The organism is Pedobacter hiemivivus (genome assembly GCF_004331685.1).
Taxonomy (GTDB): Bacteria; Bacteroidota; Bacteroidia; order Sphingobacteriales; family Sphingobacteriaceae; genus Pedobacter; species Pedobacter hiemivivus.
In genome coordinates, this window is record NZ_SJSM01000007.1 from 173,014 (window position 1) to 218,068 (window position 45,055).

Here is a 45,055-nt window from a genome sequence, read left to right on the forward strand (position 1 = left end):
TGTAGGTAAATCTGGTGCACCATATACTTACCTTTATTTTGGTGATGTTAACAATGATAGTGCAAACCAGAATGATTTGCTTTATATTCCAAGAAATGCAAGTGAAATTAAACTGGTACCTTACTATACCAGAAGTTCTACTGGTGTAATCAGCATTACTCCAAATACGCCAACTCCGGCTGAACAATGGACAGCACTTGATAATTACATTTCAAATGATCCTTATTTAAGTTCACGTAGAGGTCAGTATGCAGAGCGTAACGGTTCGAAAATGCCTTGGGAGCATCAATTTGATGTACGTATCATGCAAGATCTTGGTGGTATGATTCATGGTACTAAAAACAGGTTACAATTATCAATTGATATTATCAATTTTGGTAACCTGCTTAATAAGGACTGGGGTAGAACTTATTTTGTTACTAATAGTGCTTCTACACTTGTTAACTATAGTACAACGAATAGTGCTAATAGAGGCTTCAATTTTAAAGCCCCTGCTGATAACAGAGCGTATAGTGTATCTCCATTTGCTTCAAGATGGCAAGGACAAATTGGTATTAGGTATTTATTCAACTAATCATCAATTTTTATAAAGCAAAAGCCCTGTTTCTGATAAAAGGAAACAGGGCTTTTGCTTTATATACGTTTTCTTCAGTATAGATTAATCTCGATATATGGGATGCTAAGTAATACCTTTTGGACTCCTTCGGTAAGGCTTCGGGTATGCGTTTACCTTAAAAGGCCTCTTAAAGGGCTGCCAAAGGCCTTTCATTGGATTGTTAGTCCTACGAGGTGCCTACGATATGCCTATGGTACTCCTTATTCGGTCCTAGCCCTAAACAAGGCTTCTCGAAGGATCTCTTAATGTCTTTTACGATACCATTAGCCTTCTTTTTAATACCTTGAGCCCATTGTTGATTTGTTTGGAAACATTGTTTTCATTGGTGTTTAATTTTTCCGCGATCTCCTTATAGGAAAGTTGATTTTTTCTGCTCAGCTCAAAGATCTCCCTCATTTTTGGCGGCAGAGCAGCGATTTCCTGATTGATATGTGCGCTACATTCTTTTTCCCTGACCAAGGCATCTGTTCCGCTGCTTTTATTGGTAACTATAAAACTTTTTGCAGCGCGCATGTATTTTGTTTTTACTTCTTGATGGAGATAAAGATCCAATATGCGGTTCTTCATTAGGGTGTATAGGTATCCGGTTAGGTTTGTTGCAGTTAATTGGATCTCTCGTTTCATCCAGATCTTAGTGAAAATTTCTTGTAATATATCCTTCGCGAGATCTGCGTCATTTAGCTTTTTTCTAGCGTGCACAAAAAGTAATTGAAAATATCTATTGTATATCTCTGTGTATGCATTATGATCTGAAGCTTGCAATAGCTGGACTAGCTTTGCATCTGACAAAATTTTATAATTAAAATCTAGCATACCTTGAGCTCCTTTCTAAAGATTAAGTCAAGATTGAATAAGATCTTGCTCAGTTTGTTGGCTGTTTTTTTAATTCGGTTCATGGTTTTACGTGGTTAGATGCTTTTGGTAAAGGATTAAATAACTGTTTTCGTTAATTCAAATATAATTAAAAACACTAAAAGTGTTATTTATTTCTATTTAATTAATATTTTGAAGTTTAATCTTAGATCTTGGCTTTGTAACCAATATTTTGACGGAGATTAGAAAAAGGTTGTTGACGATTTTCAAATTGTGCAGTATCGATATAATCTTTACTTTTATGGCGTAAATCTCAGTTGTTATGGTAAAAATTTTTGTTGGGGGGCTTAGACCCGATGTTTCTGAATTGGATCTTGTGATGTATATAAGTCTTTATGCTCAGGTAAATACCATAAAAGTTGTGCGTGATAAGGTAACCAAGAGGTGTAAAGGTTATGCGTTTTTGGAGATGGCGAGTCAGGCTGAAGCTGAAAAAGCTGTTTCGGTATTAAATGGGGAAACATTTAGCGGGCAAGTGCTTAATATTAAGATCTCTGAAGAACCGGCTCCGGCACCTAAACCTTATGTGAAAGCAAATAAACCTTATGCGAATAAGCGACCAAGAAGTTAATCTCGGGGTAGGATAGGGTTGGTATTTATATTTATGGGGTAATTAAAGATAAACTACCCCATTAAACAAGTTTTTAAGATAAGGACAATAAGCGGTTGCGGACTAATAAGCATGCACCGATCAATCCTGCGCGTTCGCCTAGTTTAGACATTTTTAAGATCGTGTCTTGATTAACCAGACTTAGCGAATATTTATTAATTGCACTTTTTATAGGAAGTCGAATGTATTCTTCAGTAGCTGCAAGGCTTCCGCCAAGAATTACCAACTCTGGGTTAAATAGGTTGATGAGTAAAGCTATACCTCGACCCAGGTTTTCTCCTATTTTGGCAATCAGCTCTATCGCTAGTACATCATCATGATTGGCAGCACTAATGATATCTTCCATTTTTATATCATCTGGATTAACATTGTTTCGTGTTAAAATCGATGAAGAGCCTTCTCGTAATCGCTCCTTAAACATTCGTGTTAGCGCCCATCCCGAAGCTTCTGTTTCCAGACAGCCTTTCTTTCCGCAGTGGCAGATGATTTCGTTGTTGAATAAAGGGATGTGGCCAAATTCGCCTGAATAACCAGATTTACCATAGTAAAGTTGTCCATTTACCAGGATGCCTAATCCAATACCATGATCAAGATTTAAGAATAATACATTTTTTTCTCCGTTAACTACTCCGGCAGAGAATTCACCATAGGCCATGGATTTTGAATCATTCTCCAGAAAAACGCGAATACCTATTTTTGATTCCAGAATTTTGGTTAGTGGCTCTTCATTAAAATAAAAGAAACTATAGCTATAGCCGGTAGTGTAGTTAATTCTTCCAGATAAGTTGATGCCTATACCTAATATCTTTTCTCTTGGGGTGCTTAGATCTTTAATGAAATCATTAATAAGGCTGCACAATGCTTCGAGTGACTCCTTGTTATTGTCAAGGTTATAAGGAAGGTTTTCGGCTACCTTGATCAGATTTTTCTGTAGGTCCGATAGACCGATATTAATGTGGTTCTGTTTAATGTCTACCCCGATAAAAAAGGCAGAGTCGGGAACTAGTCCGTATAAATTAGGTTTACGGCCACCTGTAGAATCTATTTTTCCATAATCTTTGATCAGGCCATCCTGTATTAAATCACCTAATAGAGCGGTGATTTTTGGGGCACTTAGATTCAGTTCTTTGCAGAGGTCTGCAATAGTTGCATTACCTACATTAGCAAAGTAGCTGAGTACTGTTTTTTTTAGGCTAACATTTTTGTATGCAACACCAGTTATATTCTCGCTGTTTAATTCTTCGAAAAAAGTTTTCCCCATCTTATTTTTTTACAATTTTTTCCTCTGTTTGTTCGTGTACGAATAGTATGATTGCTGCAAATTAATGCTAATTTATTTATAATCAACACAAACTTCGGGTGTTTTGTATAAACGGTGGAGGCTGGTTAATTTGAAGAAAAGGCCTGTTTTTGGCTACTAATGATATTAACTATGTAAGTTGACTATTTGTCTTGTGAAATCAATCAAAGTAGATTTACTTTGTAATAATTTATAATAAATAAATTAAAGTTATTAAAATATATTTATATTCACCTGCCCTTAGGCATTTCGCGGTTGAGTGTTTAGGTGCTTGCTATTTGTAAGTTTTGAATTATTAATAAATAGCTACGCATTGTTAAATTAAATAGTTTGTTTGAAGATAGTGTGTTATACATCTTTATAATAAAAATTAAAATGAGAGGTATGAGTCAATTGAAAGGGACGTTGTTATTGGTTTTGGTATTTTTCTTCCTGTCGGTAAAGGGGCAGGATTTGATGGTGTTGAAGTCTAAGAACTTAAAAACGGATGATAGTGTGTTAGTTTATAAGCCAGCCGTTTATGATGTGAAGGTTAAATATCCAGTTGTTTACCTTTTGCATGGACATTCATCTAATTTTAGGGCTTGGCCTAGATTGGCTAACCTGCAGGGGATGGCTGATACTTATAATTTTATTGTGGTTTGTCCAGACGGTCTAAAGAAAAGTTGGTATATCAATTCGCCTAAGGCTGATAGTTTACAGTATGAAGATTTTTTTATGAAGGAGTTGATGCCGAAAATTAACAGTACTTATAAAACAGATAAGGAGAAGGTTTTTATTACTGGAGCTAGCATGGGTGGATTTGGCGCAATGTATCTCTTCTTAAAACATCCTGATGTTTTTTTAAGCGCAGGAAGTACTTCTGGAGTGCTTAATTTAAGATATTCTGGTTTTAAGAAAACAACAATTGCTTATTTGTTGGGTCCGTATTCCGATGATAATAAAGCTTTTGATGAATTTTCGCCTGTAAATAGGTTAGAAAGCATAAAGGATTTGAAGAAGACGCTGATTTTTGATTGTGGTACGGAGGACTACCTGTACATCGCTAGTAACCAATTCAGGAAGAAATGTGATGAATTGAAAATTAAAGCTACTTATATTACACAGCCAGGTGGGCACACGGGTACGTATTGGTCTAAAAGTATTAAAGCTCATTTTGGCTTTTTTGCTGAATTGGCCAATAAGGGTTAATGATATTGTTTAACACAAACACACAAATTAAATATATGGAATACAAAAACTTAAAAATTGCATTAGGCTTGGCGCTGGTTTGCAGTACAATGCAGTTAACCGCGCAGACTGTTAATCGCGAGGATTCGGAGAATTTATTGAAAGCAAAACAAGGGAATGTTGTTTTGATGAAGGAGTTTTTTACGGTTAAGCCAACAGATATTAAATACAACAAGGTGGTTTTACCTGGCCCTCAGTTTATTATTTCTGACGATCCTGAATACATTAGGATACCCGAGGCTATTGCTTTGAAAGAAGCTGTGGCGCCAGGTGCGGTGAGGTTGTATGTTTATAATGTCAATGGGGTAAAGGAGCCGGTAAAGATTGATCGTAAAATTACTGCGGTTATAAAAAATACAGGTAAGCAGAAAATGCATATCCGTATGGTAAAGTATTCTTCGCAAAAGCCTAGCGCAAACTACTTTCAGATTGGTAAGCAGGGCTTAGCGGATTATTTTGCTTCAAAAGGTAGTGAGCAGATTCGTGTAGTTGCACCGGGTGAGGCGATTGCTATAGATGAGCAATTGGAACGTAATGTGGTAAAGTATGATGAGCTGACGCATGGTTTTTATGATTTTGTGATTGATCAGCCAGGAGAGATTAGTGTGATTCAGACTGATCTTAAAACATCTGGTCCGGTCGCGCTTAAAAGAATTAAAACAGTAATTCCTACAGGGCATAAAAACGCAGGTCGTGGTTTGTTTGGCGTAAGTAATTACAAAGTTACGGCTACGGATGTGTTGGATACTAAAAATGGAGTGGCCGAAATTATTGTAGCTGATGGGATTAAAGATCCATGGGTGCTTGGTGTTGAAGGTACAAGCGGTAAAGAATCTACTTTGGCTGGAAATTATGGCGTGATGTATAATATAGAGTTGAAATGGAAAAGTACTGATGGTAAGGGCTTGGCGCTGGTTACCTGGAATTTACGCTCTGCGGATAATCAATGGTGTAACGGTATGGCGGCGACAATGGTAGTAAGTAAAGGAAAGTTTAATGAGGGGATTATTCAATTGCCAAGTGATCGATTGGTGACTAAGGCTGCGCCTGAGGCAATATTGGTGCAGGTATTTCCTCCGGCAAAAAATGGCGAAGAGCAAACCATTAAGTTGACTTATTCTCCGCCGGGTGCTTCATGTCTTCCAACTCCATTGGTATTTATTCCGGTGGATATGAATACTTTGAAATAATTAAATAGAATATTCTAAGAGTCTTTTTCTAACAAGGAGGCAGGCGCCCATAACGCCTGCTTCTTCGCCTAGTTTGGATAGCTTCAATTGGGTGTCGCTATTTACCAGGCTTAAAGAGTATTTGTTCACCGCACTTTTTATCGGCAGGTGTAAATGTTCGCCGGTTAAGGCTAATGCACCTCCAAGAATAACAAGCTCAGGATTGTAAATGTTGATCAATAGTGCGATCCCTCGACCCAATTTTTCACCTATTTTCGCTAACAGCTCAATAGAAAGTACATCATCGTTATTTGCTGCATTGATGATGTCTTGCATTTGTATATTGTCATTTATACCTTTATTTAATGAGCTGGATGAACCTGTGGCTAGCTTCTCTTTAAACATTGCGATTAATGCTCTTCCGGAAGCTTCAGTTTCCATACATCCTTTTTTTCCGCATTGGCAGATGATTTCGTTGTTGAATAATGGAATATGACCAATTTCTCCGGCAAATCCAGATTTACCGTAATACAATTCGTTATTGATCATTACGCCCATTCCAAGACCGTAATCTAAATTTAGAAACAGTACGTTTTTCTCTTCTTTAACTACGCCGCAGTTAAATTCGCCATAAGCCATAGCTCTGGAATCATTTTCTAGAAAAGTTTTTAAGTTCAGTTCAGCTTCCAGTAGTTTACTTAAAGGGTCTTCATTGAAATGGAAGAAGCTGTAGCTATAGCCGGTAGCGTAGTTGATTCGTCCGGAAAGGTTTAGTCCAAGTCCTAGTATTTTATCTTTCGCAATTGCAGCTTCCTTGATGAAATTTCTAATCAAATCACAAAGAGCAGCTAGTGATTCTGCTGTATTATTTAAGTTGTAGGGAACATCTTTGGAGATTTTGATAAGCTTTTTTTGTAAGTCAATCAATCCGATGTTGATGTGGTTGTGTTTTACATCTACCCCAAGAAAAAATCCTGAGTCGGGTACTAATCCGTAGATATTTGGTTTTCTCCCACCTGTTGATCCTACCTTTCCAAAGTCTTTTACCAGTCCGTCGGCAATAAGTTCAATAATTAAGGTGGTCACTTTTGGAACACTTAGATTGGTTTCTTTACATAGTTCCGCAATGGTTGCGTTGCCGGCATCCGCAAAATAAGAGATGATCTTTTTTCTGATGTGTATGTTCTTATAGGCGACTCCGGTTAGGGTATCACTGTTTTCGTCGAAAAAATCGATTTTCATATTTTGGTAGTTGTTTTGGTAAAAGATTTATAATACAATCTTATTAAAAAATATTAATAAATCTCTTCAATTTGCATCAAAAACTTATAGATTTACACAAAGTTAAATAAAAACACTCAGCTTATCCGTATATCGTAATCCAGATGATTAAAATTGTACTAAAACTAATTGGCAAAGTAGTGATGGTTCTTTGCCTGTTTGTCCTTTCTCTTGCTTGTTCTGCACAAAACAATGTATTTAACCTTATTCCGCAACCTGCTCATTTAGAAAAAGGGAATGGTGTTTTTATTTTGAATGCAAATACGGTTATTGTTCCGACTGAAAACGATAAAGGCGTGTGGGAGTTGTTGGCTTTGAGGTTGAGATCGCTAACGGGTTCTGATTTAAAAGTGGTAAAATTTGCTACTAATAATGTAATTCGCTTTATATCGGATGCAAATATAAAAGGTGGGAAAGAGGCTTATCGGTTAGAGATTACTCCTAAAACTGTGGTTATTAAAGCGAGTCAGCCAGAAGGTTGGTTTTATGGGATGCAAACTTTAGTGCAGCTTTTACCGATGAAATTGAAACAAGCGGATGCTAAGTTGGGTATAAAAATCCCTGCAGTTAAAATTGAAGATGCTCCGCGCTTTCAATGGCGGGGCTTGATGGTAGATGTGAGTCGTCATTTCTTTTCTAAAGAAGTGATTAAGCGATATATCGAGCAGATGTCTAAGTATAAAATGAATGTGTTGCATTTGCATTTGACTGACAATCAGGGTTGGAGGGTTGAAATTAAAAGCTTGCCAAAGTTGACTGAAGTGGGGGCCTGGAGGGTGCCGCGTACGGGGTATTGGCGAAATCAGAAAGCGCCAGAGCCTGCTGAGCAAGCTACAGATGGCGGATTTTATACACAGGATGGCATTAGGGAATTGGTGGCTTATGGGCAAAAGCATTTTGTAGAATTGGTTCCAGAGATTGATGTGCCTGGGCATAGTTTAGCATTAATAGCTTCCTATCCGGAGCTTTCTTGTACTAAGAAAAGTCAGCAAGTGTTGGCTGGGGATTCCTGGAATGCTTCGCGTACAAATGTGGTTTGCGCGGGTAATGACTCTGTTTTTGTGTTTTTAGAAAAGGTGATTGGTGAGTTGGCGGGTTTATTCCCGTCTAGATATATACATATTGGTGGTGATGAGGTTTCAAGAGCATATTGGGATAAGTGTCCGGTATGCCAGCAAAGGATTAGGGATGAGCATTTAAAAAGTGCAGAAGAGTTGCAGTCCTATTTTCTGAAACGTGTTTCTAAAATTGTGCTTTCGAAAGGTAAAAAGCCTATGGGCTGGTATGAAAATCTGCCTGGCGGTCTCCCTGAGGAGATGGCGGTAATGAGTTGGAAGGATGATAAAGGTGGGATATTGTCTGCTAATAAAGGTCAGCAGGTAGTGATGACGCCGGCAGCTTATACTTATCTTGATTTTTATCAAGGGGATCAGTATCTGGAGAATGCTATTTTTACTGTAAATAGATTGAGTACTACCTTTTTATTTGATCCCTTGCCTAAAGGTATTGAGGAGAAAAATGTAATGGGGGGACAGGGCAGTTTGTGGACAGAACAGGTGCCTAATGAGCGAAAATTGCAGTTTATGACCTGGCCTAGGGCTTTTGCGTTGAGTGAAACGTTGTGGTCTGGAGCTGGTAAAAGCAGTTGGATTAATTTCATCAGTCGTGTAGAGTCGCATTTGCCGATGTTGGATAGGGATGCTGTTAATTACTCAAGGTATTTTTACGATGTAGTTGTTTCTGGTGTTAGAGGGGTTGATAAGGCGCTTTTGGTAAGTCTGACTACTGAAGTTGAGGGGCTTAAAATCTATTATTCTTTTGATGATACAGATCCGGATCCTTATTACCCGGTTTATACGGGGCAACCCTTGCGTATTCCTAAAGGAGCGCAAAATATACGTGCCGTTACTTATAGAGATGGTATTCAGGTGGGGAGGTTGATGAAGATTCCGGTTGCTGAACTGGAAAGACGAACTCCTGCTAAATAAAACAAGTTATTGGTGTTGTTTGGTGTCTTTTTATTTAAATGAATGGCTTCTTTACGGTGTGTTTAAAAATAAATTAATAAAACAATTGAATTGTTTTTAATTTATTTAATAAAGTTATTATATTTACTGAATAACCAAACCGTTATGAACATGAAACTTAACCTTGCTATTATTCTTGTGTCGGCGGGAGCTTTATTGTCTTCCTGCAGTAAATCTAAAGAGGGGAAATTTCATCCTGACAAACCTTTGGTTGATTCAACGCCTTTGGTTACTTTATCGTCCAGCTGGAAAAAGGCAGTCTATTTAATGGATAATTTTCCTAACGGAATACAGATTTATGTAAATACTACCCCAATTAATGCGAAGTCAATTTCTGCTTACGCTGTTATTTTTGATCCGAAGGCTGATTTAGAGTTGAAGCCGGTAATGGCTGCTGCGGAGAAAACAGTAACAGGTTTTTATAATGATGAAGTTGGAACTAAGTATGCTTCTATAAACGGTGGTTTTTTTGGGAGCGCAAATGCTTCTTATAGTTTGGCGATGTATAATAATGTGGTGAGCGCTATTAATATTAAATCTCTGTCGCGATCTTACAATTCAGTTAATACAACTTACTATCCGACCAGAGCCGCATTTGGTATCTCGGCTGCGGGTGTGCCTGATGTAACCTGGATTTATCACGTTGGGACAGGAAATGGAACAATATTTTCTTATCCTTCCCCTGCTTTAAATTTATTAAATACTGCACCTTTACCTGTGCCTACGGCAATATTGCCTGCTGTTGGAAAAGTATGGGATGTTAAATCTGCCATTGGTGGATCTCCAATGCTGATTAAAGATGATAAAATAAATATAACGGATGCTGAAGAGTTGATTGTTATAGATAATACTTCTTCGCGCGCAAGGTCGGCTATAGGTTATACTAAAAATAACAAGATTATTATATTAGCAGTTGAAGGTGGGAATACTGCTGCTGGTATTCCGGGGGTAAACCTGGCAGAACTTGCACAGATGATGAAAGATATGGGGTGTATAGGTGCGATAAACCTTGATGGTGGTGGCTCTACTGCTTTAACTGTAAATGGAAAACAGACCGTTAAACCTTCTGATGGATCGGAAAGAAAAGTTGTGACTGCATTGATCGTTAAAGAAAAAATCTAATTGCTTAAATTTTTATAAAACAAATTACTTACTGTTAAAATGATTGGATCAGGATTTATGAGGGGATTTTTATTTGCTTTTTTATTCTTTTTTGCGACTATTTCCGTTTCGGCTAAAGAATATGAGACGCAGTTACTGGTGATAGGTGGTGGTGCAAGTGGGACTACTGCTGCAGTACAGGCATCAAGAATGGGTGTAAAAACTTTAGTTATTGAAGAAACGGAGTGGTTAGGCGGAATGTTAACTGCTGCAGGGGTAGCTGCTATAGATGGTAATCATCAAATGCCTTCGGGTTTATGGGGAGAGTTTAGGCAGAAGCTATATGACTATTACGGTGGACCAAAGGCTGTAGAGACTGGATGGGTAAGCAACACCTTATTTGAACCCTCAATAGGAAATAAAAAACTCAAAGAATTAGCTGTAAATCCTAATCTAACCATTTGGTATAAAACAGAATGGACGAATATTACCCGCAAAGGAAATAAATGGACTGTAGAAACCTATGTGAAAGGAAAGCGTACAGTAGTAACTGCTGATTTAATTATTGATGCAACCGAATTGGGGGATGTAATGGGTTTTCTTAAAATCCCTTATCGTGTAGGTATGGATAGTAGGTTTGATACTGGTGAGTCTTTTGCTCCAGAAAAGGCCAACAACATTATTCAGGATTTAACCTATGTAGTGGTGCTTAAGGATTATGGTAAAGATGCTGATAAAACAATCGCTAAGCCCATTGGATATGATCCAAAGGAATTTGACTGTTGCTGCGACGTTACTGATCCTTCGGCTGATGCCAGTCATAAACGATCTATAGATTGTAAGCAGATGATCACTTATGGGAAGCTTCCGAATAATAAATACATGATCAACTGGCCTAAATGTGGAAATGATATTTATTTGAATATCATTGAACTGAGTAAAAAGGACAGAGAAGCTGCACTTAAAGAAGCTAAATTACACAGTCTTAGATTTATTTATCACCTGCAAACAAAGCTTGGCTTTAAGCATTTAGGTATTGCTAATGATGAATTTCCTACAGCCGACAAGTTACCAATGATCGCTTACCACCGGGAAGCAAGAAGATTGGATGGTAAAGTTACTTTAACTGTTAATGATATTGCTGCACCTTATCAGCAAAAAACTAATCTATACCGCACCGGGATTGCAATTGGTGATTATCCGATAGATCATCATCACTTAAAGAATCCTGAAGCTCCCCAAATTGATTTTATAAATATCAAAGTACCTGCTTATAATATACCACTTGGCTCATTGATTCCTAAAAATGCAGATGGAATTATTGTTGCTGAAAAAAGTGTTAGTGTAACCAATATTGTTGCTGGCGCAAGCAGGTTGCAGCCAGTGGTATTAACTATTGGTCAGGCCGCAGGTGCATTGGCGGCTGTAGCTATTAAGAACAATCTGCAGCCTGCTCAGGTGAATATCCGTGAGGTGCAGGCCGCTTTGTTGGAAAGTAAAGCTTACATCATGCCTTTTATAGATGTGAAACCCGAGGATAAGAATTTTGTAGCGATGCAAAAGATTGGTGCTACCGGGATTTTAAAAGGAACAGGTATTCCTTATAAATGGGCTAACCAAACCTGGTTTTATCCGGAGCAGCCCATTAATGAATATACCTTGGTAGAAGGTGTTAAATCTTTTTACCCAATAATCGCTGATCAGTCTCCTTCGGGGAAACTGGCAAATGCAGCTTTCGCTGCAAAGTTATTGTCATCGGTTTCTAAAAAGAAAATAGACCTTTCCGAGATTTCGAAAGTAATAAATGAACGTATTGCTAAACAAGAAGTAAACGGGGAAACTGTTTTATCAAGAAGGATGCTTTCTGTTCTGATAGATCAATTCTTAAATCCGTTTGCTCAGGAAATTGATTTTAACGGATTAACCAAACTCAAATAAACTTAACGTATTATAAATCTAACCAATTAACAGTATGCAACAAATTTTTACTAAAAAGAAGGAATGGCTCTTCAGTGGGATAAGCCTAATCCTTTTCATGTGCATTTCTATGACGTCGTTGGCGCAGACCCGAACGGTTACCGGTGTGGTGACCGATTTGAAAGGTGATCCACTTGTTGGAGTGATCATTCAATTAAAAGGAACTAAAACAACGGCCAACAGTTCTGCAACTGGTAGCTTTTCGATAAAAGTACCAGAAGGCAGCCAAACACTTGTATTCAGGTATATTGGTTATGAAGACAAAGAAGCTGTCGTTAACCAGAATACAACGGTTAAAGTCGCACTAAGAGAGTCCGTGTCCCAGTTAAATGACGTGGTGGTGATAGGGTATGGTACAGCCACAAGGAAAGATTTAACAGGATCTGTTGGAACGGTAAGTATTGCCGATTTGCAAAAAGCTCCGGTTAAATCATTCGATGAGGCTTTGGCTGGCCGGGTTGCGGGGGTTCAGGTTACTTCAAGTGAAGGCCAACCAGGATCGCCAATTGAGATTACCATCAGGGGTAATAACTCTATTACACAACTCAATTATCCTTTGGTAGTTATAGATGGCTTTCCTATGGAAGATCCAAACAATAGCGTGGTTAATCCTTTGAATACACTTGATCCGAATGAAATTGAGTCAATCGACATCCTTAAAGATGCATCTGCTACTGCGATTTATGGTGCCAGAGGATCTAATGGGGTAGTTATTGTGACTACTAAAAGAGGGAAGTTGGGTGCTCCCGTAATTACTTATAATGGATACTATGGCCTTCAGGAAAATAACAAAAGAATGCCGGTATTGAGTCCTTACGAGTTTGTTAAATTACAAGATGAGATTGATCCAGTAAAAACAAAGGCGCTTTATTTTAAAGAAGGTAGAAACCTGGATAGCTATAAAGATGTTACGGGTATAAATTGGGAAGATGAAGTAACACGTGTTGCACCTATGCAAAATCATTACCTCTCCTTAGCTGGTGGTACGGCTAAAACAAAATATAGTGTTTCTTTATCACATGTTGGACAAGATGGTATTATTCTGAATTCAGGATTTAAACGCACGCAGGGTAAAGTTAGCTTAGATCAGGAAGTATCTGATAAACTTAAAGTTGGTATCAATGCCACTTACGCGGATATTTTAACCTATGGTAGCCCAACTTCTACGGGTAATTATAGCAATGAGTTGAATATGCTATTTAGTGTATGGGCTTTCAGACCGGTTGCGGTTAATCCTAACGTTGATCTTTTAGATCTTGCAACTGACCCTGAGGTGGAGCAGGCAAGTAATTTTACGTTTAATCCAGTGCTAACTGCAAAAAATGAACTTCGCGAAAATTATGGTACTAATATTACTGCCAATGGTTACCTGGAATATACCATTCTAAAAGAGTTGAAGTTTAAATCAACCGGCTCTTTCAATAGAGGGATAAGAAGGGCAGATGTATTTAACGGACCACAATCCAGAAGTGCTGCAATAGGTAACTACTTTATTAATGGAAGTCAAACTCATTACAATTCACGTACCTGGCAAAATGCGAATACCTTAACTTATGCTAAAAGGCTAAACAAATCTCATTATTTTGATGTAATGGCGGGTTTATCTTTTGAAGCAGGAGAAAATTCGGGTTTCGGGGCTTCGGCAATGCTTGTGCCTAGTGAAAGTTTAGGTTTAAGTGGTCTGGATGAAGGAACCCCATTGGGAATTAGTTCTGTTAGTTCTAAGTATACGATGGCTTCTTTTTTAAGTCGTGCCAACTATAAATTATTAGATCGCTATGTATTTACAGCGACGTTTAGAGCAGATGGATCTTCAAGGTTTATTGGTGATAATAAATGGGGATATTTCCCATCGGCAGGTTTTGCATGGCAAATTAATAATGAATCTTTTGCAAAAAATATTAAATACCTATCTAATGCCAAGTTAAGAACATCATGGGGTAGAACCGGAAATAATCAGGTATCGAATTTTTCTGTTTATCCAGGTTTAACTTATGTAAATACTGATGCTTCTAATCCGCTCAATAACAATTCTGGTTATATGTTTAATAACAATGACGGCAGGGGGGTAGTTTATACAAGTCTTGGGAATCCAATTTTAAAGTGGGAAACAACGGAGCAAACGAACATAGGGTTAGACTTAGGTTTTTTTAACGAACGTTTAACTTTTGTATTTGATTTGTATCGTAAAAGGACTTACGATCTGTTGTTGAATGCTAACTTACCACCGGTAACAGGATATAGTAGAGCCATAAAAAATATCGGTTCTACAGAAAATAAAGGATTAGAAATTACGATTGGCGTTACTCCGGTTCAAAATAAAGATTTTACATGGAACTCTTCATTTAACATCGCCTTTAACAGGAATAAAATACTTGGTTTAAGTGAAAACCAACTTCAGTTAACTACAAGCCAAAGCTGGGGAGATGACTGGAAGAACATTCCTGGTTATGTAGCAAAAATAGGTAGTCCAATTGCGCAGTTCTACGGATTAATTTTTGATGGGGTATATAATTATGATGATTTTATTAAAGTAGGGGAAGCATATACCTTAAAAGAAAATATTACCGCACATGGAGGAGCAAGATCCAGCATAAAACCCGGTGATGTAAAGTATAAAGACTTGGATGGCGATCTTCAGATTACTGAAAAAGATAAAACCGTAATTGGAAGTCCTTATGCTAAGTACACAGGTGGTTTAAGTAATAACTTTACTTATAAAGGCTTTGATTTGAATGTGTTTTTCCAATGGTCATATGGTAATGATATTATCAATGCGAATAGAATATTGTTCGAATCTTCTTATAAATATGGATACAATCAGTATGCAACTTATGCTGATAGGTGGACTCCTGAAAATCCTACTTCTGATATTCCTGGAGTTGCTATGGGACGCGGAGGTTCTTTAAAAGCTTATTCGACAAGAACGATAGAAGATGGATCATTCATTAGGCTAAAGACTGTTGCATTAGGCTATAAAGTGCCGACAGATCTTTTGAAAAAATCAAAAGTATTTAAAACTGCAAGAGTTTATGTATCTGCACAGAATTTGTACACCTGGACAAATTACTCGGGTTACGATCCTGAAGTTTCTGTTCGGAATAGTGCTTTGACCCCAGGGTTTGATTACTCTGCTTATCCTAGAGCACGTACAATTACTTTTGGAATCAATACTACTTTTTAACAACGAAATTATAAGTTATGAAACGTATTTTATATAGCATAATGATAGCGGGATTGGTCTTAACTTCTTCGTCTTGCAAGAAGTTTTTAAGTCCTGCACCAACAGATTTTTTAGCACCAGAGGGCTTTTTTAGAAATGAAACAGATGTTAATGCAGCTGTAACAGGTATTTATGACATTCTTGGTAAATCATCTACATATGGCAGAAACCTCTTTTTTGAGATGGATGTAGCAGATGAAGGTTTTATTGCATTGTCGACCTGGACCCAAGACATAGGTTTATACAATTATAATCCATCTGATACTAAATTAACAGATACATGGACGGCCCTTTATAATGGAATCAATAGGGCAAATATGTTGATTGAAAATATTGACAAGGCTGATATGGATAAGAAGAAAAAAGACGTAGCGCTTGGTGAAGCTATTTTCTTAAGGGCTTACTATTATTTTCTATTGACAAATAATTACGGTAACGTGCCTTTGAAATTAAAATCAACAAAAACGGTGTTTGAAGTGAACTTTGCCAATACGCCTTATAAAACCATTTACCAATACATTGTTAGTGATATGGAGAAAGCAGCGGAGTTGGTAAATCCAATAGGTGCTTATACTTATGGAAGTAGGGTAACAAAATCAGTTGTTTATGGTATGTTGGCCAGGGTAAATCTGAAAATGGCTGGTGCGCCGCTTAATGATGTTTCGCGTTATGCCGAAGTCGTAAAGTGGGCCCAGAAAGTGCAACTAGAAGGACATTCACTTAATCCAGACTACAAACAAGTTTTCATCAATATGTGTCAGGATAAATATGATACTAAAGAAGTGATTTGGGAAGTAGAGTTTGGTAAAAGGAATCGTACACAAGAAGAAGAAGGTTCTGTTGGTTCGATAAATGGTATTGCTGCAAATGCAGAAATTGGCTATAGTTATGGTGCGCGACACACGACGAATAGCTATTTTAAATCGTTTGATGCTGATGACTTGAGAAGAGATTGGAGCATTGCGCCTTTTGGTTATAACGCCACTGTTCCAGGTGGAAAGGTGGCTTTTGCACCGACGTTAATCTATAATCGTTGTGATGGTAAATGGAGACGTGAGTACGAAACTGCACTACCAAAATTTGTTGGAACATCTTCGATAAACTTTCCGTTGTTACGTTATTCCGATGTACTCTTAATGCTTGCAGAGGCAGAAAATGAGTTGAATGGCCCGACGCAGATTGCTGTAGATGCAGTAAATGAAGTTAAACGTCGCGCACATGGGAAATCACTTGTTGGTGAGGTGGTTAAATCAGTAACGATAACCAATGGTGGAGCTTATACTGTTGCTCCAGCTGTTGTTTTCACAGGTGGTGGTGGTTCAGGTGCTGCAGCAACAGCAGTTGTTGCAGCTGGAAAGATTTCGGCAATATATATGATTAGCGCTGGTTCAGGTTATACCAGTGCACCAACAATAACCTTAGATGGAGCAGGGACAGGAGCAGTTTTAACCGCTGTTTTGAGTAAAAATGCAATTACTAATTATGATGTAACCACTGCGGAGAAAGCTTCTAAGGATGATTTAAGGCCGGTAATCAGAAAAGAAAGATCATTAGAGTTGGGCTTTGAAGGACTTCGACGTTTTGATTTGGTTCGTTGGGGACAGTTTTACTCGGCTATGAAAGCCAGTGAGAATGACATCAAAACGACAGCGCCGTCTGACTATCTTACTTATGCTGCTAAATCAGCTCAGAATGTTTCGCTGAGGGACACTTTATTCGCTATTCCTGCAGCAGAGATTAGCGTAAACGGCGCGATTATTCAAAATAAAGGATGGTAATTGGACTTATAATTTTAATTTATAAAAGCAAATAAGATGAATAAGCTAAAATATATACTAGGCGTTTTAATATTGCCTATCATGGTAGCCTGTCAAAAAACTGAACCGGTAAAGCCAACATTTGATGTAAGCATTGCAAAACAAGAATATAAAGTTGGTGATACAGTTTTATTTTCGATAAGAGGGTATGCCGATCTTATCTCTTTCTACTCTGGTGAGCAGGGAAAGGAATATCGTTTCAAAGATAGAATTGAGGCAGGGGATACAAAGTTGAAACTTAATATAAGTACACAGACACTTTATGCAACTCAAAGAAATAACCTGAGTTTGATGTACTCTACAGATTTTAATAGTTCTTACACAACTGCAGGTGTCAGAGCGGCTACATGGACAGATATCACAAGTAGATTTACCTTAGCTTCGGATGCAGTTCCACTTGCAAATTCTGTAGTTACTGTTTCTGGCGAGGTGGATCTTTCTGATCTTCCTGTTTCAAATACTCCAATCTATTTTGCATTTAGATTTTTAGGGCAGCCAAGTGCAACGCCAGGACTAGGTGCAAGAACATGGCGTATTCCTGTTTTTGATCTTTATAATGTAGATGCAAAAACAAGTGTAAGAAGGGCCACTATTGCAAGTGTTACAACTGCAGGTTGGTTAGGTGTGGATATTGAGAATCCGGTAAATAAATGGACGATACAAAGTGGTACACCATTCTTGTTTTTTGCTCCGGCAAGTACACTTTTGGCTACTGAGGATTGGGCTGTGAGCGCTGCTCTATTCCCAAATGCAGCAGTTCCTGATCTTGGCGTTGGTATTAAGGATTACCTAAAGCCGATGAGTGATTACAAGTATGCATTCACGAAAGAAGGTACATACACGATCACATTTGTAGGTAAAAATGTGAATAACCGTGGTGAAGAGGCTGTAGTTAAAACATTAACTATTGTAGTTTCAAAATAGAATATACGCAAATGAGAGCGCTTTACTAGTATGAAAAAAAGAGAAGAAGCTTTAGATGCGCTTAGGGGCTTGGCGATATTGCTGATGGTTTTATCGAGTAGCATTTCCTTTGGGATTTTACCTGCATGGATGTACCATGCGCAGGTGCCACCACCTTACCATGTTTTTAAACCAGAACTCCCGGGGATAACCTGGGTAGATTTGGTATTCCCGTTTTTCCTGTTTACCATGGGAGCTGCTATCCCATTGGCGCTACAAAAAAAGCTAGGGGAGCAATCTGTTTTTAAAACTGCGGGACAATTGGTTCAGCGTTACCTCTTATTGGTTGTATTTGCTTTGTTCACCTTTTATGCACGTGCCTGGGTAATGAGCGCTACAGCAGGATGGAAGGAATATTTACTGTCTATCGGCTGTTTCTTTGTGCTTTTCCTGATGTACGCCCGTTTTAACAATTTAAACAATAAGGCGATTTCATGGGGTATTAAAATTGTTGGTTTCGCTTTGGCTGCCGCGTTTTTAATGTTTTATCCCTTTAAAAATGGATTTAGCTTAAGCTCCAGCGATATCATCATTGTTGTATTGGCCAATATGGCATTTTTTGGAACATTGATCTGGTGGCTTACCCGCAATCAACCCTTGTTGAGAATTGGTATTCTACCCTTGTTAATGGCGATACTATTAACGGCAAAGGATGCCGGAACATGGAATAGTGCGTTTTTTAACTGGTCGCCCTTACCTTGGATGTATAAAGTGTATTACCTTAAATATTTGTTTATTGTATTGCCAGGGACATTTGCAGGGGAGTGGTTGCTGAATAGAAGTGCTTCGCCAATTCAGGATTTGATGGCAGGCGCTAAAGCAAAGCTATTAAGCGCAGGTGCCTTATGCTGGGTGTTGCTGATCTGTAATGTAGTGTGCTTATATATGCGCTGGTTAGTACCCAATTTATTAATTACGGGAGCTGTATCACTGTTGTTGCTGCAACAATTAAAAACGCTAAATGAAGGAAGCGATAAAACCTTGTTTAGCAAGTTTGCGAGTGCTGGAGTTTACCTGCTCATTTTAGGTTTGTTTTTCGAAGCATTTGAAGGTGGGATTAAAAAGGATATCTCCACTTTTAGTTATTATTTTGTGAATACTGGCTTGGCTTTTTTGGTATTGCTGTCATTCACCATTTTTGAAAGACTGGGTTATTTCTCTGCTATCATTACTTTTTTAGGTAATAATGGTAAAAATCCAATGGTTGCTTATACGGCTGGAAACTTATTACTGATCCCTTTATTAAAGCTTACTGGTACTGAGGTATATTTGGATAGCGTAGCTAATTTACCTGCAGGAGGATTCTTGAGAGGCTTAATATTTACCGGAGTGGTATCCTTAGTTACCTTGTATTGCACACGTGCTAAACTATTCTGGAAAACATAATCGACCAAAAACAATCATATTAAACCAACAATATTGTGTCAAAATTGAATAAGAAAACGATAAACCCCATCTTTTGGATACCAACAACCTGGTTTGCCATGGGATTGCCATTTGTTGCATTATCAGGAGCAAGCTCCATCATGTATAAAAACATGGGGATATCTGATACGCAAATTGCCTTCTGGACCTCGCTAATTATGTTTCCATGGACGATAAAACCGCTTTGGGGACCATTTTTAGAGATGTATAAAACAAAGAAGTTTTTCGTTTATACCACTCAAATTTTTACGGGTTTACTGTTTGGCCTTTTGGCGCTAACCTTACAGATGGACCATTTTTTCAGTTTCTCTATTGCTGTTTTAACGATCATTGCCATTAGTGGTTCTACTCATGATACGGCCGCTGATGGGGTATATTTAAATGAATTGACTCCAAAGCTTCAAGCTAAATTTGTGGGTTGGCAAGGTGCTTTTTACAACATTGCTAAGGTTTTATCTGGTGGTGTTTTGGTGTACATGGCGGGGCAGTTGGAAAAGGAAATCGGTATTCATAATGCCTGGATGGTGGTGATGTTTGCTTACGGGATTATTATGGTGTTGCTCGGTCTATACAATATGAGGGTCCTTCCTTCAGGAAATGAAGCAAAGCAGGTAAGCTCCGTTAAAGAAGGCTTTGCTACTCTGAAAGATGTAATCATTACCTTTTTTCAGAAAAAGAACATATGGTTTAGCTTGTGTTTCATTGTCTTCTATCGTTTCGCCGAAGGACAGGCCATTAAGATTGTTCCTCTATTTTTTAAAGCATCCCGGGAATCTGGTGGATTAGGTTTAACGACCTCAGAAATTGGTTTGCTCTATGGTGTTTTTGGATCAATAGCTTTCGTGTTGGGCTCTATCGTTGCCGGTTACTATGTTTCAAATAAAGGCTTGACTAAAAAAACGCTACTTATTTTATGTGCCTTTTTTAACCTGCCATTTGCAGCATATGCTTTCCTGGCAGTAGCGATGCCTCAGGAATTATACATCATCGCATCTGCGGTGGCCATAGAGTATTTTGGTTACGGTTACGGCTTTGTTGGTTTGATCTTGTTTATGATGCAGAATATTGCCCCTGGTAAATATAAAATGGCGCATTATGCTTTTGGAAGTGGTTTAATGAATTTAGGTTTTATGATCCCTTCGATGATCAGTGGTTTGCTAAGTGATTATTTAGGTTATAAGGAGTTTTTTATCTGGGTATTGATTGCTACAATTCCAGCCTTTCTGGTGACCTGGTTAGTGCCACTGATGCCAGCACAAAGTGAATCTGAAGAAGAAGAAAGTAAAATTATAGAAGAAGCTATCACTTAAAATAGCGGCATAATTAATTTAAAGATGTTTATAATGAAGAGATTTTTGATTGGAACATTACTCGCATTGCCCTTTTATGGTACTGCACAAGTGCAAGCTGTAGTAGACAGCAGTTATGCCAATGGTCATTATTTACAAAGACTGGAGTTTTTTAAAAAGATGCCTAATCAGAAAAATGAAATTGTTTTTCTAGGCAACAGCATTACCGAAGGGGGGAAATGGCAGGAGCTTATTCCGAATAAGCATGTGGTGAATAGAGGGATTAGTGGTGATGTTACTTATGGTGTAATCGCCAGGATGGATGAGGTGTTGGCGGCCAAACCTGCCAGGATTTTCATCTTGATCGGTATCAATGATATGAAGCGTGGAACGCCAGAGGAGGTTATCTTAAACAATTACAGGAAAATCATCCGTATGGTTAAAACACAATCGCCGGCTACAAAAATATATGTAGAAAGTATATTGCCAGTAAATAAGGCGATGCTGCCTGCAACTTATGCTAAATTATCTAATCCAGCCATCCTGGAAATGAACAATCAGCTAAAAGCAATTTGTGGAGCGGAAAAATTGAATTATGTAAATCTACATGAGGTATTTGCAGGGCCTGATGGCGAATTGAAAAAGGAACTGAGCTTAGATGGTCTCCATTTAAGGTCGGCCGCCTATATCTTATGGGCTGATTATTTAAATAAAATTCAAGCATTGTAATATGAATCGTATAAAAATATTTATGGCTACCTGTGTATTATTAGGCACCACAATGGTGGCAAATGCACAAAAAGAAGTTAAGGTTGACAGCAATTATGCCAATCCATATTACTTACAACGCATGGAGTATTTTAAAAAAATGCCTCATGTGAAGAACGAAATTGTATTTCTGGGCAATAGCATCACCGAGCGTGGAGAGTGGCAGGAGATCTTATCGGATAGTAAGTACCCGATTGTGAATCGTGGGATTGGTGGTGATAATTCATTTGGCATTTTAGCCCGTATGGATGAGGTGTTGACGACTAAGCCGAAAGCAATTTTCTTGATGGATGGGATAAACGATCTGTTTAGAAAATTGCCTTACGATGTAAGTATCAATAATTATAAAAGGATCATCAGGATGATCAAGGCTAAATCACCTAAGACAAAGATTTATATCGAAAGTGCTTTGCCTATAAATGAAGAAATGACCAAGGAACCATATACTAAGGGACGTAATGTAATGGTGCCAGTGCTGAATGCAAAGATTAAACAGCTGGCTAAGGAGGAGAAGGTTACTTATATCGATATAGTTCCTTTGTTTCAGGACGAAAAGGGGAATTTAAAAAAGGAGGTGACCATGGATGGTGTACACCTTAAAGCAAGTGCTTATATTGATTGGGTGGCTTATTTAAAAGAATTAAAATATTTATGAAGATAACAGGAACTTTTATAGACGAAATTTCGCACGATATTCCCCACCAAAACTGGGGTAGAGTAGAATGGGATAGAGATTTTGCGCACATGAAGTCTGTGGGAATTGATACTGTAATTATGATTAGGAGCGGCTACCGTCGCTTTATTACCTATCCTTCTGCTTACTTGCAGGATAGTTTTGGCTGTTATCATCCGCCGGTAGATTCTGTAGAGATGTTTTTGCAGTTAGCTGATAAGTATAACATGAAGTTTTACTTTGGTTTATACGATAGTGGTAAATATTGGGATACGGGAAACCTTCAGCATGAAATAGATTCCAACCGTTATGTAATTGACGAGGTTTGGAAGCAATATGGACATTACAAGAGCTTTGGAGGTTGGTATTTGAGTATGGAGATCAGCCGTAGGACAAAGGGTGCTACAGAAGCTTTTAGAACGCTGGGTCAGCAATGTAAAGATGTGAGTGGTGGCTTGCCTACGCTGATTTCGCCATGGATTGATGGTAAAAAGGCAGTGATGGCGGCTTCGTCTGAATTGACCAAACAGGATGCGGTTTCTTTGCAGGAACATGAAAAGGAGTGGGGGGAGATATTTGAAGGTATAAGTGGTGCTGTAGATGCGGTAGCCTTTCAGGATGGCCATATCGACTATCATGAGCTGGATGATTTTTTTGCCGTTAATAAAAAGATTGCGGATCAGTATGGGTTGCAATGCTGGACCAATGCGGAGAGTTTTGATAGGGATATGCCTATTAAGTTTCTACCGATAAAGTTCGAGAAGCTGCGCTTGAAACTGGAAGCCGCCAAAAGGGCCGGTTATGATAAGGCCATTACATTTGAATTTTCACATTTTATGAGTCCGCAATCTGCATACTTGCAGGCGGGCCATCTATTTAACCGATATAAAGAATACCTAGGATTAACAATTTGATTGACGCGATGAAGAACTATAGTGAAATTTACGAGCAGGAATTAATAGATAACGTGATTCCCTTTTGGATGAAACATTCGAAAGATGAAGTGGCTGGGGGGTACTTTAACTGCCTTGACCGCGAAGGAAACGTGTTTGATACAGATAAATTTATGTGGCTTCAGGCCCGAGAAGTGTGGACTTTTGCCACGCTATATAATGAACAGGAAGCCAGACCTGAGTGGTTGGAAATGGCAAAACATGGCGCTGATTTTATAGAAAAGCATGGCCGTGATACTGAAGGAAATTGGTACTTCTCATTAGACCAGTCGGGTAAACCTTTGGTACAACCTTACAATATATTTTCTGACTGTTTTGCTACTATGGCTTTTGCAGCGCTTTACAAGGCTGATCCGCAGGAAAAATATGCGCAGATTGCTAAAGACACTTTTTATAATATTTTAAAGCGTCAGACCAATCCGAAAGGAGATTACAATAAGGCTTATCCGGGAACACGCAATCTTAAAAACTTTGCCTTGCCGATGATCCTGAGTAATCTAGCACTCGAAATGGAGCATTTGTTAGATAAGAAAACTGTTGATGATTTGCTTAAAACAGTGATCCATGAAGTGATGGATGTTTTTTATCAAAAGGAGAGTGGCTTGATTCTGGAGAATGTAAATGTGGATGGTTCTTTTTCTGATTCTTTTGAGGGAAGATCAATCAATCCCGGACATACGATAGAGGCCATGTGGTTTATGATGGATCTTGGAGTTCGCTTAAATGACAAGCAGCTCATAGAGAAGGCTACTGGAATCGCCCTGCGTACACTTGATTATGGTTGGGATAAGGAGTTTGGTGGTATTTTCTATTTTATGGATATTAAAAATGCACCACAGCAGCAATTGGAATGGGATCAGAAGTTATGGTGGGTACACCTGGAAGCACTGGTTTGTATGGCTAAAGGCTATGAGTTGACAGGCAATGAGCAGTGCATGGAATGGTTTGAAAAGCTACATGATTATTCCTGGGATCGTTTCAGGGACCCAGAGCATGGTGAATGGTTTGCTTATTTGAACAGAAGAGGCGAGGTGCTATTGCCTTTAAAAGGTGGTAAATGGAAATGTTGTTTTCATGTGCCAAGAGCTTTGTTTCAAGTGGCAAAATCATTTCGCAATATTAAAGTAAAAAATGACCGTTCTCCTCTGAGTCTGGAACCTTTTGCCCTGAAGGAGGGAAAAAATTCCTAGGCCTCTTCGGAGAAGGTAATTTTTCCTTTAAGCAAGGTGGCTAGGCATAATGCTTAGCCATTTTTTTTACACACAAATTTTATAATGATGAAGAATTTATTATTAGGGTTGATCGTTACGCCGGTTTTTGCGTTATGTTATGTGAATTATCATCCGGCCGTTGAGGTTAGGGATGTTATTGGGGCCAAATCTTTTTTTGAGGATGAGGTAAAGCCAGATGGTGCTAAACCTTGTTTTAATGGGGCATATTATAGGAAAGTAGTGTCTAGTAAGGATGTCTGGTTGGGGATAGCGGGGACTGTGGTGTTACCTAAGATCACATTCGATAAGGCGAGACGAAATGACCAAAAGCCGGGACAGTTTTTAGATAATCCATCTATTTATATGGGTGGGAGTATGAATGAACAGGAAACAGATGTAGGTATGACCTGGGCGGTGATTAGGGATGAAGAAGGGAAAGTTAGTGCAGAAAGAAAAGCATTTCGTCCGTTCTTTAGAAGAGCAGGATATCCGAAAACAGGGCAAAAGGATAGCTGGCAGGATGCACCAGCCCGAAAAGAATTTTATTGGTATCCGGGTGAAGAGGTGAGTATGTCGCTAAGGATTGTAGCTGCGGGTAAACTGAGGTTTGTGGTTGAAGGGGCCGGAAAACGTTTTGAAGCTGATTTTGAAAGTGATGGCTATCACATGAATGGGCTTGGAGAGTTTAAGCGGGTTAATGCCATTGATCAGGTTAGAAATGAAGGTAAACCAGCACAACCGACCAAGACGCATGTAGAAAATTCAACTTGGAAGGAAACAAAATTGTTTAGACTGGTGGATGGGAAGGTTGTATCGGTTCCGATGCATAAAGGTCGATTTACAGATATGCGTTGTCCGGATGGGAAGTATTTTAAAATCACTTCTAATAAGAAGGAGGAAAAGATAGGTGCTGAAACGATTAGCATCTATGGGGATGTGCGTTAATCTGATCAATATAATTGATACATCGAAGATGAGTACAATTGATTTATCATTATTAACTTTGCGCCAACACTAACTAATATATTATCATATGAAAAGAACAGTTTATCTGCTGTTGTGCGTAATGTTATTGTCTTTCGCCAATACGGTGAAAGCAGACGAAGGGATGTGGATCCCGATGCTAATAGGTAAGAACTATGAGCAAATGAAAAAGCAAGGTTTTAAGCTGACTGCTAAAGATCTATACAATGCAAATGGTTCCAGTTTAAAAGATGCAATTGTTCATTTTGGTGGCTTTTGTACAGGTGAGATTGTATCGGATAAAGGTTTGATCTTTACCAATCACCATTGTGGTTATGATGCGATAGCTTCTAATTCTACGCCTCAGAATAACATTTTAGATAATGGTTTCTATGCAAAGAACTATGGAGAAGAAAAACCTATTAGTGGCTTATTCGTCCGCTTTTTGCAAAGAATGGAAGACGTTACTGCTAAAGTTAACGAAGCAACTAAAGGATTAAGTGGCGCTGAAAAAGATGCTAAAATGACTGCCGTTTTTAATGAAATCGCTAAAGCTGCTACTACAGGTCCTACATTGGAAGCTAACGTAAAAGATTTTTATAAATCAAACCAGTTTATCCTTTTTGTTTATGAACGTTTTGATGATGTTCGTTTGGTAGGTACGCCGCCTCAAAACATCGGTAAATTTGGTGGCGATACTGATAACTGGGAATGGCCTCGTCAAACAGGTGATTTCTCTATATTCCGTGTGTATTCTTCAACAGGGAATCAACCAGCAAAATATAACGTTCAGAATGTTCCCTACAAACCTAAGAAGTTCCTTCCGGTTTCTATTAAGGGCGTGAAAAATGGCGACTTTGCTATGGTTTATGGTTACCCAGGTCGTACAGATAGATACTTAACTTCTTATGGCGTTGATTTGGCTACTGAGAAAGTGAGTCCTACTATCGTTAAACTTCGCGATATCCGCTTAAAAGCATGGAAAGCAGAAATGGATAAAGACGTAAGTCTGCGTTTAAAACTGTCTTCTAAATATGCGCAGATTGCAAATTACTGGAAATACTTTATTGGCCAAACTGAGCAGTTAAAACGCCTAAAAGTTGCTGATGCTAAAAGAACAGAGGAGAAATCCTTTACAGAATGGGCTTCCCAAAAAACTGAATTTGCTGGTTTAATGGAGCAATACGATCAGATTTACAAAGATATCGATCCTATTTCTGTACAACGTACTTACATCAATGAGGGCTTTAACGCTTCACAATGGGTTGCTAATGCCTCTGGTCTTGGAAAAGGGTTAATCAACTTTACGAAAAGTAAATATGATGCCGCAACATATAAACAGATTCAGGAAAACATGAATAATGCGGTAACAGCTTATCAGGAGACCTATAATGAAACTGCTGATAAGAAGATCTTTGCAAAGATCCTTGCTTCATTCTATACTGATGTTCCTGTTAAATCGCAGCCTAAATTCTTTGCAGAAATTGCTGAGAAATATTGGACAGGAAATCCGGAAACTACTTTTGAGAAGTATGCGAATTTCCTTTGGGAGAATAGTAACTTCATTAAACCTGAGAAATTGAAAGCATTTATTGCTTCTAATCCTTCAGCTGAGGCAGTAACTAGTGATCCAGGTTATCAGTATGCTTTAAATGTTATTCCTGCTGAATATGTTAAAACTAATTTCGGTTCATTGGTTGCAGATTTCGAAAAGAAAAAAGCAGAGCTGGATCATTTGTATTTGAAAGCAATTTTAGAAAAGAATTCGGGTAAGTTGATGTATCCGGATGCGAACTCTACCATGCGTCTTTCTTATGGAAATGTTCAGGATTACTCTCCAAAAGATGGTATTGTGTATAAAACCACGACTACAATTGATGGTATTATGCAGAAATATATTCCTGGTGACAGTGAGTTTGATTTGCCTGCAAACCTGATTGAAAATTATAATAAAAAGAATTTTGGTCAGTATGGTAATGATGGTACTTTAACTGTTGGTTTTATTACTAATAATGACATTACTGGTGGTAACTCAGGTTCTCCGGTGATCAATGGCAATGGCGAATTGATCGGTCTTGCTTTTGATGGTAACTGGGAAGCAATGAGTGGTGATATTGCTTTTGATAAGAAATTTAAACGTACAATTAATGTTGATGTTCGCTATGTGCTTTGGTGCATTGATGTGTTGGGCGGAGCGAAGAATATTATTAATGAGTTGAAAATTATTAAATAATAGAAAAAATAACCGTTCTCTTCGAGCGCTGCATTGCTTCGCTGAAAGGCGAAGAACACTGAGGCGCTCTCTGAGAAGGTAATTTTTTTTAACAGGATGGCTAGGCAAGATGATTGTCTGGCCATTTTGTTTTTTGGGTTATTTTTAAATGGTGATTATTTTTTAGATATTGGATTATGAAAGCATTTGTATTAACCGCATTATTAGCCATTACATTAACATCCTTTCAAAGCGCTATGGCACAAACAGAAAAGAAGAAGAACACTGTTATTTTAAATCACATTGCAGTGTATGTTTCGGATTTAAAAACAGCAACAGATTTTTATCAAACAGTATTTGATTTGGAGATCATTCCTGAACCATTTAAGGATGGCAGGCATACTTGGTTTTCTATTGGAGCTGCGGGACATTTGCATTTGATTCAAGGTGCGAAAAGTAATGTGGTACATGAAAAGAATGATCATTTGTGTTTTAGTGTAGCTTCGATAGAAGAGTTTACTGCAAAGCTAAAGGCGGAGAAGATCAGTTATGAGAATTGGGCTGGTGCACAGAACACGGTTACCAATAGGGTAGATGGCATAAAGCAGATTTATTTTAAGGATCCTGATGGACACTGGCTGGAAGTGAATGACGACCATAAGTAATACGAAATAGCTAAGAGACTTGTACCAAAATCGCTGAATTAATAGCCAATTTTGAGGATTCTGAATGTGCTTAAATTGCTAATTTAGGAAGATGAAATCATTCGTTGCACTAAGGGTATTTGTGCTACTGGCCTTTCTGGGTTTAGTAGAGACTTCAAACGCCCAACCATTTTCTGTGGGCACTAAAAAAGTACTTTTTTTAGGTAATAGTATCACTTATAGCGGTCAATACATTACGGACATTGAAGCATATTGTACTATAAATTATCCGGATCAGAAAATAGAGTTTATCAATATGGGATTGCCTAGTGAAACGGTTGCAGGTTTATCCGAGCCAGGACATGCAGGCGGTAAATTTCCCCGTCCGGATCTTCATGAGCGTTTGGATCGGGTAATGGCACTTGTTAAGCCAGATCTTGTTTTTGCATGCTACGGGATGAACGATGGGTTGTATATGCCTTTTGATGAGGGACGTTTTGCTAAATATAAAGAAGGGATCAATTGGTTACATGATAAGTATGTAAAGGCTGGGATTAGAATCATTCATGTTACACCGCCAATTTATGATGAGTTGAGAGGTGGAAGTAAAGGTTATGCAGCTGTGTTAGATCGGTATAGTGATTGGTTGCTGGCTCAGCGTAGCGCTGGTTGGGAAGTTGCAGATCTACATTATCCAATGAAGAAGTACCTGGAGGCACATAGGAAGGTGGATGCTGCTTTTAATATTGCTGGGTTTTATTTAGCCGCTGACGGTGTTCATCCTGCTGAAGTGGGACATTGGATCATGGCGAAGGCGTTGTTGCTTTACATGGGCGAAAAACAGGTTGTTTCGGGGATTGATGTGTTGGCAGTAATTAAGCATCCTAAAAAGGAAGAGCTGTTTAAGCTGGTTGCACAAAAGCAGTCGGTGATGAAAGATGCCTGGTTGACAGCTGCGGGGCATAAACGCCCAATGAAGGCGGGCCTACCACTGGAGGAAGCACAAAAAAAAGCTGCTGAAATTGATGAACAAATCAGCAGCTTAATGAAGTAATGTTTTATTAAGGGCGGCTTTTATTTAAAAGTAAGTGTAGTTCCCTTTTTCGCTATTTATAGTAACTTGTTTTTGAGCTGAGCTTTCAACGCGACCGATGATTTGCGCATCGATATTGAAGCTTTTAGAAATGGCAATAATAGCTTCGGCTATTTCGGCGGGAACATATAGCTCCATACGGTGACCCATATTAAATACCTTATACATTTCTTTCCAATCTGTACCAGATTGCTCCTGGATCAATTGAAATAGGGGCGGGACAGGGAATAGGTTATCTTTAATGATATGTACATCATTGTTTACAAAATGAAGCACCTTAGTTTGTGCACCACCACTACAATGTACAATACCGTGAATTTGGCTTCTATAACCTTCTAGCACCTTTTTAATTACCGGGGCATAAGTACGGGTAGGAGATAATACCAGTTTACCAGCAGTGATTTCTGTGTGTTCATCAATCTTAACTTTGTCAGTCAGTTTTTTGCCACCAGAAAATACCAGGTCAAAAGGTACAGCTGGGTCAAAGCTTTCCGGATAAGCATTAGCTACAGATTTATCAAATACATCATGGCGGGCAGATGTTAATCCGTTAGAGCCCATTCCACCATTATATTCTGACTCATAGGTCGCTTGTCCAGAAGAAGATAAACCAACAATTACGTCGCCAGCTTGTATATTGTCATTGCTGATAATTTTATCACGCTCAATACGACAAGTTACAGTAGAATCTACTATGATGGTACGTACTAAATCACCGACATCGGCAGTTTCGCCGCCTGTAGAATAGATAGAAATGCCTTGGGAACGTAGATCGGCAAGAATTTCTTCAGTACCATTGATGATGGCGGCAATTACTTCACCTGGAATCAGGTTTTTATTACGACCAATGGTTGATGACAATAGGATGTTATCCGTAGCACCAACACAAATCAAATCATCGATATTCATGATAATGGCATCCTGAGCAATACCTTTCCATACAGAAATGTCGCCAGTTTCTTTCCAATAAACATAGGCCAATGAAGACTTTGTACCCGCACCATCAGCGTGCATAATATTGCAAAAAGCATCATCATTACCTAAAATATCGGGGATGATCTTACAGAAGGCCTGTGGAAAAATACCTTTATCTATGTTCTTGATGGCTTGGTGCACATCTTCTTTCGAGGCAGAAACGCCACGTTGGTTGTACCTGTTATCACTCATGTTGCTGCAAAGATAGAAAAAAATAACCCCTGCCAATTAAGACAGAGGTTATAAAACTAAAAAATAGTTAAAGTATTGAGGTTTGGTTTATTTTAAAAACAATAACTCTCTGAATTTAGGTAGAGGCCATACGCTGTCATCCACAATTTGCTCTAATTTATCGCAGTGGTAACGGATGGTGTCAAAGTGTGATTTAACCTTCTCATCGTAAGCAATTGCTTTTTCACGACTTTCTTCGATCGTGTTCACTTGTTTACGTTGCTCAAGCATTTCATCAATACTAGTTTTAACAACATTTAAGTGTGTCGATAACTTTTTGATGATCGCAAGAGGTGTAGCTAAAGCTTCTTCTCCTAAGCCAAGTTCTTTTAATCCTTTTGCGTTATTAATTAACGTGTTTTGGTAAGAAATAGCCGCAGGGATAATCATGCTGTTGGTAACGTCACCCATTACCCTTGCTTCGATTTGAAGTTTTTTGAAATAGCTTTCTAACAAGATTTCATGACGTGCATGTAATTCGCGTGGGTTAAATATATTTAGTTTACCAAATAACTCTGTAGTTTTCTCACTTACGTAAGCATCTAAAGCTTTAGGTGTAGTTTTGATGTTTGATAGACCGCGTTTTTCTGCTTCAGCAGCCCACTCATCGCTATAACCATTACCTTCAAAACGAATATCTTTAGATTCTTTGATGTATCTTTTTAATACAGTTAATAAGGCAACATCTTTTTTCTCACCTTTTTTGATCAATTTATCTACTTCAATTTTGAATTTATTCAATTGATCAGCAACGATAGCATTTAAAACTGTCATCGGTGCAGAAGAGTTCTCAGAAGAACCAACCGCTCTTAATTCAAATTTATTTCCAGTGAAGGCAAAAGGAGAAGTACGGTTACGGTCAGTAGAATCGAAAGAAATCTGAGGGATTTTAGGGATACCTAACCATAAAGAATCTTCATTTTTTACTTTCTTGATGATACTTCTAGAAGATTCGATTTCGTCTAATACGTCTGCAAGTTGAGAACCAAGGAAGATAGAGATGATCGCTGGTGGAGCTTCGTTAGCACCTAAACGGTGATCGTTGCTTACCGAAGCAATACTTGCTCTCAATAAATCTGAATGCTCATGCACCGCTTTGATGGTGTTGATGAAGAACGTTAAGAACATCAGGTTGTTTTTAGGCGTTTTACCTGGTGATAATAAGTTCTTACCAGTATCAGTAATTAACGACCAGTTGTTGTGTTTACCTGATCCGTTGATACCAGCATATGGTTTCTCATGTAAAAGCACTTTAAAGTTATGTCTTAAAGCAACTTTTTCCATTAAGTCCATTAACAACTGATTGTGGTCAATTGCAAGGTTGATTTCTTCATAAATCGGCGCACATTCAAACTGAGAAGGGGCAACCTCATTGTGACGGGTTTTCAAAGGAATACCCAATTTTAAAGCTTCGTTTTCAAAGTCAACCATGTAAGTAAATACACGCTCAGGAATAGATCCGAAGTAATGATCTTCTAATTGTTGTCCTTTTGCAGACATGTGTCCGAATAATGTACGGCCAGTTAAAGCTAAATCCGGACGGGCATTGTATAATGCAAGGTCAACCAGGAAATATTCCTGCTCGATACCTAATGATGCACTAACTTTAGTGATGCTTTTATCAAAATACTGACAAACATCAACAGCTGCTTTATCCATAGCAGAAAGTGCTTTTAATAAAGGAGCTTTATAATCTAAGGCCTCGCCTGTGTAAGCAACAAAAACAGTTGGAATACAAAGTGTTTTACCTGCTTTGCTCTCCATGATGAAAGCTGGAGACGAAGGATCCCATGCAGTATAACCACGAGCTTCGAAAGTGTTACGAATACCACCATTAGGGAAACTTGAAGCATCCGGCTCTTGTTGAACTAATGCACTACCAGCAAATACTTCAATTGCACCATCACTACTTGGCTCAAAAAACGAGTCATGTTTCTCAGCAGTTGTGCCAGTTAATGGTTGAAACCAGTGGGTATAATGTGTAGCACCTTTGCTCATTGCCCAGCTTTTCATAGCTGTTGCGATGTGATTGGCATCTTCATGGTTAATTAATTCACCCTGTTCAATTGAGGAAATAAGTTTCTGAAATACTTCTTTTGATAAGTAGTCTTTCATCTTTTTCTTATCAAAAACATTCACGCCAAAAAAATCAGAGATTTTAGTCGAAGGAGACTTTACTTCTGGTGAAATTCTTGATTGTGCCTCTTTTAATGCAATTGTTCTTAAGCTTTTCATCTATTTGTTTAAAGTTTGGTCAAAAATAGGTTTTTTATTGATTGTTTTCAATAAATTGTTTGTAAAAATACGAATGTTGGCAATTATTCAAAGATATTATTGTTGATTTTTGTGTTTTGGTGATGAAATGGCGTTGATATTTGCAATTTTTACGAAAATGATAATTTTAGGGGGTTGTTTTAACGCTTTTGTTAATTGCCTTGTTTTTTTGATTGCATTTCTCTGACCATATAGTAAGATAAATAGCCAAGAAATACAATTAACAGCACTATTGCTCCCCACATCCAGCTCTTTTTGACCAAGCCAGACTCCTTATCCAAGGCTTCGTTGGTGTTCTTTTCAAAATTAAGTACAGCTACGGAAGGGATGGTGTTACTGATGCTATCTTTAAAATAGCTCAGGTCGTACTTCGGCGCCTCCATGTTTAACTGCCCTGTTTTAATCACATATTGCTTATCTTTTTCAAGATAGGCAATCAACTCCATATTTTTTTGATAAGCCTCAATATTTTTTATCAACAAAGGTGAACTATCTTCATTTTCTATGATCAGAAACAGTTGTTTGTACCTGTTTTCTCCATAAAGATCAATTGTCGGCTGTTTTTCGGAGGAAATTATAATGTTTGTAAGCTTGTCTTCAGAATAGTGCCTTCTTTTCTGATTTACAAGAGGATTTTTTTCTGATATCCATGTTGTTCTTCTGTAATATTGGAAACCTTCCAGGTTTAATTTTAATTTATCTATTTGGTAGGGTACTTTGAAAGTAATAGAAACGATTGTACGTTTATTTTCTTTATCTTCTGTGGTTGTTACAGATGGTGCAGGTATATTGGTATAATGCTCGATCTTTAATGCAGAAGTATCCAATAAATAGATATTATCAGGCAATTGCCTAAGCAAGTAGGCGATCTCTTTCTGTTTTTCAAAGATCCTGATGTCAGAGAGATCTTTATTTGCAGTTTTTGAAATGATTTCCGGTGTAAGTGCTATTTTATAAAATCCATTAACACTTACCCGATCCAGGTTACCATTCCATTTAAAAGATTGCGCAGAGGTAACTGTCCAGTTCAGCAAAAATAAAGCACAGACGAAAAACTTAAATTTCATTATGCTCAGTTTCTTTTTTATCACTCGTAAGCAGCAGGTTTTTTAAACGCTGATACATAAATGAAATGACCAGTAATAATATTCCCAGAGAAATGAAGGCTGCGATTTTTCCACCTTCAGATAGTCCTCTTAAATCAAAAATGAATAATTTAAGTAAGGTGACGGCCAATATGGAGATGGATATGATCCGGATGTTTTTAGATTTCCATTTCATACCTATATATATACATAGTAATGCAAAACAGCCCCATAAAATGGCAAATCCGGATTTGTGATTGTTATTTAGAATCATCGCCATAGATTTTTCTTTTGAATATTGAGACATTACCATCAAATGATCCAATTCGGCGCTGGCAACATAAAGCACCATAAAGGCAATAAACCATTGCAGGGCAACCAGGCCGTTGATAGAATTTATACTCTTTTCATTCTTATAAAGTGTATAGAGCGTGGCAGCGATTAAAGCAACCAGCAAATAATGGAAAAGATAAGTGCTCAAACTGATGTTTTGTAAGTCCAGGTATCCGTTTCGTAATGAAATGGTTTCTGGATTCAATAAGAACGGGAAGCAAAGTAGTGATACGATTCCGATAGCTGCAACAAGGTATTTGAACTCCTCTGTTTCTGTGCTGCGGATAGAAATGAGTAGGATCGTAATGAACAAGTAACTGAAGCAACCTAATGCAAGTATTCTTAATAGAGGGAAATAAATGTGCGCCTGATAATTCAATTCTAAAGCGATAACTACATAGCTGATGATGATTACAGCGATGGCTAAAATGGTTCTGGAAGTCTTGATTTCCCGGAAAAGTATTGATTTGATTTCGGACTTAAGGAGTTTTGAATACAATATCAGCGCACAAATAACCCCTAAGCCGGTAATAAATCCCTTGTTAGCCAAAGGTGTAAGTCGGTTGTTTGTTGTGTACAAATTGCTTCCGTAAACTTGTTGCCAGTCCATAGCCAGACTGATCCCCAGTAAAACCAAAATGATAAGAGATGCTTGTTTAATGAGGGTAATGCCAGATTTTTGTGATAACCATAGTAGTAATACACTCTCTGCGGCCCAAAATAAGGTGATGTGGTTACCTTTTAATTGCACGGGAGCGGCCAGACTGATAAAGGTAAGCACCAATCCGATGAGCAGGTAAATCAGATTTCTGTCTATTTTATCATTTTTATATAATGCATAAGCAAATGCTAAGTTTACAAGTCCTAATAATGCTGTAAAGAGTCCTTGATAGTCTCCATTTGAAAGGTTGCTCAGGATCAGCATGCCTGCTGAATAATACAGGAAGGTGTTGCTCAGCAGAATTCCAATTTCAAGCGCGTTAAAATCTGTTTTTTCTTTGATGTTGTTAATGATATTCATCAGCAGGAATACCAGGTAAAATAACGATGCGAATAGGAGTGCGCCTAAAAATGGTGCAGCAGGCCTGTGTGGATCCATCAATACTTTGGTGGTTAGCCAGCCGCCAAATAGGATAATTGTAAACGCATAACAGATGATATTGATGATAGCCCATTTTTTGTAATAAGCCAATACCAGCATTCCAATATTTAAGATCAGCAGGTAGGTGAAAAGTACAATGTAATTGCCTTCGCCGGTACTCACCATAAAAGGGGCACCAAAGCCTCCAAGGATGGCAAAAATGGCAAGTTCTTTACGATCGTAACTGAGCGAGAGTAATACCGTAAATACTGTAATCAGTATGGTAAGGATAAAGGCTACCGTTTGGCTAAACAATTGATATTGATGAAAGCCTATGGTTACGGTAAAATATAGAATGGCTACACCACCACCTACCAGTACAGAGCTGAAGGTTGTAAACGATTTGCGGAGCCGATGGGCAAGTCCAACTAAAATACCACCACAAATGAAACCGATACTTACACGGCCAATCTCATTGATCCAATCTTTATCGATCGCATATTTCAGGAAAAAGCCCATGCCTAGCACAAGGATTACAATACCTATTTTGTTAAATAGGTTCTCTCCAATAAACTTTTCAAGATCAGGATTTCGTTCACTGAAAGAAGACGTTTTAATTGGTGGGGGAGAGAGGGGTTTCCGCTGAGGGAGTGGTTCAATCTCTACAACAGCAATCCTTTCGGGTTCAATGATTACAATTGGAGGTACTTCGATTTTCTCTTTTAGTGGTTCAGGAATGAAAGGTTTTATCACTTCTTGCTGAACGACTTGTTCTGCGGGTTTTTCTACAATAGGTTTTTCTCTGACAGGCTTTTCTGCGATAGGCTTTTCGCTAACTGTAGCGTTTTTATCGACCAGTTGAGATGATAGTTGCTCAATTTTAAGGTATAGAAAATCGAGTTTCTCGTTTAAATTCTTTTTTAATTGGAGAATAACAATTAGAAGTATAACAACGGAAATAAATACAATTGTTTCTAAAAACATAGAGGGCAGAAATTGGTTTCAATTTAAAGGTAATAAAAACCTAAACTAATTACCTTTTATTTCTTGCTTACTCCACCACTACCGAGAATTGTTTCTTTAACTTCGGCATCACCACTATAATAGATATGTCCTGATCCGCTAATAAACGCATTTATTTTTGTGTTGGCCGTAACGTTAATTGTACCCTTTCCACTCATTCTTGCCGAAAGTTCATTTACAGAAAGTGCTTTATTGCCAAAGCTGCCCGGACCACTTAGCGTAACGCTTGCAGTAGCGGCTTTACCACTAATGTTTGCTGTTCCAGACCCACTAACAACTCCTGTAATCTTATCTGCTTGCACGTTGGCCTTAATTGTACCAGATCCACTTAGGGTAGCTGCAAAATCCGTAGCCGTAATTGTCCCGTTAACCGTAAGGTTACCATTACCGCTCATGGTTAAACTGCTAATCTGCTTAGCCGTAACATAGGCAATGATCTTTTTATTCTCGTATTTTCTGGCCCAACTAGTCCAGCTGGTTTGTGGCCTGATGATTAGGATATTACTTTTTACCTCGCCAACTAAAGTAGCAATAGCTTCTTTATCGCCTTCAAATCTTAAACTTTCTTTATCACCAAATTTAACGATCACCTCAATTGGGCCACCAGCCACTATGCCATTAAAATTTTTGACCTCTCGTTCATCAGAAGTCTGTGTAGTTTTATTTATGGCGGAAAGTGGAGCAGCCTGGATATTGTTAACCTGCGAAAATAAGAATGATGCTAAGAGGATAGTGAGTAATGATTTCATGCGCTTAATTGTAATTGTGCTTAAAATTAAAATGATATTAGGTACTTGTAGCTATAAGACGTATGATTTTGCAGAATGTTGCATGGGATTGGCGAAATAGGATCAATTTTTGAAAAAAATTATTTGACCAGTACGCCATCATGGAGCAGAATACCGTCCCTAATGGCATTTAATAAGAAAAGATCAACCCTACAATCCAAGCTTTGTCTACAATGACTAGGATCCTCGTCATCTATTTCAATGGTGGCAACACGTACATGTTGCTCGTCAAAAATCTGATAGCACTCATTTTTGAGCGGCTTAATTGTGTACGAGTGGCCGAGACCTTGACTATCGGCTGCTTCGATATTAAATTTTTTCATGGCATAAAGATATTTTATATAGCTCTTAACAAATTGAATAACAGAATGTTCTGTTGTCTTTGTTTTTATTAAAAAAAAATATCTAACGGCCTGAATGGGGAAATAGTATAAGATAAATTACTCAGTTGCTACCTTTCTGTGTTACAGTATCGCAGCAACTGAGTAGTAATTTGCAATTATTTGGTATGCTTTTCTACCCATTTACGGGCGTTTACAAATGCTTCCATCCATGGAGAAACTTCATCTTTACGACCTTGTGGGTAATTTGCCCAATGCCATTGGAATAATGAACGCTCAATATGCGGCATCATTACCAGGTGGCGACCCGATTCATCACACATCATGGCTGTATTGTAGTCAGATCCATTTGGACTAGCTGGATAGCTTTCGTAAGCATATTTAGCTACAATGCGGTATTTATCTTCTGCGTAAGGTAATTGGAAACGACCTTCACCATGTGAAACCCATACACCAAGCGTGCTGCCTGCTAATGTAGAAAGCATTACCGAATTGTTTTCCTGTAGGGTTAATGAGGTAAAGATACTCTCGTGTTTACCACTTTCATTGTGCAACATTTTTGGTTTCTCAGCATGATCTTTATTGATCAGTCCAAGCTCAACAAAAAGCTGGCAACCATTACAAACACCTACAGATAGGGTGTCAGGACGGCTAAAGAAATTTTCTAAAGCTACTCTGGCTTTTTCATTGTACATAAATGCACCAGCCCAACCTTTGGCTGATCCTAAAACATCAGAGTTAGAGAACCCACCTACAGCACCAATAAATTGGATGTCTTCAAGGTTTTCTCTTCCTGTGATTAAGTCAGTCATGTGTACATCTTTTACATCAAATCCCGCAAGGTACATGGCATTAGCTAATTCGCGTTCAGAGTTACTTCCTTTTTCGCGGATGATGGCAGCTTTTGGACGAGGCTTACTTTCGTCAATAGCAGGTTTCTTTCCATCGAATTGAGTCGGGAAGGCGTATTTTAATACATGTTTTTTATAGTTGTCAAAACGCTCTTTGGCTTTAACCGGTCCGCTTTGTTTTTTATCTAATAGATAAGAAGTTTTAAACCATACATCACGTAAGTGATCGATATCGAAGTTTAATGCGGTTGTATCACCATTTTTAATGGTTAAAGTAGCAGTGTTGCTAACTTCTCCAATTTTATGGTAAGCGATTCCATTTGCAGCAAGTGTAGCTTCAACAGCTGCATCCGCCTGGAATACGATACCTATGTTTTCCGCGAAAAGTAATTTAACGTTATCCTGTTCGCCTAAAGCAGACAAATCAATAGTTGCACCTAGATCACGATCAGCAAAGCAAAGTTCTAGTAGTGTTGTAATTAAACCACCACTGCCTACATCATGTCCAGCTTGTATTTGTTCTGCTGAAATTAATTGCTGAATCGTATTGAATGCATTTTTAAATTGAGTTGCATCTTTTACATCAGGAGTTTCGTTGCCAATTTTATTTAAAATCTGAGCGAATGAAGAACCACCTAATTTGTAAGTATCATTAGACAGGTTGATGTAATAGATTGAACCACCATTTTTTTGCAACACTGGTTCAACAACCTGAGTAATGTTATTACAATTACCAGCAGCAGAGATGATCACTGTACCTGGAGCAATCACATCACCGTCTTTGTATTTCTGTTTCATCGACAGGGAATCTTTTCCTGTTGGGATATTGATTCCAAGACTGATTGCGAAATCAGAACATGCTTTTACAGCTTCGTATAACCTTGCATCTTCACCTTCATTTTTACAAGCCCACATCCAGTTGGCTGAAAGTGATACACTTTTCAATCCATCTTTCAATGGTGCCCAAACGATGTTGGAAAGAGATTCTGCAATCGCAATGCGGCTACCAGCGCCAGCATCGATCAAGGCAGAAAGCGGGGCGTGACCTACAGATGTAGCTACACCTTCTTTACCCTGGAAATCCAATGCCATCACACCACAGTTGTTTAGAGGCAATTGTAACGGTCCTGCACATTGTTGTTTGGCAACACGGCCACCCACACAACGGTCAACCTTATTCGTTAACCAGTCTTTTGAAGCTACTGCTTCCAACTGCAATACTTGTTCAAGGTATTCGTTCAGCAAGTTTGGATCATAAGTAACTGGTTGGTATTTTCTATCTATGGTTTTATCGTCCATAATTACCTTCGGAGAACTGCCGAACATATCTTTCAATTCCAGGTCCATAGGTTTAACACCTGTGGTTGCCGATTCGAAAGTAAAACGATGATCTCCTGTTACTGTACCTACCGTGTACATTGGAGAACGCTCGCGGTCTGCAATTTTTTGAAGGGTATCTATATCTTTTTGACCAATCACCAAGCCCATACGTTCTTGTGATTCGTTGCCAATGATTTCTTTTGAAGATAGGGTAGGGTCTCCGACAGGAAGTTTATCCAGGTCTATCTTTCCACCAGTTTCTTCAACCAATTCCGAAAGACAGTTTAAGTGTCCACCTGCACCATGATCATGTATAGATATAATGCTGTTGTGTTCACTCTCTACCATACCACGCACTGCGTTGGCAGCTCTTTTTTGCATTTCAGGGTTTGAACGTTGAATTGCATTTAATTCAATTCCAGAACCTAAAGCACCTGTATCGGCAGAGGATACTGCTGCACCACCCATACCAATTCTATAATTTTCTCCACCAAGGATAACGATTTTGTCGCCTGTTGATGGTTTATGTTTTTGTGCCTGACTAGCTTTTCCATAACCTACACCACCTGCAAGCATGATTACTTTATCGAATCCTAACTTACGTGAGCCTTCTTCGTGCTCAAAAGTTAATACTGATCCTGTGATTAGCGGCTGCCCGAATTTATTTCCAAAGTCAGTAGCGCCGTTAGAAGCTTTGATCAAAATGTCCATTGGTGTTTGGTATAACCAGGCTCTTTCTTCAACTCCTTTTTCCCAAGGGCGGTTTTCTTCTAATCTAGATAAGGCAGTCATATATACTGCAGTACCAGCTAGCGGTAATGAACCCTGTCCACCAGCCAACCGGTCTCTGATCTCACCACCAGATCCGGTAGCTGCACCATTAAACGGTTCAACTGTTGTTGGGAAGTTATGTGTTTCAGCTTTAATCGAGATTACAGATTCGAAATCACTTAAAGCATAATAATCAGGTATATCAGCACGTTTAGGAGCAAATTGTTGAACTTTTGGACCTTTAACAAAGGCTACGTTGTCTTTATATGCAGAAACAATATCATTAGGATTTTCTTCAGAAGTCTTACGGATCAGTTTGAACAGCGATGTAGGTTGCTCCACACCGTCGATTACAAATTTACCGTTAAAGATTTTATGACGGCAATGCTCAGAATTAACTTGTGAGAAGCCGAATACTTCTGAGTCAGTTAATGGTCTGCCCAATCTTCCAGCCAGTGCATTTAAGTAATCTACTTCCTCATCGCTTAATGAAAGACCTTCCTGTTTGTTGTAAGCAGCAACATCAGTAATTTGAAGGATAGGCTCTGGTTGTATATTTATAGTATATATATCCTGATCAAGCTGATTGTATTTTTGAGAAAGCATTGGGTCGAAACCTATAAAGTTCTCTTCTACTTTTTGAAACTCCTCAATACGGATAATGTCTTGAATATCCATGTTTTGAGTGATCTCTACAGCATTTGTGCTCCACGGTGTTACCATTGCAGCGCGCGGACCAACAAAAAAATCAGTCAATGTTGTTTCTTGCTGAAGTTTTGCGCCGCCAAACAGCCATTCTAGTTTCGTAATATCAGTTGTAGATAGGTCTCGTTCTATTTGTAAAGCGAAAACCGTATTGGATGGGCTTAAGAAGAAATAAATCATGCTTTTTTTTTGAAGATGCAAATTTAGCGTTAAAATTTTAAAACAGTGTGATCGTGTGTAATATATCATTCATTTTATTGCAGTATCTACCTGTTTTGTTAGATTTCTTTAGCTTTGCGATAATCTTTTAGAGAATACGACCAATTATACGACCGCAGAAATCCATGGGGAATGTTTTTAAGTTTAAACAATTTGAAGTAAACCAGTCTGGCTGTGCTATGAAAATTAATACCGATGGCGTATTGCTTGGCGCCATTGCCGCGCAAGAGGATGCTAAGTATATTTTAGATATTGGAACAGGAACAGGGGTGATTGCGATGATGCTGGCGCAGCGTTTTAAAAATGCTCAGGTTGACGCGGTAGAAATTGACGAACAAGCAGCGCTTGCTGCTGAAGGTAATTTTAACAACTCAGACTTTGCTGCCAACTGCAATGCGCATCACAATGATATTTCTGCTTTTCAAACTGACCGAAAATATGATCTTGTGGTTTCAAATCCGCCATATTTTGTGAATGACCTCAAAAACCAGGAGCACAGAAAAGGAATTGCCAGACACGCAGGTTCGAACTTGTTTGAGTCTATGGTGGAGCGTGTTGCGGAGTTGATGGATAAATCGGGAAGTTTCTGGTTTATTTTGCCGGTAAAGCAAGCGGAGTATATGGTTAAGATCGCTTCGACTTATGGTTTGTCCCCATCTATAGTGATTCATCTCCATTCAGATGACAGTAAGCCTGAGTTCAGGTGGATCGTTTGTCTTGATTATGCGGGTAAGATAACCTTGCATCAAAATTTAAACATTTATGAAACAGAAGGTGTTTATACAGTTGCTTATAGGCAACTGTTAAAAGACTTTTTTCTTGCTTTTTAATCGATTATGAAGAAAATAGGATTGATGTCGGATACGCACGGCTTTTTAGATGATGCCGTTTTTAAACACTTTGATGATTGTGATGAGATTTGGCACGCGGGTGATTTTGGACCTGATGTAGCGGAGCGACTGGCAGCCTTTAAACCTTTAAGGGGTGTTTATGGAAATATTGACGATAAAGAGATTCGTTCAGTGTACCCGGAGCACCTTCGTTTTAATTGCGAAAATGTAGATGTGTGGATGACACATATTGGTGGATATCCGGGTAGGTATGCTTCGCAGGTAAAAAGTGAAATTTACACTAAGCCTCCGATGTTGTTCATCTGCGGGCATTCCCATATCTTGAAGGTGATGTATGACAAGAAAATAAATTGTTTGCACATAAATCCCGGTGCAGCTGGTAATTCAGGCTGGCACAGAATAAAAACTTTGATTAGATTTTGTATTTCGGAAGAAAAAATACATACCTTAGCCGCCATAGAAATAGGGAATAGATAACGTATTAAATACACTAAGTATATGGCAGGTATAAAAACACTTGGTCAATTCATAATCGAGAAACAGGCTGATTTCTCTTATGCAAAAGGAGAGCTTTCCAGACTGCTGAGGGACATCGGGATTGCTGCTAAAATAGTGAACCGCGAGGTGAACAAAGCTGGTTTGGTAGACATCTTAGGTTCAGCGGGGACGGTGAATATACAGGGTGAAGGACAGCAAAAATTAGATGTATTTGCCAATACGCAGTTCATTAGTGCACTTACGAGTGGTGGTGAATGCTGTATTGTAGCTACAGAAGAAGAGGATGATTTTGTGCCTATTGATTCTCCGGTCTCAAAAAATGCCAAGTATATTGTTTGTATTGATCCGTTGGATGGTTCTTCAAATATCGATGTAAACGTTGCTGTTGGAACGATCTTCTCTATTTATAGAAGAAAATCAACTGAGGGAATGGCAACATTATCCGATGTATTGCAAAAAGGTACTCAGCAGGTTGCTGCGGGTTATGTGATTTACGGATCATCGACTATGATGGTATATACTACAGGAAAAGGAGTTAACGGCTTTACTTTAGATCCTTCTATTGGTGAGTTTTGCTTATCGCACCCGAATTTAAAAATACCTGAGACTGGAAATATCTATTCTATCAATGAAGGTAACTATGTTCACTTTCCAGAGGGGGTGAAGAAATACATTAAATATGCTCAGGTTGAAGATAAAGCTACTAACCGTCCTTATACTTCAAGGTATATTGGTTCTATGGTAGGTGATATTCACAGAAACCTGATCAAAGGTGGGATTTATATTTATCCAACTACTTCTAGTTCTCCAAATGGTAAGTTGAGATTACTTTACGAATGTAATCCAATGGCTTTTATTGTTGAGCAGGCTGGGGGCGTAGCTTCTGATGGATTTAACAGAATATTAGAAATTGAACCTACAGAATTGCACCAGCGTACTTCTATCTTTATTGGATCTTCTCAAATGGTTAAGGTTGCAGAAGATTTGATGGTACAGTACTCTGCGGATAAAAACAATGCGGCAGTTAATGGAAGCGCTGTGAAGGTTAATGTAGAATCGCTGAATGTAAATGGCAGTGCTAAGTAAATAGATTTATAGTAATTAGTTGAAAGGCCTTATCATTGAAAATGATAAGGCCTTTTATATTATCGTGTGCGGAAGAAGGGAACAAACCCTTTATTAAAGCAATGAAGGATTGTTTCTTTCTGCTTCAAATTCTACATCAATAGTTTGTGCTGCTTTGTTTTTGGAGGCTGCTACAGCAAGTTGATCACAGCGTTCATTTTCTGGATGATTGTTATGTCCTTTAACCCAAACAAATTTAACGTCATGTAATTTATATACGTTTAAAAAACGCATCCAAAGGTCTTTGTTCTTTTTTCCTTTGAAGCCCGTCTTTAACCATCCAAATACCCATTTTTTTTCAACAGAATCAATTACATACTTGGAATCTGAAAATACAGTGACTTGCTGTCCTGGCGTTTTTAAAGCTTGTAGTGCTACAATCACAGCTAGTAGTTCCATTCTGTTATTGGTAGTCATCCTAAAGCCTGCACTCAACTCCTTATAGTGTTGCCCTGCTCTTAAAATTACGCCATAACCACCTGGTCCGGGGTTTCCACTTGCTGCTCCGTCTGTATATACTTCAATCATATTTGAAACAAATCTACCTTTTTAAGCCTTAAAAGCAATTTATAGGCGGTAATTAATATTTTTGTAAAAAATAAAATAGCTGAAATATAATTGGTTAAGAAAAATGTTGAGTATAATCTTTAAAAATATTTGAATAAAATGTTTTTAATCGTACTTTTGTGACACTGAAAAAAACATGGTGGTTTTAGCTCAGTTGGTTAGAGCATCGGTTTGTGGTACCGAGGGTCGTGGGTTCGAGCCCCATATTCCACCCTGTATGGGGCAAAGTCTTTAAACGAGATTTTTGCCCCATTTTTTTGCCCGTAAAGCCTTGTTTTCCAGGTATATTAACGGATCAATGGGATCAATCCCAAAAGTTGTGGAGCAATCGATAAAATTATAGATTTGTATTTCTATACCGTTTTATATTTATGCCATCAGCTACTGCATCCTTGCTCAGATTATTTCTGCCAGATTTTATACTAGAGAATTTTGAATTCAAAGGGGTTATTGAGGATAGTGAAACCTTCCATATCGAACTCGAAGAATTGAATAATCCCCCCTCAGAATGGGATGGGATCAAAGTTTTGTCCAAAGGCTTTTTCCCTCAGATTGTAATTCAAGACTTTCCTATCCGTGGTCATAAAGTGTTTTTTCAT

Annotated in this window: 35 protein-coding genes and 1 tRNA gene (1 of these 36 cut by a window edge); 25 read left to right on the forward strand and 11 right to left on the reverse strand. The window is 38.4% G+C overall.

The window, feature by feature from the left end:
- On the forward strand, positions 1-574 hold the final stretch of the coding sequence (locus EZ444_RS13825) for a TonB-dependent receptor (RefSeq protein WP_131609763.1). Its footprint begins 2,603 nt before the window's first position; 574 of the gene's 3,177 nt are visible here — the last part of the coding sequence; its start codon lies beyond the left edge, outside the window; the stop codon is at positions 572-574.
- A gap of 294 nt (positions 575-868) precedes the next feature.
- On the opposite strand, the gene EZ444_RS13830 is transcribed toward EZ444_RS13825, so the two are convergent.
- The gene (locus EZ444_RS13830; RefSeq protein ID WP_131609764.1) at positions 869-1,429 is read right to left on the reverse strand and encodes an RNA polymerase sigma factor; all 561 of its coding nucleotides are present in this window, start codon (positions 1,427-1,429) and stop codon (positions 869-871) included.
- A 322-nt stretch (positions 1,430-1,751) separates the two neighbouring features.
- On the opposite strand from EZ444_RS13830, the gene EZ444_RS13835 reads away from it, so the two are divergent.
- A complete protein-coding gene (locus EZ444_RS13835; RefSeq protein WP_131609765.1) occupies positions 1,752-2,060 on the forward strand; it encodes an RNA recognition motif domain-containing protein in 309 nt (102 codons plus the stop codon).
- Positions 2,061-2,133: 73 nt separating this feature from the next.
- Here the strand turns inward: EZ444_RS13835 and EZ444_RS13840 are convergent, their stop codons facing one another.
- Positions 2,134-3,360, reverse strand: coding sequence for an ROK family transcriptional regulator (locus EZ444_RS13840; protein ID WP_131609766.1), 1,227 nt, complete (start codon positions 3,358-3,360; stop codon positions 2,134-2,136).
- Between the two features lie 423 nt (positions 3,361-3,783).
- On the opposite strand from EZ444_RS13840, the gene EZ444_RS13845 reads away from it, so the two are divergent.
- Together EZ444_RS13845 and EZ444_RS13850 are read left to right on the forward strand one after the other, a co-directional pair.
- A complete protein-coding gene (locus EZ444_RS13845) occupies positions 3,784-4,590 on the forward strand; it encodes an alpha/beta hydrolase (RefSeq protein ID WP_131609767.1) in 807 nt (268 codons plus the stop codon).
- A 35-nt stretch (positions 4,591-4,625) separates the two neighbouring features.
- Positions 4,626-5,819 carry a copper amine oxidase gene (locus EZ444_RS13850; protein WP_131609768.1) on the forward strand — a complete coding sequence of 398 codons (1,194 nt, stop codon included), beginning with the start codon at positions 4,626-4,628 and terminating at the stop codon, positions 5,817-5,819.
- Here EZ444_RS13850 and EZ444_RS13855 read toward each other — a convergent pair whose 3' ends face one another.
- The gene (locus EZ444_RS13855) at positions 5,820-7,040 is read right to left on the reverse strand and encodes an ROK family transcriptional regulator (protein WP_169472201.1); all 1,221 of its coding nucleotides are present in this window, start codon (positions 7,038-7,040) and stop codon (positions 5,820-5,822) included.
- A 143-nt stretch (positions 7,041-7,183) separates the two neighbouring features.
- Between EZ444_RS13855 and EZ444_RS13860 the strand changes: the two genes are divergently transcribed.
- From EZ444_RS13860 to EZ444_RS13935, 16 genes are all read left to right on the forward strand, one after another.
- Positions 7,184-9,067 (forward strand): beta-N-acetylhexosaminidase, encoded by a 1,884-nt coding sequence (locus EZ444_RS13860; protein WP_131609769.1) that lies wholly within the window; start codon positions 7,184-7,186, stop codon positions 9,065-9,067.
- Between the two features lie 150 nt (positions 9,068-9,217).
- A complete protein-coding gene (locus EZ444_RS13865) occupies positions 9,218-10,228 on the forward strand; it encodes a phosphodiester glycosidase family protein (RefSeq protein ID WP_165503611.1) in 1,011 nt (336 codons plus the stop codon).
- Positions 10,229-10,267: 39 nt separating this feature from the next.
- On the forward strand, positions 10,268-12,145 hold the full coding sequence (locus tag EZ444_RS13870; RefSeq protein ID WP_225874731.1) for an FAD-dependent oxidoreductase: 1,878 nt from the start codon (positions 10,268-10,270) through the stop codon (positions 12,143-12,145).
- A 34-nt stretch (positions 12,146-12,179) separates the two neighbouring features.
- On the forward strand, positions 12,180-15,368 hold the full coding sequence (locus EZ444_RS13875) for a SusC/RagA family TonB-linked outer membrane protein (RefSeq protein WP_131609772.1): 3,189 nt from the start codon (positions 12,180-12,182) through the stop codon (positions 15,366-15,368).
- 17 nt (positions 15,369-15,385) lie between these two features.
- The gene (locus EZ444_RS13880; protein ID WP_131609773.1) at positions 15,386-17,185 is read left to right on the forward strand and encodes a RagB/SusD family nutrient uptake outer membrane protein; all 1,800 of its coding nucleotides are present in this window, start codon (positions 15,386-15,388) and stop codon (positions 17,183-17,185) included.
- A gap of 36 nt (positions 17,186-17,221) precedes the next feature.
- Complete coding sequence (locus EZ444_RS13885; RefSeq protein ID WP_131609774.1) at positions 17,222-18,148, forward strand: DUF5017 domain-containing protein; 927 nt, start codon at positions 17,222-17,224, stop codon at positions 18,146-18,148.
- A 30-nt stretch (positions 18,149-18,178) separates the two neighbouring features.
- Positions 18,179-19,573 carry a DUF5009 domain-containing protein gene (locus EZ444_RS13890; protein ID WP_131609775.1) on the forward strand — a complete coding sequence of 465 codons (1,395 nt, stop codon included), beginning with the start codon at positions 18,179-18,181 and terminating at the stop codon, positions 19,571-19,573.
- 35 nt (positions 19,574-19,608) lie between these two features.
- Positions 19,609-20,922 carry an MFS transporter gene (locus EZ444_RS13895; protein WP_225874732.1) on the forward strand — a complete coding sequence of 438 codons (1,314 nt, stop codon included), beginning with the start codon at positions 19,609-19,611 and terminating at the stop codon, positions 20,920-20,922.
- A 33-nt stretch (positions 20,923-20,955) separates the two neighbouring features.
- A complete protein-coding gene (locus tag EZ444_RS13900; RefSeq protein ID WP_131609776.1) occupies positions 20,956-21,630 on the forward strand; it encodes a GDSL-type esterase/lipase family protein in 675 nt (224 codons plus the stop codon).
- Between the two features lies 1 nt (position 21,631).
- A complete protein-coding gene (locus EZ444_RS13905; RefSeq protein WP_165503612.1) occupies positions 21,632-22,324 on the forward strand; it encodes a GDSL-type esterase/lipase family protein in 693 nt (230 codons plus the stop codon).
- Positions 22,321-23,256, forward strand: coding sequence for a DUF4434 domain-containing protein (locus EZ444_RS13910; protein ID WP_090779397.1), 936 nt, complete (start codon positions 22,321-22,323; stop codon positions 23,254-23,256). Before EZ444_RS13905 ends, EZ444_RS13910 begins: the two co-directional genes overlap by 4 nt.
- A gap of 8 nt (positions 23,257-23,264) precedes the next feature.
- On the forward strand, positions 23,265-24,485 hold the full coding sequence (locus EZ444_RS13915; RefSeq protein WP_131609777.1) for an AGE family epimerase/isomerase: 1,221 nt from the start codon (positions 23,265-23,267) through the stop codon (positions 24,483-24,485).
- An 84-nt stretch (positions 24,486-24,569) separates the two neighbouring features.
- Positions 24,570-25,451, forward strand: a complete 882-nt coding sequence (locus tag EZ444_RS13920; protein ID WP_131609778.1) for a hypothetical protein — start codon at positions 24,570-24,572, stop codon at positions 25,449-25,451.
- A gap of 88 nt (positions 25,452-25,539) precedes the next feature.
- Positions 25,540-27,702: a S46 family peptidase gene (locus EZ444_RS13925; RefSeq protein ID WP_131609779.1), complete on the forward strand. Its 2,163-nt coding sequence runs from the start codon at positions 25,540-25,542 to the stop codon at positions 27,700-27,702.
- A gap of 176 nt (positions 27,703-27,878) precedes the next feature.
- Positions 27,879-28,346: a VOC family protein gene (locus EZ444_RS13930; RefSeq protein WP_225874733.1), complete on the forward strand. Its 468-nt coding sequence runs from the start codon at positions 27,879-27,881 to the stop codon at positions 28,344-28,346.
- Positions 28,347-28,437: 91 nt separating this feature from the next.
- Positions 28,438-29,379, forward strand: a complete 942-nt coding sequence (locus EZ444_RS13935) for an SGNH/GDSL hydrolase family protein (RefSeq protein WP_131609780.1) — start codon at positions 28,438-28,440, stop codon at positions 29,377-29,379.
- Between the two features lie 24 nt (positions 29,380-29,403).
- On the opposite strand, the gene EZ444_RS13940 is transcribed toward EZ444_RS13935, so the two are convergent.
- The 7 genes from EZ444_RS13940 to purL form a co-directional block, all read right to left on the reverse strand.
- Positions 29,404-30,585 (reverse strand): AIR synthase related protein, encoded by a 1,182-nt coding sequence (locus EZ444_RS13940; RefSeq protein ID WP_131609781.1) that lies wholly within the window; start codon positions 30,583-30,585, stop codon positions 29,404-29,406.
- Between the two features lie 87 nt (positions 30,586-30,672).
- Positions 30,673-32,859, reverse strand: a complete 2,187-nt coding sequence (locus EZ444_RS13945) for a glutamine synthetase III family protein (RefSeq protein ID WP_131609782.1) — start codon at positions 32,857-32,859, stop codon at positions 30,673-30,675.
- A gap of 191 nt (positions 32,860-33,050) precedes the next feature.
- The gene (locus EZ444_RS13950; protein WP_131609783.1) at positions 33,051-33,965 is read right to left on the reverse strand and encodes a hypothetical protein; all 915 of its coding nucleotides are present in this window, start codon (positions 33,963-33,965) and stop codon (positions 33,051-33,053) included.
- Complete coding sequence (locus EZ444_RS13955) at positions 33,955-36,381, reverse strand: DUF2339 domain-containing protein (protein ID WP_131609784.1); 2,427 nt, start codon at positions 36,379-36,381, stop codon at positions 33,955-33,957. The genes EZ444_RS13950 and EZ444_RS13955 overlap by 11 nt, the downstream gene beginning before the upstream one ends.
- A gap of 56 nt (positions 36,382-36,437) precedes the next feature.
- Positions 36,438-37,169: a head GIN domain-containing protein gene (locus tag EZ444_RS13960; RefSeq protein ID WP_131609785.1), complete on the reverse strand. Its 732-nt coding sequence runs from the start codon at positions 37,167-37,169 to the stop codon at positions 36,438-36,440.
- Positions 37,170-37,288: 119 nt separating this feature from the next.
- Positions 37,289-37,531: a hypothetical protein gene (locus EZ444_RS13965; RefSeq protein WP_131609786.1), complete on the reverse strand. Its 243-nt coding sequence runs from the start codon at positions 37,529-37,531 to the stop codon at positions 37,289-37,291.
- Between the two features lie 176 nt (positions 37,532-37,707).
- Positions 37,708-41,376 carry a phosphoribosylformylglycinamidine synthase gene (gene purL / locus EZ444_RS13970; RefSeq protein WP_131609787.1) on the reverse strand — a complete coding sequence of 1,223 codons (3,669 nt, stop codon included), beginning with the start codon at positions 41,374-41,376 and terminating at the stop codon, positions 37,708-37,710.
- Positions 41,377-41,594: 218 nt separating this feature from the next.
- Between purL and EZ444_RS13975 the strand changes: the two genes are divergently transcribed.
- Genes EZ444_RS13975 through fbp form a run of 3 tightly spaced genes read left to right on the forward strand, consistent with a single transcriptional unit; the run spans position 41,595 to position 43,850 of the window.
- Positions 41,595-42,245, forward strand: a complete 651-nt coding sequence (locus EZ444_RS13975; RefSeq protein ID WP_225874734.1) for a tRNA1(Val) (adenine(37)-N6)-methyltransferase — start codon at positions 41,595-41,597, stop codon at positions 42,243-42,245.
- A 6-nt stretch (positions 42,246-42,251) separates the two neighbouring features.
- On the forward strand, positions 42,252-42,743 hold the full coding sequence (locus tag EZ444_RS13980) for a metallophosphoesterase family protein (RefSeq protein ID WP_131609789.1): 492 nt from the start codon (positions 42,252-42,254) through the stop codon (positions 42,741-42,743).
- Between the two features lie 21 nt (positions 42,744-42,764).
- Entirely contained in the window at positions 42,765-43,850 is a 1,086-nt protein-coding gene (fbp, locus tag EZ444_RS13985) for a class 1 fructose-bisphosphatase (RefSeq protein ID WP_131609790.1), read from the forward strand.
- A 93-nt stretch (positions 43,851-43,943) separates the two neighbouring features.
- Here fbp and rnhA read toward each other — a convergent pair whose 3' ends face one another.
- Entirely contained in the window at positions 43,944-44,417 is a 474-nt protein-coding gene (gene rnhA, locus EZ444_RS13990; RefSeq protein WP_131609791.1) for a ribonuclease HI, read from the reverse strand.
- A gap of 177 nt (positions 44,418-44,594) precedes the next feature.
- Between rnhA and EZ444_RS13995 the strand changes: the two genes are divergently transcribed.
- A tRNA-His gene (locus tag EZ444_RS13995) sits at positions 44,595-44,670 on the forward strand.
- 157 nt (positions 44,671-44,827) lie between these two features.
- Positions 44,828-45,055: ISAon1 family transposase N-terminal region protein (locus EZ444_RS27410; RefSeq protein ID WP_455430282.1), on the forward strand; the 228-nt coding region annotated here is incomplete at its 3' end.

Excerpts from the sequence above, each read along its gene's own strand:
- EZ444_RS13830 (WP_131609764.1), bottom strand. The coding sequence starts at position 1,429 with ATGCTAGATTTTAATTATAAAATTTTGTCAGATGCAAAGCTAGTCCAG.
- EZ444_RS13835 (WP_131609765.1), top strand. The coding sequence starts at position 1,752 with ATGGTAAAAATTTTTGTTGGGGGGCTTAGACCCGATGTTTCTGAATTG.
- EZ444_RS13840 (WP_131609766.1), bottom strand. The coding sequence starts at position 3,360 with ATGGGGAAAACTTTTTTCGAAGAATTAAACAGCGAGAATATAACTGGT.
- EZ444_RS13845 (WP_131609767.1), top strand. The coding sequence starts at position 3,784 with ATGAGTCAATTGAAAGGGACGTTGTTATTGGTTTTGGTATTTTTCTTC.
- EZ444_RS13850 (WP_131609768.1), top strand. The coding sequence starts at position 4,626 with ATGGAATACAAAAACTTAAAAATTGCATTAGGCTTGGCGCTGGTTTGC.
- EZ444_RS13855 (WP_169472201.1), bottom strand. The coding sequence starts at position 7,040 with ATGAAAATCGATTTTTTCGACGAAAACAGTGATACCCTAACCGGAGTC.
- EZ444_RS13860 (WP_131609769.1), top strand. The coding sequence starts at position 7,184 with ATGATTAAAATTGTACTAAAACTAATTGGCAAAGTAGTGATGGTTCTT.
- EZ444_RS13865 (WP_165503611.1), top strand. The coding sequence starts at position 9,218 with ATGAAACTTAACCTTGCTATTATTCTTGTGTCGGCGGGAGCTTTATTG.
- EZ444_RS13870 (WP_225874731.1), top strand. The coding sequence starts at position 10,268 with ATGATTGGATCAGGATTTATGAGGGGATTTTTATTTGCTTTTTTATTC.
- EZ444_RS13875 (WP_131609772.1), top strand. The coding sequence starts at position 12,180 with ATGCAACAAATTTTTACTAAAAAGAAGGAATGGCTCTTCAGTGGGATA.
- EZ444_RS13880 (WP_131609773.1), top strand. The coding sequence starts at position 15,386 with ATGAAACGTATTTTATATAGCATAATGATAGCGGGATTGGTCTTAACT.
- EZ444_RS13885 (WP_131609774.1), top strand. The coding sequence starts at position 17,222 with ATGAATAAGCTAAAATATATACTAGGCGTTTTAATATTGCCTATCATG.
- EZ444_RS13890 (WP_131609775.1), top strand. The coding sequence starts at position 18,179 with ATGAAAAAAAGAGAAGAAGCTTTAGATGCGCTTAGGGGCTTGGCGATA.
- EZ444_RS13900 (WP_131609776.1), top strand. The coding sequence starts at position 20,956 with ATGAAGAGATTTTTGATTGGAACATTACTCGCATTGCCCTTTTATGGT.
- EZ444_RS13905 (WP_165503612.1), top strand. The coding sequence starts at position 21,632 with ATGAATCGTATAAAAATATTTATGGCTACCTGTGTATTATTAGGCACC.
- EZ444_RS13910 (WP_090779397.1), top strand. The coding sequence starts at position 22,321 with ATGAAGATAACAGGAACTTTTATAGACGAAATTTCGCACGATATTCCC.
- EZ444_RS13915 (WP_131609777.1), top strand. The coding sequence starts at position 23,265 with ATGAAGAACTATAGTGAAATTTACGAGCAGGAATTAATAGATAACGTG.
- EZ444_RS13920 (WP_131609778.1), top strand. The coding sequence starts at position 24,570 with ATGATGAAGAATTTATTATTAGGGTTGATCGTTACGCCGGTTTTTGCG.
- EZ444_RS13925 (WP_131609779.1), top strand. The coding sequence starts at position 25,540 with ATGAAAAGAACAGTTTATCTGCTGTTGTGCGTAATGTTATTGTCTTTC.
- EZ444_RS13930 (WP_225874733.1), top strand. The coding sequence starts at position 27,879 with ATGAAAGCATTTGTATTAACCGCATTATTAGCCATTACATTAACATCC.
- EZ444_RS13935 (WP_131609780.1), top strand. The coding sequence starts at position 28,438 with ATGAAATCATTCGTTGCACTAAGGGTATTTGTGCTACTGGCCTTTCTG.
- EZ444_RS13940 (WP_131609781.1), bottom strand. The coding sequence starts at position 30,585 with ATGAGTGATAACAGGTACAACCAACGTGGCGTTTCTGCCTCGAAAGAA.
- EZ444_RS13945 (WP_131609782.1), bottom strand. The coding sequence starts at position 32,859 with ATGAAAAGCTTAAGAACAATTGCATTAAAAGAGGCACAATCAAGAATT.
- EZ444_RS13950 (WP_131609783.1), bottom strand. The coding sequence starts at position 33,965 with ATGAAATTTAAGTTTTTCGTCTGTGCTTTATTTTTGCTGAACTGGACA.
- EZ444_RS13955 (WP_131609784.1), bottom strand. The coding sequence starts at position 36,381 with ATGTTTTTAGAAACAATTGTATTTATTTCCGTTGTTATACTTCTAATT.
- EZ444_RS13960 (WP_131609785.1), bottom strand. The coding sequence starts at position 37,169 with ATGAAATCATTACTCACTATCCTCTTAGCATCATTCTTATTTTCGCAG.
- EZ444_RS13965 (WP_131609786.1), bottom strand. The coding sequence starts at position 37,531 with ATGAAAAAATTTAATATCGAAGCAGCCGATAGTCAAGGTCTCGGCCAC.
- purL (WP_131609787.1), bottom strand. The coding sequence starts at position 41,376 with ATGATTTATTTCTTCTTAAGCCCATCCAATACGGTTTTCGCTTTACAA.
- EZ444_RS13975 (WP_225874734.1), top strand. The coding sequence starts at position 41,595 with ATGAAAATTAATACCGATGGCGTATTGCTTGGCGCCATTGCCGCGCAA.
- EZ444_RS13980 (WP_131609789.1), top strand. The coding sequence starts at position 42,252 with ATGAAGAAAATAGGATTGATGTCGGATACGCACGGCTTTTTAGATGAT.
- fbp (WP_131609790.1), top strand. The coding sequence starts at position 42,765 with ATGGCAGGTATAAAAACACTTGGTCAATTCATAATCGAGAAACAGGCT.
- rnhA (WP_131609791.1), bottom strand. The coding sequence starts at position 44,417 with ATGATTGAAGTATATACAGACGGAGCAGCAAGTGGAAACCCCGGACCA.